At 72.6% G+C, this 54,063-nt stretch carries 45 protein-coding genes and 1 pseudogene (1 of these 46 cut by a window edge); 17 read left to right on the forward strand and 29 right to left on the reverse strand.

Annotated features, from left to right (window positions below):
• Window positions 1–328, forward strand: the final stretch of a protein-coding gene (gene asnB / locus ACWD6P_RS06535; RefSeq protein ID WP_451442911.1) for an asparagine synthase (glutamine-hydrolyzing). The gene continues 1,517 nt to the left of window position 1, outside the view; only the last 328 of its 1,845 coding nucleotides appear in the window; its start codon lies beyond the left edge, outside the window; it ends in the stop codon at window positions 326–328.
• A 32-nt stretch (window positions 329–360) separates the two neighbouring features.
• On the opposite strand, the gene ACWD6P_RS06540 is transcribed toward asnB, so the two are convergent.
• The 4 genes from ACWD6P_RS06540 to ACWD6P_RS06555 all read right to left on the reverse strand — a co-directional run bounded on the left by ACWD6P_RS06540 (window position 361) and on the right by ACWD6P_RS06555 (window position 3,149).
• Window positions 361–915: a hypothetical protein gene (locus ACWD6P_RS06540; RefSeq protein WP_451442912.1), complete on the reverse strand. Its 555-nt coding sequence runs from the start codon at window positions 913–915 to the stop codon at window positions 361–363.
• Between the two features lie 113 nt (window positions 916–1,028).
• Window positions 1,029–1,505, reverse strand: coding sequence for an SRPBCC family protein (locus tag ACWD6P_RS06545; RefSeq protein ID WP_451442913.1), 477 nt, complete (start codon window positions 1,503–1,505; stop codon window positions 1,029–1,031).
• On the reverse strand, window positions 1,486–2,406 hold the full coding sequence (locus ACWD6P_RS06550; protein ID WP_451442914.1) for an RNA polymerase sigma-70 factor: 921 nt from the start codon (window positions 2,404–2,406) through the stop codon (window positions 1,486–1,488). The genes ACWD6P_RS06545 and ACWD6P_RS06550 overlap by 20 nt, the downstream gene beginning before the upstream one ends.
• Before the next feature lie 284 nt (window positions 2,407–2,690).
• Complete coding sequence (locus ACWD6P_RS06555; RefSeq protein WP_451442915.1) at window positions 2,691–3,149, reverse strand: hypothetical protein; 459 nt, start codon at window positions 3,147–3,149, stop codon at window positions 2,691–2,693.
• A 478-nt stretch (window positions 3,150–3,627) separates the two neighbouring features.
• Here ACWD6P_RS06555 and ACWD6P_RS06560 point away from each other — a divergent pair, with 478 nt between their 5' ends.
• The 6 genes from ACWD6P_RS06560 (at window position 3,628) to ACWD6P_RS06585 (ending at window position 16,553) form a co-directional block, all read left to right on the forward strand.
• The gene (locus ACWD6P_RS06560; protein ID WP_451442916.1) at window positions 3,628–5,004 is read left to right on the forward strand and encodes an MFS transporter; all 1,377 of its coding nucleotides are present in this window, start codon (window positions 3,628–3,630) and stop codon (window positions 5,002–5,004) included.
• Between the two features lie 228 nt (window positions 5,005–5,232).
• Entirely contained in the window at window positions 5,233–6,528 is a 1,296-nt protein-coding gene (locus ACWD6P_RS06565) for a non-ribosomal peptide synthetase (protein WP_451442917.1), read from the forward strand.
• Window positions 6,529–6,685: 157 nt separating this feature from the next.
• Window positions 6,686–9,871: a non-ribosomal peptide synthetase gene (locus tag ACWD6P_RS06570; protein WP_451442918.1), complete on the forward strand. Its 3,186-nt coding sequence runs from the start codon at window positions 6,686–6,688 to the stop codon at window positions 9,869–9,871.
• Complete coding sequence (locus tag ACWD6P_RS06575; RefSeq protein ID WP_451442919.1) at window positions 9,868–11,781, forward strand: non-ribosomal peptide synthetase; 1,914 nt, start codon at window positions 9,868–9,870, stop codon at window positions 11,779–11,781. Before ACWD6P_RS06570 ends, ACWD6P_RS06575 begins: the two co-directional genes overlap by 4 nt.
• Before the next feature lies 1 nt (window position 11,782).
• A complete protein-coding gene (locus ACWD6P_RS06580) occupies window positions 11,783–13,708 on the forward strand; it encodes an amino acid adenylation domain-containing protein (protein WP_451442920.1) in 1,926 nt (641 codons plus the stop codon).
• Window positions 13,698–16,553: a condensation domain-containing protein gene (locus ACWD6P_RS06585; protein WP_451442921.1), complete on the forward strand. Its 2,856-nt coding sequence runs from the start codon at window positions 13,698–13,700 to the stop codon at window positions 16,551–16,553. Before ACWD6P_RS06580 ends, ACWD6P_RS06585 begins: the two co-directional genes overlap by 11 nt.
• A gap of 36 nt (window positions 16,554–16,589) precedes the next feature.
• Here ACWD6P_RS06585 and tgmB read toward each other — a convergent pair whose 3' ends face one another.
• The 4 genes from tgmB to ACWD6P_RS06605 all read right to left on the reverse strand — a co-directional run bounded on the left by tgmB (window position 16,590) and on the right by ACWD6P_RS06605 (window position 21,617).
• Window positions 16,590–17,621: an ATP-grasp ribosomal peptide maturase gene (tgmB, locus tag ACWD6P_RS06590; RefSeq protein WP_451442922.1), complete on the reverse strand. Its 1,032-nt coding sequence runs from the start codon at window positions 17,619–17,621 to the stop codon at window positions 16,590–16,592.
• Between the two features lies 1 nt (window position 17,622).
• Window positions 17,623–17,892 (reverse strand): putative ATP-grasp-modified RiPP, encoded by a 270-nt coding sequence (gene tgmA, locus ACWD6P_RS06595; protein WP_451442923.1) that lies wholly within the window; start codon window positions 17,890–17,892, stop codon window positions 17,623–17,625.
• Window positions 17,893–18,067: 175 nt separating this feature from the next.
• A complete protein-coding gene (locus ACWD6P_RS06600; protein ID WP_451442924.1) occupies window positions 18,068–20,059 on the reverse strand; it encodes a protein kinase domain-containing protein in 1,992 nt (663 codons plus the stop codon).
• Between the two features lie 112 nt (window positions 20,060–20,171).
• The gene (locus ACWD6P_RS06605; RefSeq protein ID WP_451442925.1) at window positions 20,172–21,617 is read right to left on the reverse strand and encodes a glyceraldehyde-3-phosphate dehydrogenase; all 1,446 of its coding nucleotides are present in this window, start codon (window positions 21,615–21,617) and stop codon (window positions 20,172–20,174) included.
• Between the two features lie 224 nt (window positions 21,618–21,841).
• Here ACWD6P_RS06605 and ACWD6P_RS06610 point away from each other — a divergent pair, with 224 nt between their 5' ends.
• Window positions 21,842–22,744, forward strand: a complete 903-nt coding sequence (locus tag ACWD6P_RS06610; RefSeq protein WP_451442926.1) for a hypothetical protein — start codon at window positions 21,842–21,844, stop codon at window positions 22,742–22,744.
• The gene (locus tag ACWD6P_RS06615) at window positions 22,741–24,720 is read left to right on the forward strand and encodes a hypothetical protein (RefSeq protein WP_451442927.1); all 1,980 of its coding nucleotides are present in this window, start codon (window positions 22,741–22,743) and stop codon (window positions 24,718–24,720) included. The genes ACWD6P_RS06610 and ACWD6P_RS06615 overlap by 4 nt, the downstream gene beginning before the upstream one ends.
• 54 nt (window positions 24,721–24,774) lie before the next feature.
• Here ACWD6P_RS06615 and ACWD6P_RS06620 read toward each other — a convergent pair whose 3' ends face one another.
• On the reverse strand, window positions 24,775–25,344 hold the full coding sequence (locus ACWD6P_RS06620; protein ID WP_451442928.1) for a DinB family protein: 570 nt from the start codon (window positions 25,342–25,344) through the stop codon (window positions 24,775–24,777).
• Between the two features lie 187 nt (window positions 25,345–25,531).
• Between ACWD6P_RS06620 and ACWD6P_RS06625 the strand changes: the two genes are divergently transcribed.
• Complete coding sequence (locus ACWD6P_RS06625) at window positions 25,532–26,704, forward strand: macrolide family glycosyltransferase (protein WP_451442929.1); 1,173 nt, start codon at window positions 25,532–25,534, stop codon at window positions 26,702–26,704.
• Between the two features lie 129 nt (window positions 26,705–26,833).
• Here ACWD6P_RS06625 and ACWD6P_RS06630 read toward each other — a convergent pair whose 3' ends face one another.
• Window positions 26,834–27,079, reverse strand: a complete 246-nt coding sequence (locus ACWD6P_RS06630; protein WP_451442930.1) for a hypothetical protein — start codon at window positions 27,077–27,079, stop codon at window positions 26,834–26,836.
• Between the two features lie 233 nt (window positions 27,080–27,312).
• Between ACWD6P_RS06630 and ACWD6P_RS06635 the strand changes: the two genes are divergently transcribed.
• From ACWD6P_RS06635 to ACWD6P_RS06645, 3 genes are all read left to right on the forward strand, one after another.
• Window positions 27,313–28,560, forward strand: a complete 1,248-nt coding sequence (locus ACWD6P_RS06635) for a histone protein (RefSeq protein ID WP_451442931.1) — start codon at window positions 27,313–27,315, stop codon at window positions 28,558–28,560.
• A gap of 6 nt (window positions 28,561–28,566) precedes the next feature.
• The gene (locus ACWD6P_RS06640) at window positions 28,567–29,574 is read left to right on the forward strand and encodes an SRPBCC family protein (protein WP_451442932.1); all 1,008 of its coding nucleotides are present in this window, start codon (window positions 28,567–28,569) and stop codon (window positions 29,572–29,574) included.
• 86 nt (window positions 29,575–29,660) lie between these two features.
• The gene (locus tag ACWD6P_RS06645) at window positions 29,661–30,629 is read left to right on the forward strand and encodes an SDR family NAD(P)-dependent oxidoreductase (protein WP_451442960.1); all 969 of its coding nucleotides are present in this window, start codon (window positions 29,661–29,663) and stop codon (window positions 30,627–30,629) included.
• 30 nt (window positions 30,630–30,659) lie between these two features.
• Here the strand turns inward: ACWD6P_RS06645 and ACWD6P_RS06650 are convergent, their stop codons facing one another.
• The 9 genes from ACWD6P_RS06650 to ACWD6P_RS06690 form a co-directional block, all read right to left on the reverse strand.
• A complete protein-coding gene (locus ACWD6P_RS06650; RefSeq protein WP_451442933.1) occupies window positions 30,660–30,833 on the reverse strand; it encodes a CsbD family protein in 174 nt (57 codons plus the stop codon).
• 18 nt (window positions 30,834–30,851) lie between these two features.
• Complete coding sequence (locus ACWD6P_RS06655; RefSeq protein WP_451442934.1) at window positions 30,852–31,277, reverse strand: gas vesicle protein K; 426 nt, start codon at window positions 31,275–31,277, stop codon at window positions 30,852–30,854.
• Complete coding sequence (locus ACWD6P_RS06660) at window positions 31,267–31,515, reverse strand: gas vesicle protein (RefSeq protein ID WP_451442935.1); 249 nt, start codon at window positions 31,513–31,515, stop codon at window positions 31,267–31,269. The genes ACWD6P_RS06655 and ACWD6P_RS06660 overlap by 11 nt, the downstream gene beginning before the upstream one ends.
• Complete coding sequence (locus ACWD6P_RS06665; protein WP_451442936.1) at window positions 31,512–32,324, reverse strand: GvpL/GvpF family gas vesicle protein; 813 nt, start codon at window positions 32,322–32,324, stop codon at window positions 31,512–31,514. Before ACWD6P_RS06665 ends, ACWD6P_RS06660 begins: the two co-directional genes overlap by 4 nt.
• Entirely contained in the window at window positions 32,321–32,818 is a 498-nt protein-coding gene (locus ACWD6P_RS06670; RefSeq protein ID WP_451442937.1) for a gas vesicle protein, read from the reverse strand. The genes ACWD6P_RS06665 and ACWD6P_RS06670 overlap by 4 nt, the downstream gene beginning before the upstream one ends.
• A 75-nt stretch (window positions 32,819–32,893) precedes the next feature.
• Window positions 32,894–33,151 (reverse strand): gas vesicle protein GvpG, encoded by a 258-nt coding sequence (locus ACWD6P_RS06675; RefSeq protein ID WP_451442938.1) that lies wholly within the window; start codon window positions 33,149–33,151, stop codon window positions 32,894–32,896.
• A gap of 18 nt (window positions 33,152–33,169) precedes the next feature.
• Window positions 33,170–33,883 (reverse strand): GvpL/GvpF family gas vesicle protein, encoded by a 714-nt coding sequence (locus ACWD6P_RS06680; protein WP_451442939.1) that lies wholly within the window; start codon window positions 33,881–33,883, stop codon window positions 33,170–33,172.
• 3 nt (window positions 33,884–33,886) lie between these two features.
• Complete coding sequence (locus tag ACWD6P_RS06685) at window positions 33,887–34,357, reverse strand: gas vesicle structural protein GvpA (protein ID WP_451442940.1); 471 nt, start codon at window positions 34,355–34,357, stop codon at window positions 33,887–33,889.
• Between the two features lie 87 nt (window positions 34,358–34,444).
• Complete coding sequence (locus ACWD6P_RS06690) at window positions 34,445–34,858, reverse strand: gas vesicle protein GvpO (RefSeq protein WP_451442941.1); 414 nt, start codon at window positions 34,856–34,858, stop codon at window positions 34,445–34,447.
• 202 nt (window positions 34,859–35,060) lie between these two features.
• On the opposite strand from ACWD6P_RS06690, the gene ACWD6P_RS06695 reads away from it, so the two are divergent.
• Window positions 35,061–35,291, forward strand: a complete 231-nt coding sequence (locus ACWD6P_RS06695; RefSeq protein WP_451442942.1) for a DUF6480 family protein — start codon at window positions 35,061–35,063, stop codon at window positions 35,289–35,291.
• Window positions 35,292–35,791: 500 nt separating this feature from the next.
• On the opposite strand, the pseudogene ACWD6P_RS06700 reads toward ACWD6P_RS06695, so the two are convergent.
• From ACWD6P_RS06700 to ACWD6P_RS06710, 3 genes and pseudogenes are all read right to left on the reverse strand, one after another.
• Window positions 35,792–37,090 (reverse strand): annotated as a pseudogene (locus tag ACWD6P_RS06700) (aminotransferase class I/II-fold pyridoxal phosphate-dependent enzyme); the annotation flags it as partial.
• Window positions 37,091–37,193: 103 nt separating this feature from the next.
• Window positions 37,194–38,768, reverse strand: coding sequence for a TIGR03086 family metal-binding protein (locus ACWD6P_RS06705; RefSeq protein WP_451442943.1), 1,575 nt, complete (start codon window positions 38,766–38,768; stop codon window positions 37,194–37,196).
• A 74-nt stretch (window positions 38,769–38,842) separates the two neighbouring features.
• Entirely contained in the window at window positions 38,843–39,202 is a 360-nt protein-coding gene (locus tag ACWD6P_RS06710; protein ID WP_451442944.1) for a winged helix-turn-helix transcriptional regulator, read from the reverse strand.
• Between the two features lie 96 nt (window positions 39,203–39,298).
• On the opposite strand from ACWD6P_RS06710, the gene ACWD6P_RS06715 reads away from it, so the two are divergent.
• Together ACWD6P_RS06715 and ACWD6P_RS06720 are read left to right on the forward strand one after the other, a co-directional pair.
• A complete protein-coding gene (locus ACWD6P_RS06715) occupies window positions 39,299–40,189 on the forward strand; it encodes an NAD(P)-dependent oxidoreductase (RefSeq protein ID WP_451442945.1) in 891 nt (296 codons plus the stop codon).
• Window positions 40,190–40,401: 212 nt separating this feature from the next.
• A complete protein-coding gene (locus tag ACWD6P_RS06720) occupies window positions 40,402–41,526 on the forward strand; it encodes an amidinotransferase (protein ID WP_451442946.1) in 1,125 nt (374 codons plus the stop codon).
• Window positions 41,527–41,553: 27 nt separating this feature from the next.
• Here ACWD6P_RS06720 and ACWD6P_RS06725 read toward each other — a convergent pair whose 3' ends face one another.
• A complete protein-coding gene (locus ACWD6P_RS06725; protein ID WP_451442947.1) occupies window positions 41,554–42,336 on the reverse strand; it encodes an SDR family NAD(P)-dependent oxidoreductase in 783 nt (260 codons plus the stop codon).
• A 237-nt stretch (window positions 42,337–42,573) separates the two neighbouring features.
• On the opposite strand from ACWD6P_RS06725, the gene ACWD6P_RS06730 reads away from it, so the two are divergent.
• Window positions 42,574–44,793, forward strand: coding sequence for an NADP-dependent isocitrate dehydrogenase (locus ACWD6P_RS06730; protein WP_451442948.1), 2,220 nt, complete (start codon window positions 42,574–42,576; stop codon window positions 44,791–44,793).
• Between the two features lie 293 nt (window positions 44,794–45,086).
• Here ACWD6P_RS06730 and ACWD6P_RS06735 read toward each other — a convergent pair whose 3' ends face one another.
• The 6 genes from ACWD6P_RS06735 to ACWD6P_RS06760 all read right to left on the reverse strand — a co-directional run bounded on the left by ACWD6P_RS06735 (window position 45,087) and on the right by ACWD6P_RS06760 (window position 53,524).
• Entirely contained in the window at window positions 45,087–45,782 is a 696-nt protein-coding gene (locus ACWD6P_RS06735; protein WP_451442949.1) for a TetR/AcrR family transcriptional regulator, read from the reverse strand.
• Window positions 45,783–45,839: 57 nt separating this feature from the next.
• Complete coding sequence (locus tag ACWD6P_RS06740) at window positions 45,840–46,937, reverse strand: PDR/VanB family oxidoreductase (protein WP_451442950.1); 1,098 nt, start codon at window positions 46,935–46,937, stop codon at window positions 45,840–45,842.
• Between the two features lies 1 nt (window position 46,938).
• Window positions 46,939–47,853 carry a metal-dependent hydrolase gene (locus tag ACWD6P_RS06745; RefSeq protein WP_451442951.1) on the reverse strand — a complete coding sequence of 305 codons (915 nt, stop codon included), beginning with the start codon at window positions 47,851–47,853 and terminating at the stop codon, window positions 46,939–46,941.
• A gap of 120 nt (window positions 47,854–47,973) precedes the next feature.
• Window positions 47,974–49,944 carry a hypothetical protein gene (locus ACWD6P_RS06750; RefSeq protein ID WP_451442952.1) on the reverse strand — a complete coding sequence of 657 codons (1,971 nt, stop codon included), beginning with the start codon at window positions 49,942–49,944 and terminating at the stop codon, window positions 47,974–47,976.
• 160 nt (window positions 49,945–50,104) lie between these two features.
• Window positions 50,105–50,332, reverse strand: a complete 228-nt coding sequence (locus tag ACWD6P_RS06755) for a DUF397 domain-containing protein (protein ID WP_451442953.1) — start codon at window positions 50,330–50,332, stop codon at window positions 50,105–50,107.
• Window positions 50,333–50,380: 48 nt separating this feature from the next.
• Entirely contained in the window at window positions 50,381–53,524 is a 3,144-nt protein-coding gene (locus tag ACWD6P_RS06760) for an alpha-N-acetylglucosaminidase (protein WP_451442954.1), read from the reverse strand.
• Window positions 53,525–54,063: the final 539 nt, after the last annotated feature.

Genomic DNA, 54,063 nt, shown 5'->3' on the forward strand with positions numbered 1-54,063 from the left:
GTCACTGAAGACGTTCGACGGCCGGGAGAAGAGCCTGCTGCGCCAGGCCGCGGCACATGCGCTGCCGCGGTCGGTGGTGGAACGGGTCAAGAGCCCGTATCCGTCGCCGCAGAACCCCGGGTACGCGGCGCATCTGCAGCAGCAGGTGAAGGAGCTCGTCGCGGAGCCGGACGCCCCGGTGTTCGCACTGGCCGACCGGGCCTGGGCGCAGCAGGTCGTGGCGCAGGATCCGGCGCGCATGCCGGTGGCCGTACGGGCCGGTCTGGAGCGGGTGCTCGACCTGCACACCTGGCTGGATCTGCACTCGCCCGAACTGCAGCTGGACTGACCACGCCTGCGGGAAGCGCGCGCCGCCCGGCGCTACCCGCACCGCGCCCGGTGCCACTCCACTTCGTCGGCCGTCATCGGGGCACGGATGCTGTACACGTCACCGACCCGCAGATCGCTGGGGGTGCTGTACTCGCCGTGTGTGCCGATGACGGAGACGGCGACGTGGGAGTCGGGCTGCCAGAACGTCCGGTAGTACGGTGCGTTCGCCGGGAGCTCCGGGATCTCCAGCAGGGGGACGCCGCGACGCTGCAGCAGGCGCTGCAGCTTCGCGAACCGGAGCCGGGGAGCGAACCGTCCGTAGCGGGCCCGGAGCGGCTCGTCGATGAGCGAGCCGCGCCGGTAGGCCAGCCTGTGCACCTGCAGCGTGAAGTGGTGGCCCGACCAGGGGTGGTCGGCGGCGGCCCGGTCCCAGAAGAACTCGGGCAGGCCGTAGCTGTGGCACAGGCTGCGGTCGCCGAAGTTGTTCTCGCCGAAGTCCGGCCCCAGGACCTCGGTGACGCGGTCGGGGGAGTCCGTGTGGCGCAGGCCGAGCACGGTGCCGGTGGTGACGACGTCCAGGTAGAACGCCAGGGAGTACGGGGTCAACTGTTGTTCCTCGGTGCGGTGTGGTCACATGCGGTGCGCGGGGACATTCTCCCGGTGTGCGCACCGCATGGGCCACTCGGCAACCGCAGACGCCGGCCCTCGCAGGGGCGCGCTCACTCCCGCGTCATTTCCGGTGCCGCCTGGGGGCGTTGGGCCAGTACGCGGTCGGCGGTGTCGAGGATGTTGCGGAAGGTGTTGGTGATGATCGGCCGGGCGAGGCGCCGGGTGAGGAAGGGGCCGACCAGCGGGAGGGGGATCTCGGCGCGGGTGGTCCACTGCACCCGGGTGCCGCCGTCGACCTCAGTAAACGTCATGCGGCCGAGATCGTGCCGGGCCGGCGGAAGGCTGCGCTCGACGACGTACTCGGTGGCGTACGGCGGGTCGTACTGGGTGATGCGCTCCCGGAACCAGCCGATCAGCCAGAGGTGGCTGCGCACTGCGCCGACGCCGTAGGCCGCGCCTTCGCCGCGCCGGGTCAGACGGCAGCGCAGCACCAGGGGCGAGCGCGTGTAGTGGGTGGTCGTGGTGAGCCAGGCGAACACGGTGTCGATCGGGGCGCCGATGACGCGTTCAACGGTCATGGTTTCCATGGCTGGTGATCTCCTTTGTCTCTGTTCCTCTGTCGAGTGGGCGCACCGCGTCGGTGGGGTGCAGCTTGTCCGGGTTGCGCATGACGTAGAGGCCGGTGACCCGTCCGTCGTTGATCTCGAAGGCGAGCAGCCAGTCGAGTGCCCCGCCGGTGAGGCAGCGGGCCGCGGGCATGCCGTTGTAGATGGCGTGCTCGATCCGGGTCGTCGCGGTGAGGCTGGTGCGGGCCACGCCGAGCACGAACCGCGCGACGTCGTCGCGGCCGGTGATCGGGCGGCGGGCGGCGGCCACCTTCCCGCCGCCATCGGAGATCTGCACGACATCGGGCGCCAACAGGTCCATCAGCGCCTGGACTTCACCGGTCGAGGCCGCGGACAGAAACCGTTCGACGATCTGCCGGGTGGCATCGGAGTCCGGCTCGAAGCGGCGGCGCCGCGCGTGGACGTGCTTGCGTGCGCGGTGGGCGATCTGCCGGACGCTGACCTCGCTCTTGCCGACCGAGGCGGCGATCTCGCCGTGGGTGTAGCCGAACACGTCGTGCAGGAGGAACACCGCCCGCTCGGTCGGGTTCAGCGTCTCCAGTACGAGCAGCACGGCCATCGACACCGACTCGGCCAGGATCGCGTCCTCGCTCACCTCGGGGGCGGTGCGAATGGGCTCGGGCAGCCATGTGCCGACGTACTCCTCGCGCCGGGCCCGCACCGCGCGCAGGTGGTTGAGGGCCTGCCGGGTCACCATGCGGACCAGGTAGGCGCGCGGATGCCGGACATCGGCCGGATCGACCGCACGCCACCGCAGATAGCTCTCCTGCAGCACGTCCTCGGCGTCGGCGGCGCTGCCCAGCATCTCGTAGGCGATGGTGAACAGCAGCGGACGGTGCTCGGTAAAGGCGTCCTCAGCCATCGCCCGCCCCCACCCTCACCATGCACTGGCACTTCGTCATCACACCCGGCTCCTCTCCTACGGACGCCCATCGAGACACCTCGCAGCGGAAAAGCGTGACAGCCCGTCGGTGTGATTCGCTTCACAGGGGGATTCGCCTGGCAGTTGAACACCGGCTCAGTGCAGTGCAGCGGCGCAGTGTTTTGGCGACGGCAGGAGAAAGGGGACCGGCCCGTGAGGGCAGGTCCCCTGCGGTGGAGCGGGCCCCGGTCCGGGCCTGGGGCCGGGACCGGGGGCTGTTGCCGTTACCTGCGGATGATGTTGTTGCACCCCTTGGTCGAGCCGATCTTGGTGGACTGGACGCCCGAGTCGCCCTCGCCGTTGAACGCGTTGGCCAACAGGCCGTTGAGGATCCCGACGTTGCCGAGTACGTCGACGTTCGCCTCGTGTGACCTGCACGAGGTGCTCTGGCGGATGTCGATCTTGCGGCCGTGCGACTTGCCGTGATGGTGGCTGTCGCCCCACTGCTGCGGTTGCACGATCTCGGGGCTCAACTGCTGCTGGGGAGTGTTGACGCGGATCGGCTGCTGCTGGGGCGTGGACACGCGGGTCGGTTGCTGCTTGGGGGAGTCGACGCGGTTCGACTGGGTGCGGCTGTGGCTGCCGCCGCCCTTCCCGCCGCCGGCTTGGGCGGTGCCGGCGCCGACGAGACCGACGCTGGCGACGGTGATTGCCACGACGGCGGCCTTACGAAGCTTGTACATGTCATCTCCGATAGATTGAACAGATTCGATCAGTAACCGATCGACTCCATACAGTTAATTAAGGCTAATGCGAAAGGCCGTGTACTTACTCGGTGACGCGCCGTAATCCCGCGACCTCCGGCGGGTGGTGGCCGGGGTCGTCGGGCGGTGGCGGCTCCTCGGGGTGCCCCGTCCCTGTTGTCAGGAGTCGAAGCGGGGGTATAGCGGAGGAACTCAGCGGTTCGGGCAATAAAGGGACATCGGCGGTTGTTTTCGGTCAGGATCTGGCAGGTGGCGTCCTGTGCGGGATCAGTCGGTCTCGCCCGGGGGTGGCTCGGAGTTCGGCCCTCGGCAGGGGTGTCGCATGTGGGGGTCATCCGGCCGTAACCGCGATCTGGTGGAGAATTTTTTGTGATGATGCGCAAACGGTGAAGAAAATCGACCGAAAGTGTGCACGGGGTTTTGACCCTTGCTTGGTTGTGCCGCGATGGTCGTTCCCATGTCCGCCACTCCCCGACCCGCGGCCAGCGGCCCGCTGCGCCGCCGCGACTTTCGTCTGCTGCTCGCCGGTGCCGCGGCCGGACACCTCGGTGCCCAGGTGACCCTGGTCGCCCTGCCCCTCGTCGCCGTCCTCGAACTCGACGCCCCGGCATTCCAGGTGGGCTTGCTCACGGCCGCGGAGACCGCCGCGTTCCTGCTGGTCGGGCTGCCGGCCGGGGCCTGGGTCGACCGGATGCGCAAGCTGCCGCTGATGATCCGGGCCGACGCGGTACGGGCGGTGGCGATGGCGAGCATCCCGCTCGCCGCCGTCGCCGATGCGCTGACGATGGCGCAGCTGTACCTCGTCGCCCTGGTCACCGGCGTGGCGACGGTCTTCTTCGACGTGGCCCACCAGAGCTTCCTGCCCCAACTGCTGCCCAGGGACCAGCTGGTCTCGGGCAACGGCGCGCTGGAGAGCATCCGTTCCTCGGCGCAGGTGGCGGGCCCCGGGCTGGGCGGCGGTCTTGTGCAGCTGCTCGGGGCCTCCCTGGCCCTCGTCGCCGACGCGGTCGGCTATACGCTCTCCGCGCTGTTCCTGTGCGGCATCAAGCACCCCGAGAGCCGCCCGCAGCGCGCTCCGGGTTCCTCGCTGCGCCAGGACATCGCGGAGGGGCTGCGGTTCGTGTTCCGGCACCCGCTGCTGCGGGTGATCGCGGTGACGACCGGAATGGCGAACTTCTTCACCGCGACGCTGATGGCCACTCAGGCCGTCTTCCTGGTACGGGTGCTCGGACTGGCACCCGCAATGGTCGGCCTCGTCCTCGCCGCCTCGGCGGTGGGCGGGCTCGCCGGCGCGCTGTGCGCGGGCCGGCTCGCCGCCCGGTTCGGCCAGGCCAGGATCATCTGGCTGTCCGCGCTGGTCACCGGCCCGTTCGCACTGCTGTGGCCGCTCTCCGGGCGCGGTGCGGGCGCCGCACTGTTCGCGGTCGGCTCCGGCGTGGTCTTCTTCGGCGCCGTCGTCTACAACGTCGCGCAGGTGAGCTTCCGTCAGGCACTGTGCCCGCCCCGGCTGCTCGGCCGGATGAATGCCACCCTGCGGTTCCTGATGTGGGGCACCCTGCCGCTCGGTGCCCTGGCCGGTGGCGCGCTGGCCGACGCCTTCGGCGCCCGCACCGCGCTCGTGTGGTGCGCGGCCGGATTCCTTCTCGTACCGCTGCCGCTGCTGCTCTCTCCGCTGCGCCGGATGCGCGAACTGCCGGTCGGCGCCGGTGAACCGCAGGTCGGCGCCGGTGAACCGACGGCCGGTGTCGGTGAACCGACGGCCGGTGTCGCGGCCGAGGACACGGCTCGCCCGGCCGCCCCGGTGGACCCGGCCGAGCCCGCGTCCCTCGGCTGATCGCCGACCGCTGACCGCCGACTGCCGACCGCCACCGCCGACCGTCACCCCGTACCCGGCCTCACCCTCCGCGCCGCCCCGCGCTCAAAAACGCACCCCCGCGCGTCCCCGGGCGCCCCGAGCCCCCGCCCGCCGCGCACCCCCGCGCGTCCCCGCCCGTCCGCCGTCCCACCCGCATCTCCTCCGGCGATGCGTGCCCGTCTCGACGAAGAGGATCAAGAGGATCACGTGCTCAGCATCACGAGCCAGTACCTGGCCCGTTACCGGCGGCTGGAAGCCGGTGACGGGGCCCCGGTCCTGCTGCCCGTCACGGGCGCCCAGCGTCGCTTTGCGCTGGTACGTGCCATGGACCCCGCAGGGCGGCCGGATCTCGTGCCGATGTTCTTCGCCTTTCCGCGCGGCACGGTGGACCCCGAGCGCCTAGCGGCGGCCGCGAACCGGCTCGCCGCCCGGCACCCCGTACTGCGGGCCCGGACCACCGTGCTGCGCGGCACCCCCGCCCTCCGCCTGGAGCAGCCGCAGGTACCCGTGGCGCGGATGGAGTGCGCGCCCGGCGAGGACGCGGCCACCGTGCTGCGCCGTGCCCTGGACCACTGGTCCCCGCAGGGCCCGCCGCTGCGGATGTTCCTGGTGCCGGACGGGCCGCAGGGTGCGCAGGAGGTGCTCGCCGTCGTACTGGACCACACCGCGTGCGACGGCAAGTCGCTGGCCCGCCTCGTCGGGGAGCTCGGCGCCGGTTACGACGAAGGCGCCGACGCCGAGGGCCCCGCTCCCGCCGAGGTCCAGGCCGAACTGGCCGCCTACCGGGAAGCCGTACTGCGGCAGCTCGACGCGGAGGAGCGTGCGGGTGCGCCGGAGGCCATGGCGTACTGGGGCGAACGGCTGCGCGCGGTACGCGAACAGGCCCCCGCGCCATGTCCCGGACCCCGCTCGCCCGGTGCGCTGCCGAGCGGCTCGGCCGCGCTGCGGATGCCCGCGCCGCCCGACGGGGTGCCCTTCCCCGCGCTGCTCGATGCCTGCCGGGCGGCGGCAGCGGTGCTGTACGGAACGGGCCGGGTGGTGCCGCTCGGCTACCCGTGGGGCGGCCGGCCGGCCGGCGCCGCACCGGTGCTCGGCTGCTTCCTGAACACCGTGGTCTTCCCCGCCGCGACCGGCGACGCGCCCACCGCCGACGCGACGGCGGAGGCCTGGTGGGACGACCTGGACCACGCCGCCACCCCCTTCGACGCCGTGGTGCACGCCGCCCGCGCGGCCGGCTCGGGATGGACCGGCCGGCTCGACGGCATGCTGACCGTGGACGACACCCGCCGCCATCCCCCGCTCCGCCTGGGCGGTGTGACCGGCCGTGAGGTCACCGTCGACGGCAGAGCGGTCCGCGGCCCCTTCGCGGTCTCCGTCAGCCAGGGCCCCGAGCTGCTGCTGCGCATGGTGTGGGACCGCGCCATCCTCCCCGATCACCTCGCCGAGAGCGCCTTCGCCGCCCTCACCGACGCACTGCGGATCCCGGCGCCGGCAGCCGGCTGACCCCGCCCCGGGGGCCCGCCCCCGGACACACCCACCGCACACCCACCGAACTCCGCCGGACCCGCCGCGCGATCCGCGGCAGGTCCGCGCACCCCACAGGCCGGGCCCGACCATGCCCCGGCCGGAGAAACCGCCCCGACGACCTCAGGGATCGCCCATGCTTCCGCTCTCCTCCTCGCAGGAGATCGTCTGGCTGCACGAACAGGTGCAACCGGGCAGCCGCGCCTACAACTTCACCGCCGCACTCGACCTGTGGGGCACGCTCGACACCGAGGCGCTGCGCCACGGACTCACCGCCGCCCTCGACCGGCACGCCGGACTGCGGCTGGAACTCGTCGCCGTCCCCGGGGCGATGCCCGGGCAGCGGGTCGCCGAGAGCTGCCCGCCGCGGCTGCGGACCGTGGACCTCAGCGGGGCCGCCGACCCGGAGACCGCGTTCCAGGAGCTGCTGCGCACCGAGGCGGAGACCCCGCTCGACACCTACGAAGCACCGCTGCTGCGCTGGACGCTGGTACGGCTGGGGGACGACCGGCACCGGCTGATCCATGTCGAGCACCACCTGATCCACGACGGTCACTCGTTCGCGATCCTGCTGCGGGACGTCTTCACCGTCTACCGGGGCCGCGTCCTGGGCGAGCCGGTACAGCTGCCGTCCGCTCCCTCGTACGCCGACCACGTCCGTGCCCGGTCCGCGGACGAGGCGAGCGCGGAGCGGCGCGAGGGGCTGGAGTTCTGGACCGGGGCACTGCGCGAGCTGTCCTACGACCTGCCGCTGCCCGGCCTGGCCCGGCCCGGCTCCCGGCGTCGGCACCACGGCGGCCAGCTGCGGCAGTCGATCGGTGCGGATCTGGCGGAACGCCTGCGCGCCCACGCCCGTACGCGCGGTCTGACGCCGTTCGCCACGCTCCTGGGGCTCTTCGCCGAGCTGCTGCGCCGGCACAGCGGCCGCTCGCAGATGGTGGTCGGCACCGCGGTCGGCAACCGCCCGCGCGGTTTCGAGGACGCCGTGGGCATGTTCGTCAACACCATCCCGCTCCCGCTCCGGCTGGACCCCGCCGCCCCGGCCGAGGAGTCCATGGACGAGGTGACCGACACCCTCCTGCGCGCGCTGCCGCACCAGGAGGTGCCGATCCAGGAGCTGACCCGCGCGCTCGGCCTGCACACCTCGGGTGCGGACAACCCGTTGTTCAGCGTCATGTTCAGCGCGCACGACGCCGAACTCCCCGACATCGACGTCCCCGGCCTGGACATCACCCTCTTCGAGGGCTTCAACACCGGCACCACACGGTTCGACCTGGACGTGGTGCTGCTGCCGGACGACCGCCGCGGCGTCGGCCCCCGGCACGGCGCGCCGGGCATGACGCTGGTGTGGGACTACGACGCCGACATGTTCGGCGAGGACGTGGCCAAGCTGCTCGCCGGGCGGTTCCTCGACCTGCTGCGGGCGTACCTCGACGCGCCCGGCACCGCCCTCGCGGACCTGGCGCCGCCGCCGGCACCCCCGGCCCTCCCGGCCGCCGCCGGGCAGGCGCCGCACCACGACCCGCTCGACCCCGCCACCGCCCACGACCCCTCGCTGCCCGCGCTGCTCATCGGCGCCCGCCGGATCACCTACGGCGACCTGGAGGAGCGGGTCGCCGGGCTCGCGCAGCGGATGCGGGCGGCGGGGGTGCGGGCCGGTCAGCCGGTGGCCGCCGTGCTGCCCCGCGGCGCCGACTCGGTCGTGACGCTGCTGGCCTGTCTGCGGACCCGGGCGGTGTACTGCCCGCTGTCGCCGTCCGATCCGCCCGCCCGGCTGGAGCTGCTGCTCGGCCGGCTGGCTCCCGCGCTGGTCCTGACCTCGCCGGACGCCCCCGTCACCGTTCCCGACTCGCTGCCGTCGGCCCTCGTCGACGCTCCGGTCCTGCCGCCGGCGCGGGCCGCCGAGGCCGTGCCCGGTGCCGCGTACATCATTCACACCTCCGGCTCGACGGGCATACCCAAGCCCGTCGCCGTCGGCCGTGCGGCGCTGGAGAACCATCTGACCGGAGCGGCCGCCCGGTTCGGCCTGCGTCCGGGGGACCGGGTGCTGCTGTTCGCCCAGCCGTCGTTCGACGTGGCCCTCGAAGAGGTGCTGCCGTCGCTGTACGCCGGGGCCTGCCTGGTCGCGCCCGAGCGTGAGGTACCGACCGGCACCGAGCTGGCCGAACTGCTGGCCGCCGCCCGGGTCACCGTGGCCAATCTGCCCACCAGTTACTTCCTGGCGACCCGCGAGGAGATGCGCCCGGCGCTCCGCGACGGCCACTGGGCGCCGCGGCTGCTGGTGCTCGGCGGCGAACGCCTCCCGGCGGATGCGCTGCGCGCGTTCCTCGCCGACACCGACAGCACCGTCCTCAACGTCTACGGCGTCACCGAAGCCGCCATCAGCTCCACCGTCCACGAGATCACCCCGGGCGCCCTCGCCGACGGGGCGGAGATCCCGCTCGGCACCGAACTGCCCGGCGAACGGGTCCACGTCCTGGACGCGTACCACCGGCCGCTTCCGGACGGCGCGGTCGGTGAACTGGCCATCGCCGGCGCCGGGTTGGCCGAGGGCTATGTCGGCAACCCCGAGACCACCGCCGCCCGGTTCCTCCACGTCGAGGCCCTCGGCGGTGAGCGGGTCTACCTCACCGGCGACCGCGGCTACCGCGGCCGCGACGGACTGCTGTACTTCCTCGGCCGCCTGGACCACCAGGTCAAACTGCGGGGCCACCGCATCGAACTGGAGGAGGTGGAGGCGGCCGCCTCGGCCGCGCTCGGCGGCCGGTCCTGCGCCGTCGTACTGGACTGCGAAGCCCCGGGCGGGCCCCGGCTGGTCGGGTTCCTGGAGAGCGCGGACGAGGGCGAGCCGTGGGACGAGCGGGCGTTGCACACCGAGCTCGGCCGACGGCTGCCGAGCGCGCTCGTACCGGGGCGCTGGGCCCGGCTCGACGTCATGCCCAGGCTGGCCGGCGGCAAACCGGACCGCACCGCGCTCACCCGTCGCGCCGCCGCACTGGAGCCGGCCGCACCCGCCGAGGAGCCCGGCGGCGGACAGCCGGCCGAACCGGCCGATCCGATGGCGGCGCTGCTCGCCGAGGGCTGGCGCGAAGCCCTCGGCCACAGCCGCTTCGACGCGTCCTCGGACTTCTTCCGGTCCGGCGGCCACTCCCTGCTCGCCGCGCAGCTGGCGTCCTGGCTGGAACCGCGCCTGGGACAGCGGCCGCCGCTGCGGCTGTTCTTCCGGAACCCGGTGCTGACCGACCAGGCCGCCGCGCTCGCCGCCGCCGGCACCGCCGCCCCCGCATCCGCCGCCCCGATCACCGTGACGGAGTCCCGATGACCCAGCCGAAGACCGCCCGCACGGCGGCCCCGACGACCCGCGCCGACCTGCTCAGCATCGCCCACGGCGCCGCCCCCGCCGGCGACGGCGGGACCGGAGTGCTCGCCCGCTTCGAGGAGTGGGTCCGGCGTGCCCCGGAGGCTCCCGCGGTGATCGACGGGGACCACAGCTGGACGTACCGGCAGATCGCCACCGCCGCCGACGAGGTCGCCGCGGCGCTGCGCGACCGGGTGCGGCCCGGGGACCTGGTCGGCGTCTGCCTCGACCGGTCGGCCGCCCTCGTGGTGACCGCCGTCGCGCTCGCCAGGATCGGTGCCGTCTATCTGCCGCTGGGCCCCCGCCCCGGTGAGCGCCGCACCGACGCCGTCACCGAGGATCTGCACGTCGTCTGTCTGATCGGCGACCCCGGGACGCTGCCGCCCCGGCACCGGACGGCCGACCGGAGGGACCTGGCGCTGCCCGGCGAGGGCGCCAACGCCACCACCACGGTCGTGGCGGCGTTCGCCGCGCCCGGTGCCGGCGCACACACCGCGCCCGCCGGGGCGTTCTACGCCGTACTGACCTCCGGCTCCACCGGCCGCCCCAAGGCGGTGGCGGTCGGCGAGCCCGCGCTCGGCGGGCTCCTCGACTGGTACCGCGCCACCACCGGACTCGGCCCCGGCGACCGGCAGTCCCTGCTGATCGGCGTCGCGTTCGACCCCCACCTGCTGGAGCTGTGGGCCGGGCTGACGTCCGGAGCGGCCCTGGTGCCCGCACCGGACGAGGTCCGCTGGGACTCCGTGGTGCTCGCCGACTGGTGGCGCACGGCCGGGGTGTCGGTGGCGGTCGCGGCGACCCCGATGGTCGAGCCGCTGCTGGACCGGCCGTGGCCCCGGGACCTGAGGCTGCGTCATCTGATCGCCGGCGGCGACCGGATGCGCCGCCGTCCCGGCGCGGACGTGACCGCCACCGTCCACAACGCCTACGGACCGGCCGAGGCCACCGTCATCACCACCACCTGCGCCCTGCACGGCACGGACCGCGCGGCGGGCACGGACACCGCGCCCCCGATCGGCCACCCCGTGCCGGGCGTCACCGTGGTCGTCGCCGACGCGGACGGCCGGCCCGTCGAGCGCGGCGCGGAGGGCGAACTCCTCATCGGCGGCAGCGGTCTGGCACTCGGCTATCTGGACGCCGAGCTGACCGCGCGCCGCTTCACCGCCGTGCCCGAGGGCCTCGACCTGCCGGGCGTGGAGCGCCTGTACCGCACCGGGGACCGGGTGCGGATGCCGGCCGACGGGCCACTGGAGTTCCTCGGCCGCCTCGACGACCAGGTCAAGATCAGCGGCGTCCGGATCGAACCGGCCGAGGTCGAGGCCGCGTTCGAGCGGAACCCGGCGGTCCGCAGCGCCGTCGTCACCGCGCCGCGCACCGCCGACGGCCGCGCCCGCCTGGTCGCGTACGTACGCACGGCCGACGCCGGGCTCACGGCGGACGCCCTGCTGCCGGCCGTACGCGACTGGCTGCCCGAACAGGCCGTCCCCTCCGACGTACGGATCGTCGGCTCCTTCCCCCTGGACGCCAACGGCAAGGTCGACCGCGCCGAGCTGACCCGGCGGGCGGCCGACTCCGCCGCATCCCGCCCCGCCGGCACCGCCCCGGACGGCGCGCGCCCCGCCGGCGCCACGCCCGGTGAGCGGCTGGTGCTCAGCGCCGTACGCGACCTGCTCGACCGGCCCGAGACCGTGCTGACCGAGAACTTCACCGAGGCCGGCGGCACCTCCGTGCTCGCCGCCCGGCTGCTGACCGCCCTGGAGAAGGAGAGCGGGGTACGGCTGCGCGCCTCCGAGCTGCTGCGCGCGCCGGACCTGCGCGCCGTGGCCCGGCTCCTCGACGAGCGCCGCGCCGCCCGGCAACCGGCGGGAGCCTGAGATGACCACCCGCACCCCCGTGTTCGCGTCCTCCCCCGACACCCGTAAGGAAGGCCCCGTGCCCACCGAAGGCACCCCGTCGCCCGCACCCACCCCGTCCGGCGACCGCACCACGCCCGTCCCGGCGGCCGGACGGCCCGCACCCGAGGCCGGCCTGACGGCCCTCGTGGCATGGCACGCCGCACGGACCCCGGACGCCCTGGCCGTGGCGGACGGCGACACCACGCTCACCTATGCGCAGCTCGCCGCGTCGGCCCGGGCGCTCGCCGCCCGGCTGCGGGAGCACGGTGTCGGCCCGGGCGACGCCGTGGCGCTGCTGATGCCCCGCTGCGCCCGGACGGTCGTCGCCCAGCTCGCGCTGTGGTGGGCCGGCGCCGTGTGCGTACCGCTCGATCCGGCGCACCCGCGCGCCCGCTCCGAGGCCCTGGCCGCCGAGGCCGGGGCGACGCTCACCGTCGGCGACGGCAAACTCCTCGAATCCGCGGCGCTCGCCGGGGCCACCCTCGCGCTGCCCGCCGAGCCGATGGTGGACACCGGCCCCCTCCCGGCGGCCGAACCCGTCCCGGACGCCACCGCGTTCATCATGTTCACCTCGGGCTCCACCGGCCGTCCCAAGGGGGTGGCCGTGCCGCACCGCGCGATCGCCGAGCTGGTCCGCGACCCGCAGTACCTCACCCTCACCGCCCGCGACCGGGTGCTCTTCCACTCGCCGATGACCTTCGACGCCTCGACCTTCGAGGTATGGGCAGCCCTGGCCAACGGCGCCGCCGTGGTGGTGTGCACCGACGAACGGCCGTCGTTCGAGGACCTGGCCCGGCACGTGGAACGCCACGGCGTCACCGTCGCCTTCTTCACCACCGCGCTCTTCCACCAGCTGGCCGGCCGCCGCTCCCGGATCTTCTCGCTGCTGCGCACCGTGATCGTGGGCGGCGAGGCGCTGTCCGCGCACCACGCCCGCGCGGTTCTGCGGGCCTTCCCCTGGCTGGAGCTGGTCAACGGCTACGGGCCGACGGAGGCGACGACGTTCACCACCACCCACCGCGTCACCGACGCCGACTGCGACGGCCAGGTGCCCATCGGCCGGCCGATCGCCGGTGCGGCCGTACACCTCCTGGACGACACCGGCCGGCCGGTCCGCGACGGTGAGCCGGGCGAACTGTGGATCGGCGGCAGCCGGCTGGCGCACGGCTACACCGGCCGGCCGCAGCTGACCGCCGAGCGCTTCGTCGACCACCCCGAACTGGGGCGCCTCTACCGCACCGGCGACCTCGTCTCCCGGCGCCCGGACGGCCGCCTCGACTTCCACGGACGCACCGACGACCAGGTCAAGATACGCGGCTACCGGATCGAACCCGCGGAGATCGAACACGCCCTGCGGGAGCAGCCCGAGGTGGCCGACGCGGCCGTCACCGCGCACCGGCCGTCCCCCGACGACGCCCGCCTCGCCGCGTTCGTCGTGGCCGCGTCCGGGCCGGTGCCCCGCCCCGACGCCCTGCGCGACCGGCTCGCCGCCGTCCTGCCCGCCCACCTGGTGCCCGACGAGGTGCAGATCGTCGACGCACTGCCGCTCACCCCCTCCGGCAAGGTCGACCGCCGCGCCCTGACCGACCTCGTCGCCGTGGCCGGGACCGCCGTCCCGGCCGGACCGCTCAGCCCCCTGCAGCAGGCGGTCGCCGAGATCTGGAGCCGGTCCCTGGGCCGTGAAGTCGCCCGCGCGGACGCCGACTTCCTCGCGCTGGGCGGGCACTCCCTGATGGCGCTCGCCGTCACCGACGACCTCCGCGAGGAACTCGGCGTCGAGCTGACCCTCGCCGACTTCTTCGCCACCCCCACGGTGGCGGGGCACGCCGCGCTGGTCGAGCGCGCGCTGCTCGCCGCACACCGCGATCTGCGCCCCGGCGCCCCGGAGGACACCGATGGCCACTGACACCCCCGCCCCGGCGGCGCTCCAGGAGGAACTGCTGCGCCGGGCGCGCTCCCGCGCCGCCCGCCCCGCCCCCGCCGCCCCCGCGACCGCCCACCACGGGCCCGCGCCGCTCTCCCACGCCCAGCGCCGGATGTGGCTGATGGACCGGCTGGGCCAGGGCGGCGCCTCGTACAGCGTGCCGTTCGCCACCCGGCTGCGCGGCCCGCTCGACCTGGACGCACTGGCCACCGCGCTCACGTCGCTGGTGGGCCGCCACGAGATTCTGCGCACCCGCTACGGGCAACAGGACGGCGAGCCCTACCAGGAAGTGCTGCCGGCCCCGGAGGCGCTGCTGCCGCGCGTCGTGGAGGCGGACGGCGACGCCGCCGGCGCCCTGCTGGCCGAGGAGGCCCGCCGCCCGTTCGACCTCGCCGCCGGCACCCTGCCGCGCGCCCTGGTCCTGCGGCACGGGCCGCAGGACCACACCGTACTGCTGACGTTCCATCACATCGCCCTGGACGGCGCCTCACTGGAGACCGTCGCCGGGGAACTGGCCGCGTTCTACGCGGCGGCCGCCCGGGGCACCACCGCCGAGCAGCCGGCACCTTTGCAGTACGCGGACTTCGCACGGCGTGAGCAGGCGGCCGCCGACCGGCTCGAACAGGGCCTGCGCCACTGGCAGGACCGCCTCGAAGGCGTCGCCCCGCTGCGCCTGCCCCGCCCCGCACAGCCGCCCGCGGACAGCGCCACCCGGCCCGCCGGGACGCACACCGCCGCGCTCGCGCCCCGGGTGCCGGCGGCCCTGCGCGAGCTGGGCCACCGGCACCGGGCCACCCTGTTCACCGTGGCGCTCACCGCCGCGTTCGCCGCCCTGCACCGCTTCACCGGCCAGGACGACCTGGTGATCGGGGTCGCCGGCACCCACCGCCAGGGCGCGGAGATGCGCGGCCTGGTCGGCCTGTGCGTCAACACCCTCCCGGTCCGTGTGAACACGGCCGGCGACCCGTCCTTCACCGCGCTGCTGGACCGCGTACGGGAGGCGCTGCTCGACGCCCAGCAGAGCCGCGACGTGCCCTTCGACCTCATCCTGGAGCGGCTCGGCGCCACCGCCCGCGACGCGGACGGGACGGCGCTGATCCGGGTGACCGCGGACGTCCTGGGCGCCCCCACGACCCTGCAACTGCCCGGCACAGTGGGCGAGTACGTCGACGTCAGTGCCGGCGGGGCCAAATTCGACCTCTCCTTCGGCCTGGTGGACACCGGCGCCCCCGCCGCGCTCGTCCAGTACGCCCGGACCGCGCTGGACGACGCGGCGGCGGCCGCTCTGGGCACGCACTACGCCGCGCTGCTCACCGCCGTCGCGGACGACCCGGGCCTGCGGCTCTCCCGGATGCCCGGCGCGGCGCCGGCGCCCCGGGGCGAGGCCGACGGGCACCCGGCCGAGGCGCTGCTGCGGTCGCACCCCGGTGTGGCCGAGGCCGTGGTGGTCGAACCGGTCGGCGGCCCCCTGCTGGCGTATGCCGTACTGCGCGAGATCGGCGGCCCCGCACCGGCCGAGCTCCGCTCCCACCTGCGCGACGCGCTGGCTCCGGAGTGCGTACCCGCCGCGGTGACCCTGCTGGACGCCCTGCCGCGCACCGTCGACGGCGCGGCCGACCCGGCCCGGCTCCCCGGTCTGCCGACCGTGCCCGCACCACAGGGCGCCCGCGCCGACGCCGTGACCGAGGGCTTCGCCGCACTGCTGGGCGGACCGCCCCGGCCGGACGACGACTTCTTCCTCCTCGGCGGCCACTCGCTGATCGCCGTCCAGCTCGCCGAGCGGCTGCGCCGGGCGCTGCAACTGCCGCTGACCGGCCTGGACATCATGCAGGCCCGCACCCCGCGCGCGGTCACCGCGCTGCTGGACGCCCGCGCGGCGGAGCGTGCCGCCGCGCCCTCGGCCGCCCCCGCCCGGCCGCGGCGCCCGGGTACGGGCACCGTCCTGGTCACCGGCGCCACCGGCGGGGTCGGCGCGTTCGTACTGCGCGAACTGGCCGCCCAGGGACGTCCGGTGCTGGCCCTGGCCCGCCCCGAGTCCGCGCATCTGGTCGCCTCGGCGGGCGTGGACGTCATCGAGGGCGACCTCACCGACCTGGACGGTCTGCGCAAGGCCGTCGACAGCGCCGACGCGGTCATCCACGCGGCCTGCACCTTCACCCGCCCCGAGATCGACGTGACGGCGATGGCGGCGATGGTCGGCGCCTGGTCGCGCGGCCCGTTCGTCTTCGTCAGCAGCGTGGACGCCTACGGGCACCCCGCCGGCGAGTGGGTACCGGAGGAGTCCGCCCCGCAGCAGCCGCTCAGCGGGTACGGCCAGGCGAAGCTCGACTGCGAAGGGCTGCTGCTGAGCGCGGCCGGTTCCCAGGGCCGGGGCGGGGCGAGCGCGGTACGTTCCCCCCTCGTCTGGGGTCCGCACCAGCGGCTGCGCGACCAGTTGCGCTGGGGCGCGACCGGTGTGCTCTACCAGGCCGCGCGGGAGGGCCGGCCGATCGTACTGCCCCGGCCCGGCACCCACGGCAACGCCTGGTACGGCGCGGCCTGGGTGCACGCCGCCGCCCTGGCCCGAGCGGTGGTCTCCTGCCTGGATTCCCCCGTGCACGGCGTCGCCAACGCCGTCACCGGACACGTCACCTGGCGGGACCTCGCCACCGACCTGACCGAACTGCTCGGCAGCGGCAGCGAGATCCGCGAGACGGACGAGCTCCACCCCGACCTCGACCACCGCTGGCACTACCACTCCGACCGGCTGGCTCCGTCGCTGCGCCCCCGCCAGGGCGAGGACCGGCGCTCCGTCCTGGCCGCGATGACCGACCCGTCCGAGCGGTGAGCCGGAGGGAGTGACCGGCACACGGCGCCCGGTGGCTCAGGCCACCGGGCGCCCTCCCGCTGCCCACGCCGCCCCCGTAGCCGCGTCGGACCCCTCCTGGAGCCGGTCGGCGAGCGCGCTGGTGATCGCCCGGCGGGTGGGCGCGTCGACGAAGGCCCACTGGCCGTTCGGGTTGGTCTCCAGCCAGATCCAGCGGCCGTCGGCCCGTACGGCGAAGTCGAACGCTCCGAAGAGCAGACCGAAGGCGTCGAGGTAGGCGCGCACCGCGGTGCGCACGGCGGGGGGCGTCTCGACGGGGGAGTAGCTGAGGCGGTCGTAGTCCTGGCGCCAGTCGAGGTGGTCGCCGTCGATGTCGATACGGGTGGCGAAGAGCCGGTCGCCGACGGCGGCGAGCCGGACGTCGGCGACCTTGGGCACACAGGCCTGGAACAGGTGCGGGCAGGCCGCGACACGCTCGTCGATCTCGTCGGGGGCGACGGTGCGGACCCAGATGGTGCGGGCGGCGGAGCCGGTGCCGTCCGCGCCCGTGTCGTCCGCGCCGATGTGCACGGCGTGGACCGGTTTGTAGACGGCCGGGCCGTGCCGCGCGACGAAGCGCCGGGCGGCACCGGGATCGTCGGTGATCAGGGTGGGCGGCGGGTCGAGGCCGGCCCGGGCGGCGGTGGCGAGCTGTGCGGGCTTGTATTCGGCGTCGCGGTTGCGCCAGGGATGGTTGAGGTAGAGCGCGCCGGGGAGCGAGGCGAGGACGCCGCCGTAGCCGGCGCGGGACTGCGAGGCGGCGAAACGGGCCGCGGCGGACCCGGCGTCCCGGCCGGTGCCCCCGTGCGGGGTGGGCCGGCGCCAGTAGACGGAGCGCACGGCCGAGAGGTCCAGGTCGCGGGTGGCGGTGCGCAGGGTGCCGTGCGGCCCCCGGCCGTCGAAGCGGGCCGCCATGGCGGCCCCGGCCGCGAAGTCGGTGCCCGGATCGAGCCGTACGACCGGGACGCCCCGGCCGTACAGCTCGTCCAGCACCAGATCCGCGGTGACGTCACCCAGCGAGGTCACGGCGAGGACCGGTGCGGATTCCATGTCAGTGGTACTCGTCGCCGTCTGGGTCCTGGTCGGCCATGTCATCGGCGTAGGGGGCGGGTTCGCCGTCCGCCGGCGACCGGGTGGCGGGCGGCGCGGCACACCGCCCGGCGCGCTGCTCGTCGACCGCCACGGGCCGGTCCGCCGCGTCGCGGTACCGGGTGGTCTGCGACGCGGGGTCCAACTCCGCGGACACTTCGGGCCGTTCGCCTGGCGGCGCGTAGGTGTCGAGACGCGACAGGCCCCAGGGCGTGGTCGGGTTCTGTTCCATCGGGCAGATCCCTTCGGTTGTCACGCCGCCCGTGCGGGCGGTGCGGGGCGAAGCTAGGGCCTGTCCGAACGGCCCGGCAAGCGGCGGGTGTCGGCCAGCGGACGCTTCTCGCCATCGCGGCCGGCCATGGCGGGGGAGAGGCCGGGGAACCGCGGAGCCGGGCCCGGTCGCCGCCTCACTTGCCCCCGTTGACGATCGCCCGCTTCACCGCGCCGTCCTCGACGTACCACTTCTTGAGGATCCTCGTGTACTCACCGCTCTTGATGAGGCGGTCGAGGGCCTCCCGTACGGCGTCGCGCAGGGCCGTGCCGGTCTTGGCGACCGCGATGCCGTAGGGAACGGGTTCGAGCTGCTCACCGGCGAGTTCGAGGGAGTTGCCGCCCGAGTGGGTGGCGGCGGAGTGGGCCGCGACCGGGTAGTCGCCGAGACAGGCCGCCGAGCGGCCCGTGGCGACGTCGTCGAAGACGTCGGCGGACGAGTCGAACTCCCGGAGCTTCAGCTTCCCGGGGAGCTTCCGGTCGAGCACGTCCAGGAGGTCACGCGCAGAGGAACCGCGCTGGAGGGCGACCGTCTGGCCGGACAGGTCGTCGGGGCTCTTGATGCCCTCCGGGTTGCCCTTGCGGACGACCAGGGAGAGCCCGGCCGAGAAGTAGTCGATCAGGTCGACGCCGCTGCCGGACTTCGCGCCGTCCACCCGCCCCTCCTGCCGGTCCTTGGTGTCGGACATCGCCGACATGACCAGGTCGAAGCGGCCCGCTTGCAGACCGGAGAGCAGGGTGTCGAAGGTGGCGTTCCGGAACACGAAGCGCACGCCCAGCTCGCGGCCGAGGGCGTTCGCGAGATCGACGTCGAGACCGGCGGGCCTGCCGTTGCTGGTGAAGTCCACGGGTGCGTAGGCGAGGTCGGAGCCGACGGTGACCCTGCCCTTGTCGCGGATCTCCTTCGGCAACAGGCGGGACGCCTTCCCCGTCCCGCCACCGGGCTTGTCCACGGCGCTCGTACCGCCACCGCTGCCGCCGTCCCCGCCGTCCGGCAACAGCGTCCAGACCAGCGCCCCGCCGCCGGCCACGCCCACCGCGGCGGTCAGCGCGGCGAGCACCCGGCGCCGGCTCGGCCCCGGGGACGCGGGCCCTCCGGGGGAGTGCGGCGGACCGGCCGGGGCGATGCCGTACGACCCCAGTTGCGGGGCCGGGCCGAACCGGCCCTGGGGCGCAGTGGCGGGCGGCGGGGTCACGGAGGTTCCCGCGGGCCGGGGCGCGGAGCCGTCCGGGGACCGGGGATCGCCGAGCTGCGCGGACAGCCGGCGCAGCTGTACGGCGACGGGCTCCGGCAGCCAGTCGCCGTACGGGCCCGGCGCGCCCGCCCGTACCAGGAGGGCGGGCAGACCGGGCCGCCGCTCCGGCTCCTTGGCCAGACAGTCGACCGCCAACTCCCGCAGCCCGTACGGGAGTTCGCCGAGATGCGGCTGCTCGTGCACGGCGCGGTACATGAGGATCTGCGGCTCGGCGTTCCCGAACGGGCCGCTGCCGGTCGCCGCGAACACGATCACCCCGCCGAGCGCGAACACATCCGCGGCGCCCGTGACCTTGGGGCCGGTCATGGCGAGTTGCTCGGGCGCCATGAACCCCGGGGTGCCGAGGGCGGTGCCGGTCATGGTCAGGGCCGTGTCCGCGGCGGAGTGCGCGATGCCGAAGTCGATGACGCGCGGGCCCTCGGTGGTGAGCAGGATGTTCGAGGGCTTGAGGTCGCGGTGCACCAGGCCTTGTGCATGCACCGCCCTCAGGGCCTGCAGCAGGCCCGCGGTCAGCAGCCGCACCGTGTGCTCGGGCAGTGGCCCGCAGTCGTGCACGGCGTCGCTCAGCGAGACACCCGGCACATAGCCGGTCGCCATCCAGGGGACGTCCTCGTGCGGCGCGGCGTCGACCACCGGCGCCACGAACGACCCGCCCACCCGCTGGGCGGCGGCCACCTCACGGGCGAAACGCGTCCGGAACCCCCGGTCGTCGGCGAGTTCGGGCCGCGCGGTCTTCACCGCCACCGTCTGCCCGTTCGCCGCGCGGCCGAGATAGACCCGGCCCATGCCGCCGCCCCCGAGCAGCCCGATGATCCGGAACGGGCCGATCTGCTGCGGATCGTCCTTTGCCAGCGGTCGCACCGATACCCCCACCCGTGCCAGCAGTTGTGTACGGGAGTATCCCGCACCCCGGCCCGCGGGTGACGGACGCCTCGGCCCCCCGGCCGGGGGCGTTCAGCCGGGGGGGGCGGGCGGTGCGCCGCGATCAGACCGCCGGGGCCGGGAAGGTCGGGTACTCCACCCCGGAGACGTGCTGGACGACGCGGACGACCTGGCAGGAGTAGCCGAACTCGTTGTCGTACCAGAGGTAGAGGATCGCGTTGTCGCCGTCGACCTTGGTGGCACCGGCGTCGACGATCGAGGCGTGGCGCGAGCCGATGAAGTCGCTCGACACCGCGTCGGGGGCGCTGATGAAGTCGATCTGGCGCTTGAGCGGCGAGGTCAGCGACACGTCGCGCAGGTAGTCGAGGACCTCCTCGCGGTTCGTCTCGCGCCCGAGCCGCAGGCTGAGGATCGCTATCGAGACGTCCGGCACGGGGACGCGGATCGAGCTGCCGGTGATCGGCGCCTTGAGCTCCGGCAGCGCCTTGGCGACGGCGGAGGCGGCACCGGTCTCGGTGATGACCATGTTGAGCGGCGCCGAGCGGCCGCGGCGGTCGGCCTTGTGGTAGTTGTCCAGCAGGTTCTGGTCGTTGGTAAACGAGTGGACGGTCTCCACGTGGCCGCGCAGAACGCCGTACTCGTCCGCCATCGCCTTCAGCGGCGGGACGATCGCGTTGGTGGTGCAGGAGGCGCAGGACAGGACCTGGTCGTCCGGCTTGATCGTGTCGTGGTTGACGCCGTGCACGATGTTGGGGACGTCGCCCTTGCCCGGCGCGGTCAGGACGACCTTGTCGATCCCCGGGCGCAGGTGCTTCGACAGGCCCTCGCGGTCGCGCCACTTGCCCGTGTTGTCGATCAGGATGGCGTCCTTGATGCCGTACGCCGTGTAGTCGACCTCCGACGGGTCGTTGGCGTAGATCACCTTGATCTCGTTGCCGTTGGCGATGATCGTGCTGTTCGCCTCGTCGACGGTGATCGTGCCCTGGAACTGGCCGTGGATCGAGTCACGGCGCAGCAGCGAGGCGCGCTTGACGATGTCCTGGTCGCCGCCCTGGCGGACGACGATGGCGCGCAGCCGCAGACCGTTGCCGGAGCCGGCCTTCTCGATCAGCAGCCGGGCGACGAGGCGGCCGATGCGGCCGAACCCGTAGAGGACGACGTCGCGCGGCTCACAGCGCTCGATCTTGTTGGCGTCCGTCGCGCCGGCCACGGCCTCGGCGGTGAAGGCCTCCACCGACAGACCGCGGTCGTCGGTCTTGTGCAGCGCGGCGAGCATGCCGATGTCGATCTGGGAGGGGCCGAGATCGAGCGTGGTGAGAGCCTGCAGGAACGGCAGCGTATCGGTGACCGAGAGCTCGGCGCCGGCGATCTGCCGGGCGAACCGGTGGGTCTTGAGGATGCTGACCACCGACTTGTTCACCAAGGAGCGGCTGTGCAGCAGGACGGTCACGTCCCGCTCACGGTGCAGCTTCCCGATGATCGGGATCATCGATTCCGCGATCTCCTCGCGGTTCTTCCAGTTGGTGAACGAGTCGTCGTTGACAGTCACAGGCTTATCTTTCGAGCTAGGCGGTGCTCATATGCTAACCCGCCGCCATTTTGATCGTTCAAGCGGTACCGCCAGGGAGGGACTTCTGAGTATTTGGGGCATTTGTCCGCTTCATGGTTCGCGGCCCGGCAGCCGACGGTGCGATCGCGCGTCGACCGGAGCGCCGCCCCTGGGCCGACCGGCGCTCCGGCTGGATTGTCAGTGGTCGGCTCTAGGGTTTCGGCATGGAAGCCACGGCTTTGGAACAGGTACTGCGAGAGCACCCCGACGACCGCGCCGCGTGGCGTGCGTACGGTGCCTCGCTGCGCGAACGGGGCGATGTCCGGGGCGAGTTGATCGAGCTGGAGCATCGGCGCGCAGGCGTCGTGGGCGCCGCCGAACGCCGGGAACTGGCGGACGAGATCCGGCTGTTGGGGGAGGCGCACCAGGAGGGCTGGGACGCGGAGTTGCCGTCGGAGGTGACCGTCGAGGCGCGTCGGCACGGGTTCGCCACGAAGGTCGCCGTCGAATGGTCCGACGAGGCGCCCGCCCTGATAGAGCGCGCCCTGCGAGGCCGCTTTGTCACCGCCCTGCGCATCAAGCCGGGAGCCGACCCGGAAGGCGAGGACTGGGGCAACGAAGAGGAGCACTACGACGAGAACGGGCCACTCGACCCGCCGCCCATCGAGGCCGACGCCCTCTCGACCCTCGACCTCGGCCGGATCACCGAGCTCGACCTCTCGTACTTCCGCATCGGCGACCCCGGCGCCCAGGCCCTCACGGCCGCGACCGCGAGCGGGCGGATCGAGGCGCTCGACCTGCGGTACTGCCGCATGGGCAACGCCGGGGTGGCGGCCCTCGCGGCCTCCCCGAACTTCGCCGCGGTCCGGCGCCTGCATCTGCAGCGCAACGCCGTCACCGCGGAGGGCGTGCGCTCGCTGGGCGGCTTCCGCCACCTCACCGAGCTCGACCTCCGGTACAACCGGATCGGCGAGACCGGGGCGGAGGCGCTGCTGGCGGCGCCGTTCGTCGGCTCGCTCCAGCGTCTTCTGCTGCACCGCGACGATGTCTCCGACCCGGGCGCAAGGAAACTGGCGTCCGCCCCTCAGCTCCCGACCGCCCTGCGCAGCTACTGGAGGAGCGTATGAGCGCCGCACTCCGCGACCGTTTCTTCACCCTCTCGACCGGTCAGGCCACCGACGACGAGCTGGCCCGCTACCGCGCCGAGGTCGACGCGACCGACGCCGAGCCCGCCGCGGCGCTCGACGGCCTGGGGATCTCCTGGCACCCCACCGCGCGCCACAAGGCGCTGCGCTTCATCGACGCCGAACGCATCGACCCCGAGGTGCGCGAGCTGTTCGCCAGGCCCAGCGCGGGCGCGCCGCATCTGGCCGCCGTCTTCGTCGATCCCCGCGAGCTGTCGTTCCGTACGTTCGAGAACATCGTTCCGCTGGACCGCCTGTTCGCGGACGTCCCTCTGGAGCTCGGGCTCACCGAGCCCGTGGAGCTTGCGAAGGGCGCCTACGCATCGTCGCTGCGGCTGCCGGACGAGGCCCGCGCAGTCCTGGAGCGCCTCGACGCGCTCAACCTCTACGTCCCGCCGCTCAACGCCTCCGCACGCGGCGGCGAACGCTTCATCTTCCACTCGGCGCTGCTGGCCGAGGCGCTCACCAAGGCGGTGGCGGCAGCGCTGCCCGAGGCGGTCCTCGACGGCTTCTCGCACGTCAACCCCGTGTTCCGGGGCAATCGCTTCGAGCCCGGCGACAGCAACTTCCACCACCACCGCGACACGCCCTACTACGACGCCGCCCGCGGGCACGTCTCCCGCTACACGCTCCTGCTCTACCTCACCGGCGGCTCGGCCGAGCCCGCGCTGGACCTCACCGGCGGCCCGGCGATCGCGGAGATCGAGCCCTTCACCTGCGTGATCTTCGATCAGCGGTACGAGCACGAGGGCGCGCCCTACCGCGAGGGCCGCAAGGTCTTCCTGCGCACCGAACTCGTCTTCACCGAGCCCGAGGTCACACACGATCCCGGGATCGGCGCGCTGTTCAGCAAGGCCTGCTACTGGACCGGCGAGAGCGTCTTCGCTCCCGAGCTCGCCCGCCATGCCGACGCGTACTACAACCAGGTCGCCGCGGCGCACTGGAGCGGCCCCGCCCCTGATGCCGCGCGCGAGCCGTTCGTCCACAAGCGGTTCCGCGGGGTGCATTTCATCGCGAACGGCTACGACTTCTGGTTCCCCAAAAGCGACACGCTCTCGCTCGCCGAGTGCGCCGCGATCACTCTGCTCGACTACTTCAACTGCAAACTCGGCGACACCGCTTTCCGTGACCTGTGCGACTCCGAGGTGATCGAGGCCGCAGGCGCGGACGGAGCATGGATTCCCGCCTTCCTCAAGGCCGGGGCCAAACCGGCGAATGAGGCCGCCGAGGGCAGCGATTCCCGGCGCGGCGAATCGGCCGTCGCGCCATTCGACAAGTCCGTTCTCTTCCCCGATCCGGAGGAGGCGGCGGACGACGTGTGCTGTCCCTTCCACGACGGGGGCAGATTCGACCCCACGCGCTTCGACGAGGTCACCGACCTCTACGAGCGCGCCCAGACCTTTGCGAAGGCGCACATCATGCCCGCGCCGATCCTGCTGCTCGGGGAGGATGTGGTCCTCGACCCGGAGAAGTTCGTGATCCGGGGCAACCAGATTCACGTCCTGGGCAAAGAGCCGCTGACGCCCGTGAACTTCGCCGCCTGCTGGAATTCCGGCGGAATCCCCGACAACTACATCGATGTCGCAGCCACCGTCGGCGCGGCGCACTTCCTCGTCCCGCCGATCGTCTTCACCGAGTCGGACGACTGCTACCACCTGCAGTTCGACTTCTTCCGCAACACCTGGATGGTGAAGCACCAGCAGTCGACCGTCCCCGTCCCCATGATCCGCCAGATCACCGAGGTCGATCCCGAGGAACTCGACGAGGACGAGGCCTATCCGTGGATGGACGCCGTCGATCCCGCACTGGTCACCGGCGGCTCCGGCGAGCACACGACAACCCTCTGGTGGGCCGACGACTCCCCCCTCATCGACGAGCTCTACGACTACCTCGACGAACGCGCTGACGACGAAGACTGACCGTGCCGGCGAGGGCGAGGGCGGGGGCGGGGGCGGGGGCAGTCCCCGCCCTCGTCACTGGCCCACCCTGCCGTCGACGCACTCGCGCAACAGGTCGGCGTGCCCGCAGTGCCGGGCGTACTCGTCGATCCTGTGCACCATCAGCTCGCGGACGGAGATCCGGTCCTTGCCCACCCGCTCGCCCAGGTCCGGGTGCCCGGCCAGCGCGGCGTCGGTCGCCGCCTGCTCACGCTCCAGATCGAGGTATGCGGCGTCGACCACGGCCTGCTCGGCGACGGCTCCGTCGAAGTCCGCGTCACGCTTGCCGTACAGCTTCGGCAGCGGGTCACCGTCGCTGATCCAGTTGCGCCAGTCCCGTTCCACCTCGGCGAGGTGCCGCACCAGGCCGAGCAGCGACATCGTCGACGGCGGAACCGACCGACGGGCCAGTTGCTCCGCATCCAGGCCCTGGCACTTCATCCGCAGGGTCAGGCGGTAGTTCGTCAGAAAGTCCTGCAGCGTCGCAAGCTCGCCGTCCGGAGTGGGGCCTTCGGTGTCGCGGGGGTCGTCGTCCGGATCGGCCCACATGTCGGGGTAGACGGTCGCCTGGGTCCATCGCGCGGGTTGGTCGCTCATGCCTGGCATGGTCGTCCCTGATGGCCCGAGCGCGCTACCGAGTTCTCGCGGTGAGCGCGATGGAGCGGCGAAACCAGAGGCCGGAGGGCTTGGTGAAAGCCGTTGCCCGGCAGGCGACTTGGGATCGGCCGTGGTCTCCTCGAGTGGCGCGGGGGAGGCCGAAGCTCGGAAATGGGGGCTGGGTAGGATCCGTGGTATGCCAAAACACCTGTTATTTGTGGCTCTTCTCGGGCATGGGCATGTCAACCCCACACTGCCGTTGGTCGAGGAACTCGTACGGCGTGGGCACCGGGTGGATTACGCCACCTCGGCGGAACTCTCCGACGCGGTCATCAAGGCCGGTGCACGCTGGGTGGAGCTGCCGGCACCCGGACGTATCGCGCCGCCCCGCGAGTTCGGCCCCGAGGAGTTCGGGACCTTCCTGCACCACGTCTTCACGGCGATGAGCGCGACGTACCCGGTCCTGCGGGAACACTGCGTCAACGAGTTGCCGGACGCGATCTGCTACGACACTGTGAACTGGGCGCCCCGGGTCCTCGCCGAGCAACTGGGTGTGCCCGCGGTGCGGACCATTCCGAACTTCGCCTCCAACGAATCGTATTCGCTGTTCGCCGAGTTCATCGACGGGCTCGACGAGGAGAATCCCGGTGTGGCCGCCGTGGCCGCCGCCTGCGCGGAATTCTCCGCCGAGCACGGTGTCGCGATCGATCCGGCGAACCTCCTGGACCTGACCGAGAAACTGAACCTCGTGTTCATACCCAGGGAGTTCCAGCCCGCCGGCGACACCTTCGACGAAACCTTCCACTTCGTCGGTCCCTCGCTCGGCAGCCGCGAGCATGCCGAATCGTGGTCGCCTGCCGATCCCGAAGCACCCGTCCTGTTCGTCTCGCTGGGAACGGTCTTCAACGACCGGCCCGAGTTCTACCGCACATGCATCGAGGCCTTCGGCGACGGGCCGTACCAAGTCGCCATGAGCGTGGGCGATTTGGATCCCGCCCTGCTGGGAGACATACCGTCGAACTTCGATGTCCGGCCGCGATTCCCGCAGCCGGCCGTGCTGCGGCAGACCGACGCCTTCGTCTCCCACGCCGGAATGAACTCCACAATGGAGTCCCTGTATTACGGCGTCCCGCTGATCACCGTTCCGCAGATGCCCGAGCAGGCCGCCAACGCCGGTCGGGCGCAGGAAATGGGGCTCGGTGAGCAACTGGACCCTGCCACGGTGACCGCCGAGTCGCTGCGTGCCGCGGTCACCCGAGTCGCCTCCGACTCGGAGGTACGCGCCAACCTCGACCGGATGCAGAAGGTCGTACGGCAGGGCGGCGGAGCTGCCCGCGGCGCGGATCTGATAGAGGCGTACCTCCGCTGAGGAGCGCCTTGCGGCGTCACGTGCCGTGACGCCGTGAGCTGCGGCGACGTGACGACGTGGCGACACGACGTCGTGGTCGGTGGGGCTGGGGGCGCGAGGGCGGAGCGAGGCGAATCCGGCGGCGCGCCCTCAGCCCGCGGCCCCGCCCTCATCTGGAGGTTCCCTGAGCGCCGCGCACGACGCCCCCGATGCCTGTTCCCCATCCCGGAGCTGAACCAGCTCAAGGCGTTCGAGGACCAACAGGGCGGCGACGAAGGCGACCTCGATGTCGTCGCATCCGGCCTGCGGGACCTGTTCCGTCTGCCGGCCCTCGGCGACGAGTGGTAGGCGCTCCCCGCGGCGGCCGGGCCTGCGTCCGGTGGCTCCGGCGGACATATGGGCGCAGTCTGGAAAGGGCTGGCTCGCGGTCTTCAGTGCCTGATCGGTGATCTTCGGGGCGCGGGCCCGTGACCCATTCGGCGGGCGGCCTCGATGGGCCTCTTGGCCTACTCGGGATGCGTGGGCCAGAACACCGATCAGGCTGGAGTCAACGGCAGAGCGATGCCGCTGAGCGGCGGCCCCTGCGCAGACGCCGATCGGCTGCATGCCCATGAAAAGGTGACTCGCCCATGAATGACGTGAACAAGGTTCTGCTGGCCGCGGCGGTGGCGGGTGGCTATGTGCTGGGCCGGACGAAGAAGGCCCGGTTCGCTCTCACGGCGGCCTCCTATATCGCCGGGCGTCAGATCGGGCTTGATCCGCGTCAGCTCGTTTCTCAGGGAATCCGCAAACTCGGGGAGATTCCCCAGGTCACGGAGCTGGCTGAGCAGCTGCGCGGGGAGGTCATGGACGCCGGCCGAAAGGCCGTGACGGCGGCGGCCAACCGCCGCCTGTCGTCGCTCGCTGACTCCCTCCACGAGCGGACCCTCCAGCTCGAAAGCGGTGGCGAAGAGCCGGAGGAAGAAGAGGAAGAGGAAGAGGGCGAGGAGGAGTACGCACGCGGCGAGGAGGAGCCGGAGGAGGAGTACGAGGAGGAGGAAGAGGAGCCCGAGGGGGAGTACGAGGAGGAGGGCGAAGAGGGCGAGTACGAGGAGGGGGAGGAGCCCGAGGAGGAGGAAGAAGGCGCGGAAGAGGAGGAGGAAGAGGAGCGGGAGGAAGAGCCGGAAGAAGAGTACGAAGAAGAGCCTGAGGAAGAGCCCGAGGAGCGGCCGCGGCGTCGCGCTCCCCGTGCTGCCGCGGAGCCCGCGCCGAGGAGGAAGCGTACGCCGGCAAGGCCGCCCGCCGGCCGTCGTGAAGCGACGAAGCGGGAAGCACCGGCTAAGCGGGAAGCACCGGCGAAGCGGGGTGCCCGGAAGGCGCCGGCCAAGAAGGCCGCTGGCAAGAAGGCCGCGCCGGGCAGGAAGACTGCGAAGAAGGCAGCGCCCGCAAAGAAGGCCGCGGCCAGGAAGACCGCGCCCGCCAAGAAGACCGCGGCGAAGAAGACCGCCGCCAAGAAGACGGCTGCCAAGAAGACCGCGGCCAAGAAGACGGCCGCCAAGAAGACCGCGGCCAAGAAGGCTCCTGCGAAGAAGACGGCCGCGAAGAAGACGACGGCGAAGAAGGCCGCTGCGAAGAAGACCACACCCCGAAAGGCTGTCGCCAAGAAGACGGCTGCGAAGAAGACGACCGCCAAGAAGACCGCGGCCAAGAAGGCTCCCGCGAAGAAGGCTGCCGCGCGGAAGAAGGCAGCTCCCGCCGCGAAGAAGACCGCCACGTCGGCCACCAGGAAGCCCGCCAAGAAGACGACCGCTAAGAAAACCGCGGCCAAGAAGACTGCTAAGAAAACCACAAAGAAAGCCGCAAAAAAGACATCATCGCGCGTCGAGCGCCGGAGGTAACCGGTCATGGCCAAGACGGGACAGGGCAAAGCGGACGCGGGGCTCGATCGACTGCGTGACGAGCTCGGTGACTTTGTGACGGCGTGGGTGGGAGATCTGGCCGAGAAGGCCGGCGACAAGCTGTTCGACGTGACGGACCAGCTCACCGACGTCGCCGAGAACGGCGGCTCGCTGTCCAAGATCGGCGCCAACCTCCTCGGGGGCGATTCCCCGCTCAAAGCCGTGATTTCCGGGACGGCGAAGAACGTCAAGGACAACGTGCTGGGCAAGGCCAAGGAAGTTCTGGGCGGTGGGAAGGGGCGCTCGTCGGGAGACCAGAAGGTCACCAACATCATTGAGGTGATCGACGTCGGGGTTCCCCTGCGTACGGCCTATGACCACTGGACGCAGTACGAGAAATTCAGCAGCTTCACCAAGGGCGTGCGCAGTGTCTCGGCGTCCGACGAGACGAGCAGCGACTGGAAGGCCAAGGTCGGTCCGTCGACCCGTAGCTGGAGCGCGACGATCCAGGAGCAGGTACCGGACGAACGCATTGTCTGGACTTCTGAGGGCTCCAAGGGAACGACGCGGGGCGCCGTCAGTTTCCATGAATTGGCACCCGCACTCACCCGCATCGTTCTCGTCGTCGAGTACTACCCGTCGGGATTCTTCGAGAAGACCGGAAATCTGTGGCGCGCTCAGGGACGGCGACTTCGCCTGGACCTCAAACACTTCCAGCGTTATGTCACCCTCACCGACGAGGAGCCGGACGGCTGGCGCGGCGAAATCCGCGACGGCGAGGTCGTACGGACCCATGACGAGGCCGTAGAGGAAGAAGAAGCCGAGGACTACGACCGCGAGGACGAAGAAGCCGAGGATTACGACCGCGAGGACGCCGAGGGCTACGACGACGAGGGGGAAGAGGGGGAAGAGGGCGACTGGGAAGAGGAAGGGGCAGAGGAAGAGGAGGAAGGGGAGGGGGAGGGCGAGGAGGACGAGGACGAGGGAGAGCCGGCGGAAGAGGATGAGCGATGAGCGGTGGCCGTTCCTCGCGCCTGTTTTCGTCCGGGCGGGGCCGTGACCTCGTCGGCGCCGACGGGCGTGCGGGCGAAGGGCTCGTCATGCGGGCGCTTCCGGCCGTTCCCTCGATCGACGGGCTCACGGCGGTCGTCACCGGCGGCTCGCGGGGCCTGGGGCTGCTGTTGGGGTACCAGCTGCTGCGGCGGGGCTGTGATGTCGTGCTGCTGGCCAGGGACGAGGACGAGCTCGGTCGGGCCGTCCGCAAACTGGCGCACTGCCGCGGCGGCACGGTGCGCAGCGTCGTGTGCGATGTACGGGACAGGGTCGCGGTACGCGACCGCCTCGCGGAGATCGCCGGGGACGAGCACGGCCTGGACATCGTCATCGCCAACGCCGGCATCATCCAGGTCGGCCCCGCGGAGGCGCTCGGCCCCGACGGCTTCCGCGACGCGATGGACTCGATCTTCAACGGGGCCCTCAACACCGCGTTCGCCGCGCTTCCGCACCTTCGGCGCAGCCCGGCCGGCGGCAGGCTCGCCCTCATCGGCTCCGTCGGAGGGCTGATGGCGGTGCCCCACTTGCTGCCCTACTCCTGCGCCAAGTCGGCGGTGGCCGCGCTCGCCGAAGGGCTGTACGCGGAGGAGGCGCCCCACGGGGTCACCGTGACCGGAGTCCACCCCGGGCTGATGCGCACGGGGTCGCATGTCCATGCGCTCTTCGGCGGCGACCGGCGGCGGGAGTACGCCTGGTTCTCGGCGCTGGCCGGGGCCCCGGTGCTGTCCATGAACGCCGGACGGGCGGCGGACCGCATCGTCTCCGCGGTGCAGCGGCGGCGCCCCCGTGTCGTCCTGACGCCGATGGCCAGGATCGGGGCCACCGCGCATGGCGTGGCCCCGGTGACCACGACCCGGCTGCTGTCGGCGGTCGGCCGGGTGCTGCCGCGTGACGGAGGCCGCGGGACGGCCGATGGCGGGACGGTCAGGGCCCAGGACCAGCCGCCGGCCCGACGGCTCCGCGGTGTGCTCGGTGCCCTCAACGAACGGGCGGCCGATCACTTCAATCAGCGCTGAGGGCTTCTTCAGTAAGCGCTGAGGGCTCCTTCAGTGCCGGAAGGTGTCCTTGCCCCTTTCCATTGCGTGCTTCACTTTGCCCTTGACCTTCTCGGCCTTGCCCTTTCGCTCCATGCTTTCGTCCCCCGTGACCTTGCCCGCTATTTCCTTGGCCTTTCCGGCGACCATTTCGCCGATGTTCCTGGTCTTCTTTCCGATGCCCATGACGTGCCCCTTTCAGGGTCATTCGGGTGGTGGCAGCAGAGTTCCGAGAGGGCCGAGATCCAAATTGAGATCTTGCATCGAAAGGTCGTATCGCGCGCAGAGTTCCATCATACGGTCGTGCAGAATCATCAGCGTTGCTCCGAGGCGTTCCTCCTGTTCCTCGGTGAGGTCGCCGGCGTCGACCCGCTGCAGGGCCTGGCGCTCCATGAGCTGCCGCAGCAGCTCGACGAGGGTCAGCACGAGCTTGATCAGGTCCCGTTCCACCGTGTCGGGATCGGTGGTGACCCGGCGGGCCGGCCTCGGCGCCTGCCCGCTGCCGGGGGACGGGGCGTCCTGCGGCGCCGCGGGCAGCAGCCGGAAGGCGCGGGTGGCCGCGTCGGCCACGTCGTCGAAGCGGTTGACGGGCGGGCCGTGCTCATCGGCCGTGGCGTTCTCAGGGGGCATGGTCGTCCCGTTCGGGGGGTGGGAGAGCGCGCCACGGGGACGGATTCCGTTCGCTGATGGACACGATCAGCGCGCGCAGGGAGATCCGTACCAGGTCGATATCGGCGATGGAGAGCACGACGTCACCGGTGAGGACCACACCGCCGCTGAGCAGCCGGTCCAGCAGGTCGATCAGAGCGATCTGCCGTTCCGGCAGCGGTTCCTCCGCCGTGGCCGGCGGCCCGCCCGCCGCTCTCACGGCGCGGCTCTCCCGACCGGTCCGGGCTCGGCGGGGGTGGCGAAGGAGTACGGGGCCCAGGGCCCGGTGACCTCGACGCGCACGCCGCTGTGTCCTTCGGCGGCCCGCAGGACCTCGGTGCGGAAGCTCTCGGCGTGCCGCTGCGGCACGAGGTAGGCGTCGTTGATGACGTTCTCCCCCGGCCCTCGGGCGAGTTCGCCCTGCTGGGGGCGGTGCTGGACCCGGTCGACCGCATAGCCGCGGGCCGCCTCCTCGATGCGCCGGGCTGCCTCTTCGGCGTCCCGGTAGGCGTCCTCGCGGGCGTGCCGCTGGGCCCTGCGGCGGCTGAGGTAGGCCCGTCCGGGGCTCAGGTCCGGGTCGGCGGCCGGCTCCGCCGGCTGGGCGGCCGCCGGGGCCTCCACGTAGATCTTGACGCCCCACTCCACATGCGCGGCCAGGCGGGAGAGCCGGTCCGCGAACGCCTCCCGCCGGGCCTGGAGCATGAGCCGCACCCGCTCGTCGTCGAGGTAGACCGTGGCCAGCCGGAGCGGCAGGACGGTCGTACGGGCGGCCAGCGCCTCGATCACCCGGTGGTGCGCGCGGGCGACCGACTCCAGCCACTCCAGATCCTCCAGATGGGCGCGCAGCGCGGCCTCCTCGAAGTCCTGCCCGGGGACCGGGCTCACCGCGACCACCACCTCGCCGAGGTGCCCCTCGCGCACCAGATGGACGGGCGAGTCCGCGACTCCGAGGAGCCCGGACAGCGTCTCCTCCAGTGCTCCGTCGTCGTCCCGCGCGACGGCGTACGCGTAGCTGACGGACCCGGTCATGACTCGTCCCGCCGCTTGCCGCGGGGGCCGGGCTCGGTCCGCTGGGCGCGCGAGGTGCGGCGGGGTGCGGCGCGCCGGCTCTTCTGCTCCTCGCGACGGCTCTCCTCGTCCCCGCCCTCGTCCCCGCCCTCGTCCTCGTCCTCGGCCGCGGGCAGCTCGCTGCTCTCGCGCAGCGCGGCGATCTCGGCCCTCAGCTGTTTGTTCTCCTCCGCCAGGGAGCGGTAGCCGTCGGAGGCCCGGGACGACAGCGAGGGGTCGTGCTCCCACCAGTCGATGCCCATCTCCTTCGCCTTGTCCACCGAGGCGACCAGCAGGCGCAGCTTGACGGTGAGCAGCTCGATGTCCAGGAGGTTGATCTGGATGTCGCCCGCGATGACGATGCCCTTGTCCAGCACCCGCTCCAGGATGTCGGCGAGGTTGGCCGACGATCCCTGGCCGTACGGCGTCGCCCTGGACGGCATGTCGCCGAGTCTCCTGGCGACGGGTTCGTTCACGGCCGCTGCACCTCGATTCCGCGGTCTCCTCCCGCCCCGGCGGACTGATCCGGCACCGCTGCGTGGCCGCGGCCGTCACCCGCCGCCGGTGGCCCGGGTATGGGCCCTGATCTCCTCCAGCCGGTCCAGCAGTTCGTCCTCCCGCCGGTCGAAGGTCTCCTCATCGATCTCTCCCGCCAGTAGCGCCCGTTCCAGTTGGGCGAGTTCGCGCTGGATGGGCGCGGGGTCGTAGTACTCGTTCTCCGCCGCCTCGACCACGCGCTCCACGACCCAGGCCACACCGCGTACGGGGGCGAGCGGAAGGGTGGCGAGATGGGTGAACAGGCCGGCCATGAGGACTCCTCGGGCGCGCTAGACGAAGCTGTAGGCGGGTAGCGGTCCGCGCAACCGCAGGTCGAAGTCGCCGCCGAGCTCGTCGGCGAGGTGCTTCTCCGCGGTGCGGAAGCCGTCGTCGTTGTCGCCGTCCACCAGGAACGACACACTCAGGAAGTCGTCCCCGGTCGCCTCCGACACGCGCTCCTCGCGGGCGAAGCCGCGCAGCGCCTCCAGGATCATGACGGCGAACTGGTCCTGGCGTGCCTGTACTTCCTTGGCGACGAACTCGCCGAGGGCCAAGGGCAGGTCCGGGCCGCCGCTGCCGCTCCTGATCTGCTCGTTGAGCCCGCGCGCCTCGTCGGAGTCCAGCAGGATCTGGCGCAGCAGCGCCTCCTCGTCCTGGGCGGCCCTCAGGTGGTATTCGACGCAGTCCTTCAGCGCCCGCAGCCGTTCGGTGAACTCTGCCGCGCGCTGTGCCAGTACTTCCTGGACGGCGCCGTCATCCGGGGCCGTGAAGCCGAACTGCAGCGGCAGCACCGTGCCGTCGGCCATCAGCCGTTCCTGGACGGCCTGATGAGCGCCGAGGTCATGGCGTTTGGGACGGAGGTCCTCGGGAGCCTCGCTGACGATCGCGGTGAGTTCCCCGCTGGTCACCGTGCGGAGGTCGGACGGCGGATCGCCCACCCCGTCCAGGCCGTCCAGACGCTGCGGATGCTCGGTCGCCACGATGGAGTAGACGTACACGGCCATGGTTCATTCCTTCCGGCGCCGGACCGGCCGACGAGCCGGCCGTTCGCGCTTCTCCGCGTGCTCGTGCTCCTTGCGACGTTCCCCGGACTCCTCCTCGTCCTCGCCACCGCCCCCGCCCTTGACGGCGTCGGCCACCGCCTCGGCGGCTCCGCTCAGGGCGCCCTTCGCCTTGCCGTGGGATCCGCCTTCGGTCACCTCGCCGACCAGGTCGGTCAGCTCCTGGGGCTTCTTGCGCCCGGACTCCAGATCGAGCCGGTTGCAGGCCTCGGCGAAGCGCAGATAGGTGTCGACGCTCGCGACGACCACGCGGGCATCGACCTTGAGGATCTCGATGCCCACCAGTGACACCCGCGCGAAGACATCGATGACCAGACCGCGGTCGAGGATCAGATCGAGTACGTCGTAGAGGTTCCCGCTGCCGCCTCCCGCGGCGCCTTGGGAAATGGTTCCTCCGCCTTGTGGCACCACTGTCATGGTGCCTCCCTTCACCGGCCCGCCCTGCCGTCGCAAGGCGGCCGTCGTCGTTCACCCGGCGAACGCCGCTGGTGGCACCCCGCGATGCTAGGCACGCGGATCGATCTGTCCTCGCGTGTAGCGGCGGGTGCGTTCGTACGCCAGCAGCTCGCCCTCCTTGTCCAGCGTCACCCGGTAGCTCGCCATCACGCTGGTGGTCCCGGGGACACGTTCGAGCTCCAGGACTTCCACGTCCGCCTGCCAGCCGTCCTCCGTCGGTTTCACCGCGGAGACGGACTCGGGGGCCCGCCCCAGAAGCTCCTGGAGCTGTTCCGCCGCGTACCGCATGGCGCGCGGCGCCGAAACGCGGCGGGCCGCGCGTTTCGTCTCACCCTCGCTCGTCCGGCTGCCGGCCCGCTCGGTGCCGGTCTTGCCGACGGCCTTCTTGGCGGCCTTCTTCACCGGCTTCCCGCTGGACGGACGCCGGACTCGCGCCGTGTCGTCCTCTTCGCCTGCGGCCATGTTCCCTCTCCGGAATCGGAGACGACATGCTGCCCGCGCCACATTCACAAGGCGCCATTACATGATATACGGCACGAGATAACCGCATCTCGGGCATAACGACAGCCCCTTCGGCTCTCGATGCTCCTGACATCGCCGCAGCGGGCGTACGGCTACGCCCTCGATGCGGCCGTTTCGTCCGATATCGGGCAGTCTTGGGGGTATGGGTATTCACAATCCGGACGCGGAGCCGGACCGCACTCCCGGTCTCGGTCCCGGCGGCGGGGTGCCACCGGGAGAGACCCCGCCGGGCGAGGACAGCACGGGTGCGGAGACCGGCCCCCGCGACGCACAGACAAAGGGCTGGGCCAAGGGCCCGGTCATCATCCTCGGCATCCTCGTCGTGCTCTGCGCGGTGTTCTTCATCGCCTACGCGGTGAGCGTGGCGATGTGACCGCCCGGCGGCGCCGCGGGAGCGCGGCGCCGGCCGATCCTGCGAGCACGCCGTCGGATCAGGGGTTCTGAGGGTCGACGCCCGTGCTGGCCTCGGCGTCGCGGCCCCCGCTGGGCCGGCGCGCGGGACCCTTCGGGCCCATGTCCCGCATCCCCTTCTCGTCGGACTCGGCGGCCCGCCGCTCGCCCCGGCGCGAGTCGCTCTTGACCTCGCTGGCCGGCGGCACCTTCTCCTTCTTCCGGTGCTTGGTCACGTCTGCTCCCTGGGTCGCACGGCGCATCGCCGGCCCACGGCGCCGGCCACACCCTGCGCAGCGCGACCGCTACCAGGACGCCACCTGCGCCGCCCGTGCCGGAGACGCTCGTACCTCCAGGCTGAGGGCCCACGGAACCATCCGCATCTCCGCCCCGCCGTGACACCGCCGCACCCGCCGGGGCCACACCTCGCCACACCTCGCCACACGTCGTCACCCCTGGTCCGCCACCAGGACCCTGACCGTGTCGTCCGGCGGCGCGCTCCACCGGAACGTCCTCCACACGACCGAAGAAGGCGTCGCGCGGCAGACACCTCTGCTCCAGCCGCAGGGCCCGGGGCGCGGGGACGTCGACCGTGGGGGCGGGAGGGAGCTGTGCAGCGGCGGTCGCGACGGCCCTGAGCGCCTCCAGCAGGACCTCCGCCGTCTCCTGGTCGTCGGCATGGGTGAGCTGGGTGTTGATGCGGCGGTGGTCGGCGAGGTGGACGTCCACCCGCCGGTGCTCGCGCAGCCAGTCCGCCACCTGGTATCCCGTCGTGCCGAGTCCGCTGACGTCGATGACGACGGGAAGCGGATCGAAGTCGTCCGCCAGTCCGGGTCCACAGAAGTCCGCGCGGTCGTGTACGTGCAGCCCTTCGATCCGCTCGATCGCCGCCCGGGTCCTGGCCGCCAGGCTCAGGGCACGGTCCATCAGGTCCCTGCCGTGCTGGGCCATCTGCCGGCGCCAGCCGTCGAGTCCGGCATAGATCAGCACGGAGGGGCTGGTCGTACCCAGCAGGTCGGCGCGGGTCTTGAGCAGTGCCGGGTCGATCAGGTCGCCTTGGAGATGGAAGACGGAGCCCTGTTCCAGCCCGCTGCCCATCTTGTGGATGCTGGTCACACAGACGTCCGCACCCGCGTCCATGGCCCAGGCGGGCAGGTCGGGGTGGAAGGGCAGATGTGCCCCCCATGCCTCGTCGACGATCAGCGGCCGGCCCCGGCGGTGGCAGACGTCCGCGAGGGACCGGAGGTCCGCGCAGCTGCCGTACGGGGTCGGGCTGGTGACCAGGGCCCCCTTCGCGTCCGGGTGGGCGGCGAAGGCCCGCTCGAAGTCCTCCGCGGACGGCGGGTGGGCCAGGTGCCGTTCGGCGTCCCACCGGGGGTCCACCCACACGGGGCGGATGCCGGCGAGGATCAGACCGGAGACGACGGACTTGTGCGCGTCCCGGCCGATCAGCAGCTCTTCGTGCGGGCAGGCCACGGAGAGCATCGCGGCCTTCACCGACAGGGAACTCCCGCAGGTCGAGAAGAACGTGTGGGAGGCGTGCACCGCGTCTGCCATCAGCTTCTCGGCACGTTCCAGGACCTTGTTCCGGGTACGCCGGTCGTCCAGGCCGCCCGAGGCCAGCACATCGCCGTAGAAGACCACGTCGCCCAGCACCTCACGTACCCGCGGATCGGCACCTCGCGCCTGTTTGTGGCCGGGAGGACTGAACGGCAGCCGGCCCGGCGCGTGGTAGCGCGCGAGAGCTTCCAGTACGGGGGCTTGGCTGTGGTCGGCAGACATGGCACACGGGTTCCCGATGCCGGGTGCGACTAACCCGGTCCCGGCGCGGGGACGACCGGTCCGGCCGCCCGGCGCGGGGTGAGCGCCGGACGGTGACCACTCGTCAGGTGACGGTGCGCCCCAGGTAGGCGGCCAGCCGGTCGAGCGGACCCGCGTCCTCGGGCACCGGTTGCGGCGGGGCGAAGGAGCCCCCGGCCGTACGGGGCAGATCGCCGTAGATCTCGCGTACGACGGGGAGGGCGGCCTCGGCGAGTCGCTGCACGCCCTCGTAGGGGCGCCCCACGGCGCGGGCCAGGTCCCAGCCGTGGATCAGCATCTCGATCACGAGCTGCTCGACGAGCCGTCGCCCGGGAGCGGGGCCGTAGCGCTGTTCGAGCATGCCGGGCCGGCCGAAGGCCGACAGCGCGGCGCGGGAGGCGCCACGGAAGGCCTCGATGTGGTCGTCCCCGAGGTGGTCGGCGGTGAAGTCGGAGCGGGGCGCGCCGTCGGCCAGGCCGGCCCAGAGCAGGTTCTCCCAGACCAGGTGGTCGAGGAGGGTGCGTACGTCCCAGTCGGCGCACGGCGTCGGCCGGTCGAACTGGTCCCGATCCACCGCGGAGACAAGGGCGTTGACGGCGTCCAGGACGCTCTCGCAGGCATGGAGTACCCCGGCCGTCCCCCATGCGTCCTCCCCGGTGTCGTAGATCCCGCCGAGTTCCGCGGCGCGCGCACCGGGCGCGGGGTTGGCCCGCAGCGCCGTCCTCAGCCATTGGCCGGCCGCCGCCATGCTCGGCCGGGTCGGTTGGCCGTTGATGACGCACAGCAGGTACCAGTACCGCTCGACGTGCGTGTCGGAGGCGACGTCGAGTTGTTCCAGCAGCAGCCGTCTGGCCTGCGCACCGTCGCCGAGCGGCCGGCCGGCCGTCGCGGGCTGGGTGGGGAGCCAGGCCGCGACGACTGCCGCGACGACGGCGTCGGCCGCCGGTGAGTCCGGTGCGAGGCCCTGCTCGCGGGCCGCCCGGACCCGCCGCAGCCAGTCGTCCGTGACCCGCTCCGCCGCGCGCAGCGCGGTCGCGTCGTGTTCTCCCGGGTGGTGTTCGGCGGCGTACCGGGCCATCCGCCGCATACCGGCGCGCAGGGCCGGATCCTTGACGAGTTCGCCGAGTTCGAGCCAGGCGTCGACCTGCTCGTCGGTGGGGTCGGCGGGGAGGTCCGGGGCGGCCGCCAGCAGGCCCCGCCGGTAGGTGGGGACATCCAGCGCGCCCAGGGTTTCGGTGACGAAGTCGTGGATGACGGTGCGGCGTTCGGCGGCGGACATGCGCGCCAGCTCGGTCATGGTGGTGAGCCCCTCGGCAGTGGTGTCGCGGCGGGTGACGGAGCGCAGCACGGCCTGCTGCGACCGCAGTGTGCGGATCTGCGCCTCCAGCGCGTCGATATGCGTCGCGGCCACCTGTGCCAGGGTGTCCTCGCGCTCCAGTACGTCCCGGATCGCCGCCAGGCTCAGCCCCAGCCCCCGCAGCGTCTGCGCCAGCTGCAGACGGGCCAGGGCCTCGGTGCCGTAGAGCCGGTAGCCGGCCGGGGTCCGGCGGGCCGGGGGCACCACTCCGATGTCGGACCAGTGCCGGATCAGCTTCACCGTCAGCCCGGTCTTGCGGGCCGCCTCTCCGATGCTCCAGAAGGTGTCGTCGTCGACGTGCATGCCCTCACCCTCGGGTCTCCCATGGTGGGAGAGTCAACCGGCCGGCCCATCGACCGGGTACGCGGCCGCCGTGCTCAGTGCGCCGGGCCGGAGACGTCGTCGTGCGCGGTCCGGCCACCGAGGAGGTGCTCTCTGCCCCAGGCGCCGAGCGGGCCCAGCGCCTCGTTGAGGGAGGCACCGAGCGGGGTGAGGGCGTAGGTCACGCGGCGTACCGCTCCCTCGAACCCCTCCTGCCGGGAGACGATGCCATCGGCCTCCAACTCCCGCAGATGGGAGGTGAGGACCTTCTCGGTGACGCCGGGGATACCGCGCCGCAGCTCGCCGAACCGGCAGGGCCCGCCGTCCAGCGCCCAGAGGATGAGCACCTTCCACTTGCCGCCGACCACGTCGATCGCCGCGTCGATGCCGCACACATACGTGTCCCGCCTGGTCATGGCCGCCCCCTCCCGATCACGCACTTACCTTACGGTAACCACCCACAAAACAGTGCGTACTTGATCATGGTCCGGGGACGGACGAGCCTGATCGGCATGGACATCCACACCACCTCCCCGACCCCCGTCACCCTCCTCGGCCTCGGCGACATGGGCACCGCGCTCGCTCGCGCCTGGCTCGCCGCGGGACACCCGCTGACCGTCTGGAACCGTACGGCGGGCAAGGCCGCGCCACTGGTGGCCGAGGGCGCCCGGGCGGCGGCCAGCCCGGCCGAGGCGGTGGCCTCGGCCACCGGCCCTGTCGTCCTGTGCCTGCTGGACGACGCCTCCGTGGGCCAGGCGCTGGACGGCACCGACCTGAACGGCAAGGACCTGGTCAACCTGACCACCGGCACCCCCGCCCAGGCCCGGCAGCGTGCCCGCTGGGCCGCGGAGCGCGGGGCCCGCTTCCTGGACGGCGGGATCATGGCCGTCCCCCCGATGATCGGCCGGCCGGAGACCGGCGGTTATGTCTTCTACAGCGGCGACCGCGCCCTGTTCGACGACCACCGGGATGTGCTGGCGGCCCCCGCCGGGGTGCGGTTCGTCGGCGAGGACGCCGGTCACGCGGCGCTGCACGACATCGCCCTGCTCAGCGCGATGACCGGCATGTTCGCCGGCATCACCCATGCCTTCGCCCTGGTGCGCCCGGAGCCGGACCTGGACCTCGCCGGATTCGCCACCCTGCTCGCGGACTGGCTCGGCGCCATGGCCGGCAATGCCCAGGCCATCGCCGCCCAGCTGGCCGGCGGCGACTACACCGAGGGCGTCACGTCCCATCTCGCCATGATGGCGGCGGGCAATGACACGCTGCTGGCCGCGGCGGAGGAGCAGTCGGTCGATCCCCGTCTCCTCGCTCCCTATATGGAGCTGATGCGCCACCGGGTGGCCCAGGGGCACGGCGACGAGGGCCTGGCGGGCATGGTCGATCTGCTCAGGGGCGCCTGAGGGGAGCGGGGCTCGGGAGCCGGGGCCGGGTACGCCCGAGTGCGCCGGGAGGGGTCGAGTACGCCGGGAGGGGCCGGGTTCCGGCCAACATATCGGCGGATCTTGTCTGCCCGGTCGGTCTCCGCGTTCAATGATCCCGATTTTGATCTTGGTCTTGATCGCGGGAGCCGGGCCCCGGCCGCCGCACACCATGTGAACGAGGAGCGACTTGCGTGAACGCCGATACCCCGCCCGTGGACACGGGTGACTCCTACACCTCGTCCGGCCGGACCGGGGGCCCGGGGCCCGTGTGCTCGTACACGGAGTGGGACCCGCTGGAGGAGGTGATCGTCGGCATTGTGGACGAGGCGAGTTTCCCGACCTGGCACGAGGCCCTGCCGCCGGTGATACCCGGCGGCCAGCACGCGGCGTTCCGCGAGAACGCAGGGCGGCCCTTCCCGCCCGAGCAAGTCGCCGCCGCCCGCGCCGAGTTGGAGGAGCTGGTGCACATCCTGGAGGGCGAGGGGGTGACGGTCCGCCGGCCGGAGGCCATTCCCCAGCGCACGCCGTACACGACCCTGGACTGGACCAGCACCGGTATGTACGCGGCGATGCCCCGGGACGCGATTCTCGTGGTCGGCGACGACATCATCGAATGCCCCATGGCCTGGCGCTCCCGCTACTACGAGAACCTCGCCTACCGGCCGCTGCTGAAGGAGTACTTCCGCGGCGGCGCGAAGTGGACCGCGGCACCGAAGCCGGAACTGACGGACGACCAGTTCGACCAGGACTGGACCGACCCCGGCGAGGACGGCCCGCAGCGGCTGGTGGTGACCGAATTCGAGCCGACCTTCGACGCGGCCGACTTCACGCGCTGCGGGCGCGACATCATCGCCCAGAAGAGCAATGTCACCAATGACTTCGGCATCGAGTGGCTGCGCCGTCACCTCGGCGACGAGTACCGCATCCATGTGTTCGAGTTCAACGACCCGCACCCGATGCACATCGACGCCACGCTCGTGCCCATGGCGCCGGGCAAGCTGCTCATCCACCCCGAGCGGGTGCCCCAGGTGCCCGGGCTGTTCAAGGGCTGGGACGTGATGGCCGCACCCGCCCCCGTCATCCCCGATGCGCATCCGCTGTACATGACCAGCAAGTGGATCAACATGAACGTGCTGATGCTGGACGAGGAGCGGGTGATCGTCGAAGCGCAGGACGAGCCGATGATCGCGGCGATGAAGAAGTTCGGCTTCCAGCCGATCCCCTGCAACTTCCGCAACTTCAACACCTTCGGCGGCTCGTTCCACTGCGCCACCGCGGACGTCCGGCGCCGGGGCACCCTGCAGTCGTACTTCTGAGGCGGTGGCGCAGGGGCGCGAGGGCCGTCACGTCACCGAGAAGCCGCCGTCGACGAAGAGCGTCTGCCCGGTGACGAACGCCGCACCCGGACCGGCCAGGAACACCGCCGCGCCCGCGAAGTCGTCGAGCTCGCCGTTGCGCCCGGCCATCGTCCGACGCGCCATCGCCGCGGGGCGTTCGGGGTCGGCGAACAGTTCCTCGGTCAGCGGGGTGCGGACGAAGCCGGGCGCGAGGGCGTTGACGCAGACACCGTGCCGGGACCAGGCCTCCGCCTGCGAGCGGGCCAGCGCGCTGACCCCGGCCTTGGACACGCCGTACGCCCCGCTGTTGCCGAACGCCCGGATCGTCTGCTGGGAGGCGAGGTGGATGATCCGTCCCCAGCCCCGCTCCGCCATACCGGGGCCGAAGCGCTGCCCGAGCAGAAACGGCGCATCGAGGTTGACGGCCATGGTGCGGTCCCAGTCGGAGGTGGTCAGCTCGTCCATCGGCGGACGGGGGTTGACTCCGGCGGCGTGGACGAGGATGTCCGGTTCGCCGTGCCGTCGCGCCATCTCGTCCGCGGCCCGGCCTATGGCCTCCCGGTCGCCCAGATCCGCGTCGATCCAGTCTGCCGCACAGCCCGCGGCACGCAGCTGTGCGGCGGCGGCGCGCAGCGGCTCCGGGCGCCGGGCCAGCAGCACCACTGCGGCCCCGGCGCGCCCGAGCGCCTCGGCGATGGTCCGGCCGATACCCGAACTGCCGCCGGTGACCAGGGCGGTGCGGCCGGAGAGCGAGAAGAGCCCGTCGAGGTAGGCGGCGGTGGTGGTCATTGCGGTGCCTCCTGGTGGTGTGCGACCCGTAGGGGGTGATCATGCCGGGTCCGTACGGGGCCGCGGTCGCCCGCCCTCGTGCCGGGCGAGCGGCGGAGCGCGGCGGCGGTTTCACCGGCCGAGGGCGATCGGAACTATTTCCTCCGGATTTATCCGGTGCGGGGTCCTGTCGAGCGGGAGGCGATCACGAGATATCTTGATGTCGAGCAATGTTGCAGACGTGGAGCGGAGCACCCGGTGACTGACTCGACCATCATCTACACACACACTGACGAGGCCCCGGCCCTGGCGACGTATTCGTTCTTGCCTGTGATCCAGGCATACGCGTCGACGGCGGGCGTCAATGTGGAGACCCGTGACATCTCTCTGGCCGGGCGCATCATCGCGAGCTTCCCCGAGCGTCTGGAGGAGGGCCAGCGCATCGACGACGCCCTCGCCGAGCTCGGCGAGCTGGCCAAGACGCCCGACGCCAACATCATCAAGCTGCCCAACATCTCGGCCTCGATCCCGCAGCTGAAGGCCGCGATCGCCGAGCTGCAGCAGCAGGGCTACGCGCTCCCGGACTACCCGGACGACCCCAAGACCGACGAGGAGCGCGACATCCGCGCCCGCTACGACAAGGTCAAGGGCAGCGCCGTCAACCCGGTCCTGCGTGAGGGCAACTCCGACCGCCGGGCGCCGGCGTCGGTGAAGAACTACGCCAAGTCCAACCCGCACCGCATGGGCGAGTGGACCGCCGGCTCCAAGACCAACGTCGCGCACATGACCAACGACGACTTCCGCTCCACCGAGAAGTCCGCGGTCATCGCCGAGGCCGGCGCGCTGCGCATCGAGCTCAAGGGCGACGACGGCTCCACCACCGTCCTGCGCGAGTCGGTACCCGTGCTCGCCGGCGAGGTCGTCGACGCCTCCGTCATGCGCGTCGCCGCGCTGCGCGAGTTCCTCACCGCGCAGGTCGCCCGCGCCAAGGCCGAGGGCGTGCTGTTCTCCGTCCACCTCAAGGCCACGATGATGAAGGTCTCCGACCCGATCATCTTCGGCCACGTGGTCCGGGCGTTCTTCCCGAAGACCTTCGCCAAGTACGGCGAGGCGCTCGCCGCGGCCGGCCTGACCCCGAACGACGGCCTCGGCGGCATCTTCAAGGGCCTGGAGGCGCTGCCCGAGGGCGCCGAGATCAAGGCGTCCTTCGACGCCGAGCTGGCCGAGGGCCCGGAGCTGGCGATGGTCGACTCCGACCGCGGCATCACCAACCTCCACGTGCCGAGCGACGTCATCGTCGACGCCTCCATGCCGGCCATGATCCGCACCTCCGGCCACATGTGGGGCCCGGACGGCCAGGAGCACGACACCCTCGCGGTCCTGCCCGACAGCAGCTACGCCGGCATCTACCAGGTCGTCGTCGACGACTGCCGCGCGCACGGCGCCTACGACCCCTCGACCATGGGCTCGGTGCCCAACGTCGGCCTGATGGCGCAGAAGGCCGAGGAGTACGGCAGCCACGACAAGACCTTCGAGATCCCCGTCACGGGCACCGTGCGGGTCCTCGACGCGGCCGGCAACGCCGTCCTGGAGCAGGCCGTCGGCGCCGGCGACATCTTCCGGATGTGCCAGACCAAGGACCTGCCGATCCGCGACTGGGTCAAGCTCGCCGTCACCCGCGCCCGTGCGACCGGCAACCCGGCGGTGTTCTGGCTCGACGAGGACCGCGCGCACGACGCGCAGCTGATCAAGAAGGTCCGGACCTACCTCGGCGAGCACGACACCGAGGGCCTGCAGATCGAGATCATGGCGCCGGTCCACGCGATCAAGTTCTCCCTGGACCGCATCCGCCGCGGCGAGGACACGATCTCGGTCACCGGCAACGTCCTGCGCGACTACCTGACCGACCTCTTCCCGATCCTGGAGCTGGGCACCAGCGCCAAGATGCTGTCCGTCGTCCCGCTGATGAACGGCGGCGGCCTGTTCGAGACCGGCGCCGGCGGCTCCGCGCCCAAGCACGTCCAGCAGCTCGTCAAGGAGAACTACCTCCGCTGGGACAGCCTGGGTGAGTTCCTCGCGCTCGCGGTCAGCTTCGAGCACCTCGCCCAGAAGAAGGGCAACGCGCGCGCCCAGGTGCTCGCCGACACCCTCGACCGGGCGACCGGCACGTTCCTGGGCGAGAACAAGTCGCCCAGCCGCAGGCTCGGTGGCATCGACAACCGCGGCAGCCACTTCTACCTGGCCCTGTACTGGGCCCAGGAGCTGGCGAAGCAGACCGACGACGCCCAGCTCGCGGAGGCCTTCGCGGGCCTCGCCAAGACGCTCGGCGAGCAGGAGCAGACCATCGTCGACGAGCTGATCGCGGCCCAGGGCGCGCAGGCCGACATCGGCGGCTACTACCAGCCGGACCCGGCGAAGGCCTCCGCCGTCATGCGCCCGTCGGCGACGTTCAACCAGGCGATCGCGACGCTGGGCTGAGCTTCCCGGGTTTTCGGCTGGCCCGCCGTGGGGGTTGCGCTTGTTTCGCCTGCGGCGGGCGTTGCCGCTGCGCGGGGCGTTTTCGGGGGCCGGTGACGGTCCTCCGGGGCCTGGTGTGTGGACTGCTTCGCTTTACGTCCACACACCAGGCCCCGGAGGACCGTCACCGGCAGCCGAAAAGCCCCGCGCAGCGGCACCGCCCGCCGCAGGCGAACCCAGCGAACCCCCACGGCGGGACAGCCGAAAACGCGGGCAGCCAAGCGCAGCGGAAGGGCAGACAAAGACCTGGAAGACTAAACCGCCTGCGGCAACTCCATCAGCCGCCCCACCAGATCCGCGAACATCCCGTCCGCCGGCTCGTCGGCCAGCATGTGCCGGACCACATGCGCCATCCGCTCGTCGTACGCGGCGCTGACCGCCGCCAGCGCCGCGAAGTCGTGCACCAGCTGCCGCTCCAGCTCCGTACGCGGGATGCGGCGCCCGTCCAGCCACAGCAGGGCGGTGGTCTCGGCCAGTGAGATCCACGAGCGCACCACCAGCTCCAGGCGCGGGGCGGGGTCGGGGACGTCGAGATGGGCGAGGACCTGCTCGTACGCGGCCTGCCGCACCCCGTCGATCATCGCGCTGGTGCGGGTCGAACCGATCGCCGGGCCGCCGCGCATCAGCGCCGAGAAGCCGGGGCCGTGCTCCTCCACGAAGTCGAAGAAGCGCTCCATGACCCGCAACAGACGGGCGCCGAGCGGGCCTTCGTGCGGCTCCACGAAGCGGGCCGTCAGCTCCTCGGCGGCCCGCCGCAGCGCGGCCTCGTACAGCTGCTGCTTGCCCGGGAAGTAGTGGTAGACCAGCGGCCGCGAGATACCGGCGGCCTCGGCGATCTCGTCGATCGAGACGTCCTCGGGGGAACGGTGGCTGAAGAGGTCGAGAGCCACCGCGATCAGCTGATCGCGCCGCTCCTCGACGCCCATCCTGCGGCGCGCCCCGGTCGTCATACGGAACACCCTAACGACCGGGGGCGCGGCAAGGAATCGCGCAGGAAATCGAAATCGTCACAGATCGAGCACGAGGCCCCCGCCCCGCGCCCGCGAGACGCAGATCAGCAGCGAACCGTCGCGCTCGGCGTCCGTCAGCAGCTCGTCGCGGTGGTCCACCTCACCGGCCAGCACCCGCTGTTGGCAGGTGCCGCAGAACCCCTGCTCGCAGGAGTACGGCAGATCGGGCAGCGCCTGTTCGCGCAGCGCCCGCAGCACGCTGGTGTCCGCGGGCACGGTGACCGTACGGCCGGTGCGGCGCAGTTCCACCTCGAAGGGGGCGTCCTCGCCGGACGGTGCGGAGGCGGGCGGGGCGAACCGCTCGGTGTGCAGCGTCAGCCCCGCGGTCACGGCCGGCAGCAGCGCCTCGACCGCCGCCATCAGCGGTTCGGGCCCGCAGCAGTAGACGGCGGCGTTCGGGGGCGCGCCGGCGAGCGCCGCCGCGAGGTCGGGCCGGCCGTCCTCGTCCTCGGCGACCACCGTCACCCGGTCCGTGCCGGCCCCCGCGAGCTTCTCGATCTCCGCCAGGAACGGCATCGAGGCCCGCGACCGCCCGCCGTACACCAGCCGCCACGGCACGCCCTGCTGCTCGGCCTGCCGCAGCATCGGCAGGATCGGTGTGATGCCGATGCCGCCCGCGATGAAGACATAGGCGTGGCCGTCCCGCAGCGGGAAGCGGTTGCGCGGTCCGCGCACCTCCACCACCGTCCCCTCGTGCAGCCGCTCGTGCACCTCGCGCGAGCCGCCCCGGCCGTCCTCGACCAGCCGGGCGGCGATGGTGTACGAACCGCTCGCCGCGGGGTCCCCGCACAGCGAGTACTGGCGTACCGCCCCCGACGGCAGCACCAGGTCGATATGCGCCCCGGGCTCCCACTGCGGCAGTTCCTCGCCCGCCAGCCGCAGCCGTACCACCCCTTCGGCCTCCACCGTCCGCTCCGCCACGGTCAGCCGCCGCCCGCCCTCGCGCCGGCCCGCACCGTCGCGGCCCCGCCCCGAGACGGGCTCCTCCAGTGCGGGCATCGGCCACAGCGGCGACGCCTTGACCCGCCGGCGCAGCGCCCGCCGGGCGACCAGCAGCGCCGCTCCGGCCACCACCACCGTGCGCATCCGCGGCATCTCAGACACCCCCGGCGGTGCGGGCCTCGGCCGCGGTCGCGGCGGGGGATCCGGCGAGATAGGCGACGGCCTGCGCGGTGCTGCCGTGCTGGGAGGGGTGGTAGGTGCGGCTGAGGTACTGCGGGATGGAGCGCGCCATGGCCCCCGCGGTCGGCAGCACGCCCTGCCGTCCGGCGCGGAAGAACTCCCGGAAGCTGGCCCTGCCGTCGATCAGCGAGGGGTCGTTCTCCATGAAGAAGCGGGTGCCGCGCTGCCACAGGAAGACCAGGGCGGTGAAGGCCGTGGCCCAGGTGCGCACCCGCCGCCGGTAGCCGCCGTCGAGGTGCATGAAGAGGTCGAACGCCACCGACCGGTGCTCGACCTCCTCCGCACCGTGCCAGCGCAGCAGGTCGAGCATCGTCGGATCGGCGCCCCTGGCGTCCAGCGCCTCGGCGTTGAGCACCCAGTCGCCCAGGAACGCGGTGTAGTGCTCGATGGCGGCGATCGTCGCCACCCGCTCCAGCAGCCACCACTTGCGGGCCCGGCCCGGCGGCAGGGTCCGGTCGCCGAGCAGCTTCTCGAAGAGCCAGTCCACCTGCGCCGTGTACGGGGTGGGGTCCAGCCCGCGCTCCTTGAGGTGCGGCAGCACCTCGTCATGGGCCTGCGCGTGCATGGCCTCCTGTCCGATGAACCCGATGACGTCCGCGCGGAGTTCGGGGTCACGGATGTAGGGCAGCACCTGCTTGTAGACCCGCACGAACCAGCGCTCGCCGGCCGGCAGCAGCAGATGCAGCACATTGATCGTGTGGGTGCTGGCCGGGTCGCCGGGTATCCAGTGCAGGGGGGTGTCGGCCCAGTCGAAGGCGACGTTGCGGGCCTTCAGCGGGATGTGCTCGGACGCGACCGCCTGGGGCCGCAGCGAGGCCGTATTAGACATGGCGTCAATGTACTGATGGGTAAGGCATGTCGATACCCCTCGGGGGGCGAAAGCTCGACGGATTCCCGACGGCCCCTCCCGGCTCCAGGCGGCCCCGGCCGGCCCCGCCGCCCCGGCCGGTCAGCCCAGCGCCTCGATCCTCCTGCCGTTCGCCAGCCGGCCCGCCAGCTCCGCCCGGTCGCCCGCCTGCGCGGGGAGCGACAGCAGCCGGCCGGGCGCCTGGGCCCGTACCCCGCCGGTCGCGGCGATCGACGTCACCTGATCGCTGCCCGCCGCCAGCAGCCACCACCGTCCGTCCGCGGCCTTCCACAGGACCCCGGCCAGGGCGCGGGGGGCGCGCGGACCGCAGGACGTACCGTCCTCGGCGCGCGCCGCCACCGTGCCGGTCGCATACGGCCGGCCGCTCGGCGCCGGGGGCTGGAACTGGGCCATCGTCCGGCTCCCCGGCCCGCGCCAGGTCTCGGCGCGGGTGCACAGCCAGGCCGCGGTGCCCGCACCGGCGGGCAGCGGCTGCCGGGCGAACTCCCAGGAGTTCACCGCACGGACGCCCTGCCCGCGGACCGCGCCCAGATGGCAGGCCGTCCGCGCCCAGGCCGTCCTGGCCTGCGGGGAGGCCACTGCGCCCGGTGCGCGCGGCGCGCCGTACGTCAGCCGGGCCGGGGCCAGCTCGCCGAGATCGGTCAGCAGATCCCCGTCCAGACGCAGGGCCGGCCAGGTCGTGCACTTCTGGACGGGCCGCGGCGCGGGCACCGGGGCGGTGACGCCGCGCGCGTCGACGGGGGTGGCCTCGCCCGCCGCGTCGGGCTTCAGCAGGTCGACCAGCCGCGCCCGCCGCACCCAAGGAGCCGTCAGATAGCGGACATTGGCCTGGGTGCGGCTCACCACCAGCGCGCCCGCGGAATCGGCCGCCGCGCCGTCCGTCCGGGCGAAGTCCAGTGCCGCGCCCGTGCCGTCCTCCTGGCCCTCGCCGTCCGCGGACTCGGCGTAGCGCACCACGCGCAGGCCGTCGTGGAAGAGCACCACGACCGAGTGGTCCACCACACCGGCGAACAGCAGCTGGGCGGGCCCCGCGGCCGGCCCGGCCGGGGTGCCGGGGGTCGCCGAGACCGGCACACCGGCCCCCGGCCTGGCCCACACGGCCAGCGCGCGGCGCAGCAGCGCCTTGTCGTGGACGCGGTCGCCGCGGGCCGGCCAGCTGGCGAAGTCCTGCCGGGCGGCGGTCTTCCAGGCGGACGCCGGTGCCATGGTCAACTTGGCCGGATCCAGGGCCGCTTCGGACGCGGCGTTCTGTGCGTACGGCGGGGCGGCGGCGCCCTCCGGGCCCCAGCCCTCGCCCGGCAGCCCCAGCAGCGCCCCGCACACCAGCACCGCCGCGCCCGCCGCCAGCAGCGCGCGGCCGTGCTGCCGCCGCCGGATCAGATCCGTCGGCCGGGCCTGCAGCGCACAGGCGTCGAACTCCGGCGACTCCAGCAGCGACCGGTCCCGGCTGCCGGCCGGTGTCTCGGCCTCCTCCGCCTCGTCCAGCGCCGCACGGGGGTCCGCGACCCCGGCGGCCTCCAGCACCCGCCGCGCCTCCGGCGCGCTCAGCCGCTCCAGATCGCGCAGCACGAACGCCGCCCGGGCCGGCCCGGACAGCGCCGACAGCGCCTGGTCCAGGGCGAGTTCATCGGCGCCGCCCGAGCGCGGGAAGAGGCGCAGGCCCCAGACCTGGGGGAGCAGGGGCGGCGGGGTGGGCAGCCGGCGGGTGCGCCCGGCGGCGAGCGCGGTGCGCAGGACCCGCAGCCGTACGAAGGCGTAGCCGGGGTCGATCGCCGTCTCCGTACCGGCCCGCTGGGCGGGCAGGCCGATGCCGTGGGCCAGGGCGCGCTGGCGCGGCAGGGTGCGCTGCACCACGCCATGGGCGGCCAGCACCCGTCGGCCGCGGCTCCGGCCGGACGGCAGGACGAGGTAGGCCAGCCGGACCAGCCGGGGGTAGTGCTCGACCAGCGCCGCCTCGGCCTGCTCGACATCGATGACATCAACACCGAGATCGGCAGGGCCGGTGGGGGAGGAGCGGTCCGGACGGGAGAAGGTCGCCTGCTGCTGATTCACGTTCGGTGAAACGAGTGAATCCTGCGATGGTCACCGGTGTGTCGGGGCGCCCCGACGGGTGACGCGGCGGGGCGCCGCACGGTCGCCGGACACGGCCGCGGCCACCGCGCCGGGACCGGCCGCGGTGGCCGCATGACTGCCGTATCGACCGGTTTTCCTACTACTTCAGGTCGAACTCGCCGTCCCGCGCGCCGAGTACGAAGGCCCGCCACTCCCCCTCCGTGTAGCGCAGTACCACATCGGGGTCCATCGAGTTGCGCATGGCGACCGCGCCGCGCTCCAGGAAGGCGATCTCCACCGCCTCCTCGCTCTCGCCGGGGGCCCGCTGCCAGGTGGCGTCGGAGATGTCGAGGGCGTAGAGCCACTCCTTCTCAGCTGCGGCACTCATTCCGTATTCCCCTTGCTCGTGGTCCGTTGCGGTCAGCGTACGCAATGGTCAGGTGAGCTTCCAGCGGCGGAACTCGGCCGTACCGCGGTTCCCCGCAGCGGAGTTGGCGGCGCACTGGTGCAGACCGGTGTCCTGGTGCGGGGCCGCGCCGGGGACGGTGACGGTGGCGATCTCGCGCCAGCTTGCGCCGCCGTCGGCGGAGCAGGAGCCGGTGTACGTCCCCGAGCGCGTGCCGTCGTCCGGCCCGCGGCGCAGCCGCAGCAGCACCGGCGCGGTGACCCCGGCCAGCCGCCGGTAGGTGTCCAGGGCGCCGTCGCCGTCGGCGTCGTAGGACAGCACGACGCCCTGGGCGGGGGTCACCGAGAGGTTGAGGAAGCCGAGGCCGTCCGCCGGGCCCGGGGCGGGCGTGGTGGCGAGACGGTTGCGGACGATCAGGCCCGCGCGGGCCCAGGGGCCGGTCGGGTCCTGCCGGGTCACCTCGACCGTCACCGACCCGCCCGCGGCCAGCGCCCCCGGCCGGCAGAGCGCGCCGAACTCGGCCGTGGCCCTCCAGAGGTCCGCGCCCGCGCCGTTGATCGCGAAGCGGTCGCCCAGCTGGCCGAAGACCGCCGCGTTCGTCGTCACCGTCTCCAGCTCCGCATCGAGCGGTCCGGCGACGAAGAGCGCACCCTGCCGGACGGCCCGCACCCGGGGCTCGCCCTTCGGGCCGTACTCGGCGCCCAGGTCGTACGGCAGCGGCCGCAGCGGCTCCTCGGGCGGGCCGGCCGGGGCGGTGACCCGCCAGCGGGCCCGGCCGGTGCCGCCGGGCGGGACGGACGGCAGGGACACCGGACCGGAGGCGGTGGCGTCCAGGCCGTGCAGGGCGAAGTCGACCCGGCCGGTGGCCCGCAGCCCGTTGACGTTGCGCAGCGCCGCGGTGACGGTGGCGCGGCCGCCCGGCGGCAGCGCGGACGGATCGGCGGCGAGCGTGACCGTGCCCTGGTAGGGGGCCCTGGCGAGGGTGTCGTGGACCCGTCGCGCGGTGCGGTGGGCATCGGTGGTGGGGCGCAGCGGATAGCTCGTCCGCGCGCGGGTCCAGGGCTCCTCCATGGCGTACCAGTCGAAGGCCTTGGGCGGCCGGTCCGCGGCCAGCGCGTCCGCCAGCTCGTCCAAGTACGCCTGCCACTGCGGGAGATGGACGTCGCCGATCAGGCCGTGCCAGTCGCGGTTGGCGTAATGGGCGAGCCTGCCGCCGTCGGAGGTGGCCCGGTCCGCCCAGGTGGTGATCAGCGCGCGGGCGCTGTGCTCCAGCCGCGCCTCCTCCTCGGCGCCGGACGCCATCGCCCTGGCGTCCGCCAGCCACGGCCCGAGCAGGAACCGCCGGTGCGCGCCGGTGACCTCCTCGCTCAGCCGCATCAGCCGCAGCCACAGCCCGGACAGCGCGCCGAACGCCGCCCGGTCCTTGCGCCGGTAGGCGTCCTGGAGCTGCCCGATCAGCTGCCAGGAGCGGTTGGCCAGGGCCTGGCGGGCGGCGTCGGTGAGGTCATGGCGGTAGGCGTCGCTGCCGCGCAGTGCGGGGCGGACGCCGAGCAGCGCGGCGAACGCGGTGTCGAAGGCGGCCGGGTCGAAGGCGGGGGAGTGGGTGGCGTAGACGGTGCCGGAGCGGGCGGCCAGGCTGGGGCGGGCGGCGAAGACCGAGTCGTGCGGCCGCCCGTCCTTGCTGGAGATCTCATACGCACTGGTACGCAGCGCGCCGAACGCCGCACGGGCCGCCTCGTCGCGACCGCCGTACCGGAAGTCGGCATAGCCGTCGAACCACTCCCTCCGGTCCACCGGGCGCTCCCGCCAGGCCAGTTCCCCGAAGAGCTCGAAGGCCGCCGGATCGCGTTCGGCGGCCTCCGGCATGTACGCGGTGCCGACGAGCCTGCTGCCCGGCTTGTCGCGCCAGGCGGTGAAGCGCTCGGCCCAGATGTGCGTCTTCGCGCCGAGGGTGGTGCGGCCGCCGAAGTTGGGGATGGAGCCGAAGGCGTACGGCACCCCGCCCCAGTCCCGCTCCCGGTCGGTGACGGTGTCGAGGTCGCTGAGGCCGTCCACGATCAGCATCCGGTCGTGGTCGACGGCGTCCAGCAGATCCCGCCGCGGGTTGTCCTGCCAGCCCAGGATCACCCAGGTGGCACCGGGGCGGGCGGTGCGCAGGGCCCGCTCGACGGCGCGCGCGGCGTCCGCCACCGGTACGTCCCCGGGGTCGCCGCCCTCGTGCAGCAGATCCATCTTGAAGTGGTCGGCCGGACCCAGGAGCTGCTCCTGGTGGCGGTAGAAGGCGGCGGCCACCTCGGCGAAGACCGCCGTGCGCGGGTCGAGCCAGTCGGGCCGGGCCAGGCCCGACCAGGTGCCCTGCGGCACGGTCCGCGCGCCGGGGTTGCGGTCGGCGAAACCCCCGGGGACGGTCCCGAAGTAGCCCGGCAGCACCGGACGCATCCCCATCTCGCGCAGCCGGTCACAGATCCGACGCCCCAACTCGCCCCTCTTGTCGATGAGTTGACGACTCATCGGCCCGCCGTAACCACTCATGTTCTGCAGCAGCCACCACGGCTGGTGGGAGGGTGCCGGCAGCCAGCCGCGGGCCTCGGCGTCGGAGTAGCCGAAGTCGGTCAGCAGCCGGTGGTAGACGGCCTCGGCGCCCGGGGTGACCAGCACCTCGTTCACCCCGCGCAGCGCCAGCAGGTCGATCATCCGCTCCCAGCGCGGCCAGTCCGCGTACGGGGCGGTGTAGCCGTCGTGGGTGTCGTTGAGGGCGAAGCGGTGCGGCAGCGAGGTGGCGCGCTCGACCGGGGCGTCCGGGGCGGGCAGCGTGTCCGGCAGGTCCAGCTGGTCGCCGGCCCAGGACAGATGCGCCCGGCAGGTGTACTTGAGGTACCAGTTGACGCCGGTCAGCAGCACCGCGGGCGTCGTCCCGGCGACGGTGATCCGGCCCGCGCGCCCGCCGACCCGGAACCGGTCGGTGCCGCCGTGTGCCACGAGCGGCACCGGTGCGAACTGGTCGGCGTGCCGGGGCAGCAGCCGCGCCAGTGCGGCCCGCGCCGGCGCGACGTCGTACGCCGCCGCCCCCCGCCCCCGGCGAGCGGCCCGGCCCGGCGCGGCCCCGCCGAACACCGCCCCCGCGCCGATCGCTCCGGCGCTCCCTAAGACTGCGCGTCTTGATGGTTTCGTCATGGTGTTCCCTTCCGCCGGTCCGCTGCGCTTGGCTTGGCTGCCCACGTTTTCGGCTGTCCCGCCGTGGGGGTTTCTCGCCGTTGCGCCTGCGGCGGGCTGTTGCCGCTGCGCGGGGCTTTTCGGCTGCCGGTGACGGTCCTCCGGGGCAGGGGTGTGGGACTGCTTCGCTTTACGTCCCACACCCCTACCCCTCCGGCCCGTCCCCTCCCGTTGTGGGTGGGGATTTCTTCTGCCGTCGTGGATGCTGCCGGACCCTCGCCGTCGTGGCCGATCACCGTTGCGGCAGGAGGGGGGCCGGGAGCCCCGGTCCCGCGTGCCGTGGCGGTAGGGGCGGGCCCGAATCCGGGGGCGAAGCCCCCGGGCCCCGAAAGACGACCGTCAGGTGACCACCGAGGCGCGCCCCCCACCAGCCTTTCCTCCCACCCCCAACGGGAGGGGGCGGGCCGGAGGGGCAGGGTGTCCGGACGTAAAGCGAAGCAGTCCGGACTACGCGGAGCTCACCGCCGCCGACTATACGGGCGAGAAGCCGCCGTGGGACG

The organism is Streptomyces sp. NPDC002446, from assembly GCF_053595675.1.

Excerpts from the sequence above, each read along its gene's own strand:
- ACWD6P_RS06695 (WP_451442942.1), top strand. The coding sequence starts at position 35,061 with ATGGGTATTCACAATCCGGACGCGGAGCCGGACCGCACTCCCGGTCTC.
- ACWD6P_RS06665 (WP_451442936.1), bottom strand. The coding sequence starts at position 32,324 with ATGACCGGGTCCGTCAGCTACGCGTACGCCGTCGCGCGGGACGACGAC.
- ACWD6P_RS06560 (WP_451442916.1), top strand. The coding sequence starts at position 3,628 with ATGTCCGCCACTCCCCGACCCGCGGCCAGCGGCCCGCTGCGCCGCCGC.
- ACWD6P_RS06640 (WP_451442932.1), top strand. The coding sequence starts at position 28,567 with ATGGCCAAGACGGGACAGGGCAAAGCGGACGCGGGGCTCGATCGACTG.
- ACWD6P_RS06755 (WP_451442953.1), bottom strand. The coding sequence starts at position 50,332 with ATGAGTGCCGCAGCTGAGAAGGAGTGGCTCTACGCCCTCGACATCTCC.
- ACWD6P_RS06630 (WP_451442930.1), bottom strand. The coding sequence starts at position 27,079 with ATGTCCGCCGGAGCCACCGGACGCAGGCCCGGCCGCCGCGGGGAGCGC.
- ACWD6P_RS06725 (WP_451442947.1), bottom strand. The coding sequence starts at position 42,336 with ATGACCACCACCGCCGCCTACCTCGACGGGCTCTTCTCGCTCTCCGGC.
- ACWD6P_RS06615 (WP_451442927.1), top strand. The coding sequence starts at position 22,741 with ATGAGCGCCGCACTCCGCGACCGTTTCTTCACCCTCTCGACCGGTCAG.
- ACWD6P_RS06620 (WP_451442928.1), bottom strand. The coding sequence starts at position 25,344 with ATGCCAGGCATGAGCGACCAACCCGCGCGATGGACCCAGGCGACCGTC.
- ACWD6P_RS06715 (WP_451442945.1), top strand. The coding sequence starts at position 39,299 with ATGGACATCCACACCACCTCCCCGACCCCCGTCACCCTCCTCGGCCTC.
- ACWD6P_RS06580 (WP_451442920.1), top strand. The coding sequence starts at position 11,783 with ATGACCACCCGCACCCCCGTGTTCGCGTCCTCCCCCGACACCCGTAAG.
- ACWD6P_RS06570 (WP_451442918.1), top strand. The coding sequence starts at position 6,686 with ATGCTTCCGCTCTCCTCCTCGCAGGAGATCGTCTGGCTGCACGAACAG.
- ACWD6P_RS06740 (WP_451442950.1), bottom strand. The coding sequence starts at position 46,937 with ATGCCGCGGATGCGCACGGTGGTGGTGGCCGGAGCGGCGCTGCTGGTC.
- ACWD6P_RS06690 (WP_451442941.1), bottom strand. The coding sequence starts at position 34,858 with ATGGCCGCAGGCGAAGAGGACGACACGGCGCGAGTCCGGCGTCCGTCC.
- ACWD6P_RS06555 (WP_451442915.1), bottom strand. The coding sequence starts at position 3,149 with ATGTACAAGCTTCGTAAGGCCGCCGTCGTGGCAATCACCGTCGCCAGC.
- ACWD6P_RS06675 (WP_451442938.1), bottom strand. The coding sequence starts at position 33,151 with ATGGCCGGCCTGTTCACCCATCTCGCCACCCTTCCGCTCGCCCCCGTA.
- ACWD6P_RS06645 (WP_451442960.1), top strand. The coding sequence starts at position 29,661 with ATGCGGGCGCTTCCGGCCGTTCCCTCGATCGACGGGCTCACGGCGGTC.
- ACWD6P_RS06655 (WP_451442934.1), bottom strand. The coding sequence starts at position 31,277 with ATGCCCCCTGAGAACGCCACGGCCGATGAGCACGGCCCGCCCGTCAAC.
- ACWD6P_RS06585 (WP_451442921.1), top strand. The coding sequence starts at position 13,698 with ATGGCCACTGACACCCCCGCCCCGGCGGCGCTCCAGGAGGAACTGCTG.
- ACWD6P_RS06635 (WP_451442931.1), top strand. The coding sequence starts at position 27,313 with ATGAATGACGTGAACAAGGTTCTGCTGGCCGCGGCGGTGGCGGGTGGC.
- ACWD6P_RS06575 (WP_451442919.1), top strand. The coding sequence starts at position 9,868 with ATGACCCAGCCGAAGACCGCCCGCACGGCGGCCCCGACGACCCGCGCC.
- ACWD6P_RS06680 (WP_451442939.1), bottom strand. The coding sequence starts at position 33,883 with ATGGCCGTGTACGTCTACTCCATCGTGGCGACCGAGCATCCGCAGCGT.
- ACWD6P_RS06550 (WP_451442914.1), bottom strand. The coding sequence starts at position 2,406 with ATGGCTGAGGACGCCTTTACCGAGCACCGTCCGCTGCTGTTCACCATC.
- ACWD6P_RS06625 (WP_451442929.1), top strand. The coding sequence starts at position 25,532 with ATGCCAAAACACCTGTTATTTGTGGCTCTTCTCGGGCATGGGCATGTC.
- ACWD6P_RS06745 (WP_451442951.1), bottom strand. The coding sequence starts at position 47,853 with ATGTCTAATACGGCCTCGCTGCGGCCCCAGGCGGTCGCGTCCGAGCAC.
- ACWD6P_RS06650 (WP_451442933.1), bottom strand. The coding sequence starts at position 30,833 with ATGGGCATCGGAAAGAAGACCAGGAACATCGGCGAAATGGTCGCCGGA.
- tgmB (WP_451442922.1), bottom strand. The coding sequence starts at position 17,621 with ATGGAATCCGCACCGGTCCTCGCCGTGACCTCGCTGGGTGACGTCACC.
- ACWD6P_RS06685 (WP_451442940.1), bottom strand. The coding sequence starts at position 34,357 with ATGACAGTGGTGCCACAAGGCGGAGGAACCATTTCCCAAGGCGCCGCG.
- ACWD6P_RS06710 (WP_451442944.1), bottom strand. The coding sequence starts at position 39,202 with ATGACCAGGCGGGACACGTATGTGTGCGGCATCGACGCGGCGATCGAC.
- ACWD6P_RS06735 (WP_451442949.1), bottom strand. The coding sequence starts at position 45,782 with ATGACGACCGGGGCGCGCCGCAGGATGGGCGTCGAGGAGCGGCGCGAT.
- tgmA (WP_451442923.1), bottom strand. The coding sequence starts at position 17,892 with ATGGAACAGAACCCGACCACGCCCTGGGGCCTGTCGCGTCTCGACACC.
- ACWD6P_RS06705 (WP_451442943.1), bottom strand. The coding sequence starts at position 38,768 with ATGCACGTCGACGACGACACCTTCTGGAGCATCGGAGAGGCGGCCCGC.
- ACWD6P_RS06545 (WP_451442913.1), bottom strand. The coding sequence starts at position 1,505 with ATGGAAACCATGACCGTTGAACGCGTCATCGGCGCCCCGATCGACACC.
- ACWD6P_RS06610 (WP_451442926.1), top strand. The coding sequence starts at position 21,842 with ATGGAAGCCACGGCTTTGGAACAGGTACTGCGAGAGCACCCCGACGAC.
- ACWD6P_RS06760 (WP_451442954.1), bottom strand. The coding sequence starts at position 53,524 with ATGACGAAACCATCAAGACGCGCAGTCTTAGGGAGCGCCGGAGCGATC.